Annotated in this window: 56 protein-coding genes (1 of these 56 running past the window's edge); 27 read left to right on the plus strand and 29 right to left on the minus strand. The window is 71.0% G+C overall.

Annotation, left to right across the window (positions count from 1 at the left end; genetic code table 11):
* Together AB4K12_RS21520 and AB4K12_RS21525 are read left to right on the plus strand one after the other, a co-directional pair.
* Window positions 1-143 carry the 3' end of a polysialyltransferase family glycosyltransferase gene (locus AB4K12_RS21520; protein ID WP_368435745.1) on the plus strand. It extends 1,258 nt beyond the left edge of the window, so the window shows 143 of its 1,401 coding nt (coding positions 1,259-1,401); its start codon lies beyond the left edge, outside the window; the stop codon is at window positions 141-143.
* A gap of 115 nt (window positions 144-258) precedes the next feature.
* Entirely contained in the window at window positions 259-1,422 is a 1,164-nt protein-coding gene (locus AB4K12_RS21525) for an acyltransferase family protein (protein ID WP_368435746.1), read from the plus strand.
* On the opposite strand, the gene AB4K12_RS21530 is transcribed toward AB4K12_RS21525, so the two are convergent.
* A complete protein-coding gene (locus tag AB4K12_RS21530) occupies window positions 1,400-2,053 on the minus strand; it encodes a TetR/AcrR family transcriptional regulator C-terminal domain-containing protein (protein ID WP_368435747.1) in 654 nt (217 codons plus the stop codon). The genes AB4K12_RS21525 and AB4K12_RS21530 overlap by 23 nt on opposite strands.
* Window positions 2,054-2,126: 73 nt before the next feature.
* Here AB4K12_RS21530 and AB4K12_RS21535 point away from each other — a divergent pair, with 73 nt between their 5' ends.
* Window positions 2,127-3,638: an FAD-dependent monooxygenase gene (locus AB4K12_RS21535; RefSeq protein WP_368435748.1), complete on the plus strand. Its 1,512-nt coding sequence runs from the start codon at window positions 2,127-2,129 to the stop codon at window positions 3,636-3,638.
* A 143-nt stretch (window positions 3,639-3,781) separates the two neighbouring features.
* Here the strand turns inward: AB4K12_RS21535 and AB4K12_RS21540 are convergent, their stop codons facing one another.
* Both AB4K12_RS21540 and AB4K12_RS21545 read right to left on the minus strand, forming a co-directional pair.
* Complete coding sequence (locus AB4K12_RS21540) at window positions 3,782-5,182, minus strand: gluconate:H+ symporter (RefSeq protein ID WP_362252897.1); 1,401 nt, start codon at window positions 5,180-5,182, stop codon at window positions 3,782-3,784.
* A 50-nt stretch (window positions 5,183-5,232) separates the two neighbouring features.
* Window positions 5,233-5,742, minus strand: coding sequence for a gluconokinase (locus AB4K12_RS21545; RefSeq protein WP_368436079.1), 510 nt, complete (start codon window positions 5,740-5,742; stop codon window positions 5,233-5,235).
* A 131-nt stretch (window positions 5,743-5,873) separates the two neighbouring features.
* On the opposite strand from AB4K12_RS21545, the gene AB4K12_RS21550 reads away from it, so the two are divergent.
* Window positions 5,874-6,647 (plus strand): FadR/GntR family transcriptional regulator, encoded by a 774-nt coding sequence (locus AB4K12_RS21550; protein WP_368435749.1) that lies wholly within the window; start codon window positions 5,874-5,876, stop codon window positions 6,645-6,647.
* Window positions 6,648-6,673: 26 nt separating this feature from the next.
* On the opposite strand, the gene AB4K12_RS21555 is transcribed toward AB4K12_RS21550, so the two are convergent.
* Both AB4K12_RS21555 and AB4K12_RS21560 read right to left on the minus strand, forming a co-directional pair.
* Window positions 6,674-8,116 (minus strand): amidase, encoded by a 1,443-nt coding sequence (locus AB4K12_RS21555; protein WP_368435750.1) that lies wholly within the window; start codon window positions 8,114-8,116, stop codon window positions 6,674-6,676.
* 393 nt (window positions 8,117-8,509) lie between these two features.
* On the minus strand, window positions 8,510-8,761 hold the full coding sequence (locus AB4K12_RS21560) for a hypothetical protein (RefSeq protein ID WP_368435751.1): 252 nt from the start codon (window positions 8,759-8,761) through the stop codon (window positions 8,510-8,512).
* Between the two features lie 1,215 nt (window positions 8,762-9,976).
* Here AB4K12_RS21560 and mycP point away from each other — a divergent pair.
* From mycP to AB4K12_RS21605, 9 genes are all read left to right on the plus strand, one after another.
* Window positions 9,977-11,032, plus strand: a complete 1,056-nt coding sequence (gene mycP / locus AB4K12_RS21565) for a type VII secretion-associated serine protease mycosin (protein WP_368436080.1) — start codon at window positions 9,977-9,979, stop codon at window positions 11,030-11,032.
* A gap of 52 nt (window positions 11,033-11,084) precedes the next feature.
* Window positions 11,085-11,504: an SseB family protein gene (locus AB4K12_RS21570; RefSeq protein WP_368435752.1), complete on the plus strand. Its 420-nt coding sequence runs from the start codon at window positions 11,085-11,087 to the stop codon at window positions 11,502-11,504.
* Window positions 11,501-12,070 (plus strand): hypothetical protein, encoded by a 570-nt coding sequence (locus AB4K12_RS21575; RefSeq protein WP_368435753.1) that lies wholly within the window; start codon window positions 11,501-11,503, stop codon window positions 12,068-12,070. The genes AB4K12_RS21570 and AB4K12_RS21575 overlap by 4 nt, the downstream gene beginning before the upstream one ends.
* Entirely contained in the window at window positions 12,070-16,842 is a 4,773-nt protein-coding gene (locus AB4K12_RS21580; protein ID WP_368435754.1) for a putative T7SS-secreted protein, read from the plus strand. Before AB4K12_RS21575 ends, AB4K12_RS21580 begins: the two co-directional genes overlap by 1 nt.
* A gap of 26 nt (window positions 16,843-16,868) precedes the next feature.
* Window positions 16,869-17,201 (plus strand): hypothetical protein, encoded by a 333-nt coding sequence (locus tag AB4K12_RS21585; protein WP_368435755.1) that lies wholly within the window; start codon window positions 16,869-16,871, stop codon window positions 17,199-17,201.
* Between the two features lie 302 nt (window positions 17,202-17,503).
* Window positions 17,504-17,971, plus strand: a complete 468-nt coding sequence (locus AB4K12_RS21590; RefSeq protein ID WP_368435756.1) for a hypothetical protein — start codon at window positions 17,504-17,506, stop codon at window positions 17,969-17,971.
* Between the two features lie 135 nt (window positions 17,972-18,106).
* Complete coding sequence (locus AB4K12_RS21595; RefSeq protein WP_368435757.1) at window positions 18,107-18,934, plus strand: colicin immunity domain-containing protein; 828 nt, start codon at window positions 18,107-18,109, stop codon at window positions 18,932-18,934.
* Window positions 18,935-19,150: 216 nt separating this feature from the next.
* Window positions 19,151-19,462: a hypothetical protein gene (locus tag AB4K12_RS21600; RefSeq protein WP_368435758.1), complete on the plus strand. Its 312-nt coding sequence runs from the start codon at window positions 19,151-19,153 to the stop codon at window positions 19,460-19,462.
* On the plus strand, window positions 19,455-20,021 hold the full coding sequence (locus AB4K12_RS21605) for a GNAT family N-acetyltransferase (protein ID WP_368435759.1): 567 nt from the start codon (window positions 19,455-19,457) through the stop codon (window positions 20,019-20,021). The genes AB4K12_RS21600 and AB4K12_RS21605 overlap by 8 nt, the downstream gene beginning before the upstream one ends.
* A gap of 8 nt (window positions 20,022-20,029) precedes the next feature.
* On the opposite strand, the gene AB4K12_RS21610 is transcribed toward AB4K12_RS21605, so the two are convergent.
* Window positions 20,030-20,839 (minus strand): alpha/beta fold hydrolase, encoded by an 810-nt coding sequence (locus AB4K12_RS21610; protein ID WP_368435760.1) that lies wholly within the window; start codon window positions 20,837-20,839, stop codon window positions 20,030-20,032.
* A gap of 138 nt (window positions 20,840-20,977) precedes the next feature.
* On the opposite strand from AB4K12_RS21610, the gene AB4K12_RS21615 reads away from it, so the two are divergent.
* Complete coding sequence (locus tag AB4K12_RS21615; RefSeq protein WP_368435761.1) at window positions 20,978-21,838, plus strand: helix-turn-helix transcriptional regulator; 861 nt, start codon at window positions 20,978-20,980, stop codon at window positions 21,836-21,838.
* Between the two features lie 224 nt (window positions 21,839-22,062).
* On the opposite strand, the gene AB4K12_RS21620 is transcribed toward AB4K12_RS21615, so the two are convergent.
* From AB4K12_RS21620 to sigJ, 3 genes are read right to left on the minus strand one after another with little or no spacing between them, the layout of a single operon-like run.
* Window positions 22,063-22,707, minus strand: coding sequence for a maleylpyruvate isomerase N-terminal domain-containing protein (locus AB4K12_RS21620; RefSeq protein WP_368435762.1), 645 nt, complete (start codon window positions 22,705-22,707; stop codon window positions 22,063-22,065).
* A gap of 42 nt (window positions 22,708-22,749) precedes the next feature.
* Complete coding sequence (locus AB4K12_RS21625) at window positions 22,750-23,544, minus strand: aminotransferase class IV (RefSeq protein WP_368435763.1); 795 nt, start codon at window positions 23,542-23,544, stop codon at window positions 22,750-22,752.
* Window positions 23,537-24,448, minus strand: a complete 912-nt coding sequence (sigJ, locus tag AB4K12_RS21630) for an RNA polymerase sigma factor SigJ (protein WP_368435764.1) — start codon at window positions 24,446-24,448, stop codon at window positions 23,537-23,539. The genes AB4K12_RS21625 and sigJ overlap by 8 nt, the downstream gene beginning before the upstream one ends.
* Window positions 24,449-24,526: 78 nt before the next feature.
* Between sigJ and AB4K12_RS21635 the strand changes: the two genes are divergently transcribed.
* Window positions 24,527-25,294, plus strand: a complete 768-nt coding sequence (locus AB4K12_RS21635) for an SDR family oxidoreductase (RefSeq protein WP_368435765.1) — start codon at window positions 24,527-24,529, stop codon at window positions 25,292-25,294.
* A gap of 11 nt (window positions 25,295-25,305) precedes the next feature.
* On the opposite strand, the gene AB4K12_RS21640 is transcribed toward AB4K12_RS21635, so the two are convergent.
* Window positions 25,306-25,557, minus strand: a complete 252-nt coding sequence (locus AB4K12_RS21640; protein ID WP_368435766.1) for a DUF6255 family natural product biosynthesis protein — start codon at window positions 25,555-25,557, stop codon at window positions 25,306-25,308.
* On the minus strand, window positions 25,554-25,886 hold the full coding sequence (locus AB4K12_RS21645; protein ID WP_368435767.1) for a hypothetical protein: 333 nt from the start codon (window positions 25,884-25,886) through the stop codon (window positions 25,554-25,556). The genes AB4K12_RS21640 and AB4K12_RS21645 overlap by 4 nt, the downstream gene beginning before the upstream one ends.
* A gap of 117 nt (window positions 25,887-26,003) precedes the next feature.
* Here AB4K12_RS21645 and AB4K12_RS21650 point away from each other — a divergent pair, with 117 nt between their 5' ends.
* The 4 genes from AB4K12_RS21650 (at window position 26,004) to AB4K12_RS21665 (ending at window position 29,400) form a co-directional block, all read left to right on the plus strand.
* The gene (locus AB4K12_RS21650; protein WP_368435768.1) at window positions 26,004-26,837 is read left to right on the plus strand and encodes a Scr1 family TA system antitoxin-like transcriptional regulator; all 834 of its coding nucleotides are present in this window, start codon (window positions 26,004-26,006) and stop codon (window positions 26,835-26,837) included.
* Complete coding sequence (locus AB4K12_RS21655; protein WP_368435769.1) at window positions 26,827-27,102, plus strand: DUF397 domain-containing protein; 276 nt, start codon at window positions 26,827-26,829, stop codon at window positions 27,100-27,102. Before AB4K12_RS21650 ends, AB4K12_RS21655 begins: the two co-directional genes overlap by 11 nt.
* Window positions 27,103-27,246: 144 nt before the next feature.
* The gene (locus AB4K12_RS21660; protein WP_368435770.1) at window positions 27,247-28,794 is read left to right on the plus strand and encodes an alpha/beta hydrolase; all 1,548 of its coding nucleotides are present in this window, start codon (window positions 27,247-27,249) and stop codon (window positions 28,792-28,794) included.
* An 18-nt stretch (window positions 28,795-28,812) separates the two neighbouring features.
* Window positions 28,813-29,400, plus strand: coding sequence for a flavodoxin family protein (locus AB4K12_RS21665; RefSeq protein WP_368435771.1), 588 nt, complete (start codon window positions 28,813-28,815; stop codon window positions 29,398-29,400).
* Between the two features lie 42 nt (window positions 29,401-29,442).
* On the opposite strand, the gene AB4K12_RS21670 is transcribed toward AB4K12_RS21665, so the two are convergent.
* The 8 genes from AB4K12_RS21670 to AB4K12_RS21705 form a co-directional block, all read right to left on the minus strand.
* Window positions 29,443-29,661, minus strand: a complete 219-nt coding sequence (locus AB4K12_RS21670) for a hypothetical protein (RefSeq protein WP_086574955.1) — start codon at window positions 29,659-29,661, stop codon at window positions 29,443-29,445.
* A 31-nt stretch (window positions 29,662-29,692) separates the two neighbouring features.
* The gene (locus tag AB4K12_RS21675) at window positions 29,693-31,282 is read right to left on the minus strand and encodes a methylmalonyl-CoA mutase (RefSeq protein WP_368435772.1); all 1,590 of its coding nucleotides are present in this window, start codon (window positions 31,280-31,282) and stop codon (window positions 29,693-29,695) included.
* Window positions 31,283-31,464: 182 nt separating this feature from the next.
* On the minus strand, window positions 31,465-32,682 hold the full coding sequence (locus AB4K12_RS21680; protein WP_368435773.1) for a hypothetical protein: 1,218 nt from the start codon (window positions 32,680-32,682) through the stop codon (window positions 31,465-31,467).
* On the minus strand, window positions 32,682-33,329 hold the full coding sequence (locus AB4K12_RS21685; protein ID WP_368435774.1) for an RNA polymerase sigma factor: 648 nt from the start codon (window positions 33,327-33,329) through the stop codon (window positions 32,682-32,684). Before AB4K12_RS21685 ends, AB4K12_RS21680 begins: the two co-directional genes overlap by 1 nt.
* 34 nt (window positions 33,330-33,363) lie before the next feature.
* A complete protein-coding gene (locus tag AB4K12_RS21690) occupies window positions 33,364-34,350 on the minus strand; it encodes a DUF4328 domain-containing protein (protein ID WP_368435775.1) in 987 nt (328 codons plus the stop codon).
* Window positions 34,351-34,687: 337 nt separating this feature from the next.
* The gene (locus tag AB4K12_RS21695) at window positions 34,688-35,212 is read right to left on the minus strand and encodes a hypothetical protein (RefSeq protein WP_086575370.1); all 525 of its coding nucleotides are present in this window, start codon (window positions 35,210-35,212) and stop codon (window positions 34,688-34,690) included.
* Window positions 35,213-35,326: 114 nt separating this feature from the next.
* The gene (locus AB4K12_RS21700) at window positions 35,327-37,411 is read right to left on the minus strand and encodes a glycosyltransferase family 4 protein (RefSeq protein WP_368435776.1); all 2,085 of its coding nucleotides are present in this window, start codon (window positions 37,409-37,411) and stop codon (window positions 35,327-35,329) included.
* Between the two features lie 121 nt (window positions 37,412-37,532).
* Window positions 37,533-39,107 carry a glycoside hydrolase family 20 protein gene (locus AB4K12_RS21705; RefSeq protein WP_368435777.1) on the minus strand — a complete coding sequence of 525 codons (1,575 nt, stop codon included), beginning with the start codon at window positions 39,105-39,107 and terminating at the stop codon, window positions 37,533-37,535.
* Between the two features lie 361 nt (window positions 39,108-39,468).
* Between AB4K12_RS21705 and sdhC the strand changes: the two genes are divergently transcribed.
* Genes sdhC through AB4K12_RS21725 form a run of 4 tightly spaced genes read left to right on the plus strand, consistent with a single transcriptional unit; the run spans window position 39,469 to window position 42,879 of the window.
* On the plus strand, window positions 39,469-39,849 hold the full coding sequence (gene sdhC, locus AB4K12_RS21710) for a succinate dehydrogenase, cytochrome b556 subunit (RefSeq protein ID WP_368435778.1): 381 nt from the start codon (window positions 39,469-39,471) through the stop codon (window positions 39,847-39,849).
* Window positions 39,850-39,857: 8 nt separating this feature from the next.
* Window positions 39,858-40,334, plus strand: a complete 477-nt coding sequence (locus tag AB4K12_RS21715) for a succinate dehydrogenase hydrophobic membrane anchor subunit (protein WP_086572079.1) — start codon at window positions 39,858-39,860, stop codon at window positions 40,332-40,334.
* Between the two features lie 32 nt (window positions 40,335-40,366).
* Window positions 40,367-42,121, plus strand: coding sequence for a succinate dehydrogenase flavoprotein subunit (sdhA, locus tag AB4K12_RS21720; protein WP_362252981.1), 1,755 nt, complete (start codon window positions 40,367-40,369; stop codon window positions 42,119-42,121).
* The gene (locus AB4K12_RS21725; RefSeq protein ID WP_086572083.1) at window positions 42,121-42,879 is read left to right on the plus strand and encodes a succinate dehydrogenase iron-sulfur subunit; all 759 of its coding nucleotides are present in this window, start codon (window positions 42,121-42,123) and stop codon (window positions 42,877-42,879) included. The genes sdhA and AB4K12_RS21725 overlap by 1 nt, the downstream gene beginning before the upstream one ends.
* Before the next feature lie 95 nt (window positions 42,880-42,974).
* On the opposite strand, the gene AB4K12_RS21730 is transcribed toward AB4K12_RS21725, so the two are convergent.
* The 3 genes from AB4K12_RS21730 to AB4K12_RS21740 are packed head-to-tail and all read right to left on the minus strand — an operon-like array spanning window position 42,975 to window position 45,989.
* Entirely contained in the window at window positions 42,975-45,176 is a 2,202-nt protein-coding gene (locus tag AB4K12_RS21730) for a DUF4132 domain-containing protein (RefSeq protein WP_368435779.1), read from the minus strand.
* The gene (locus tag AB4K12_RS21735) at window positions 45,176-45,598 is read right to left on the minus strand and encodes a hypothetical protein (protein WP_368435780.1); all 423 of its coding nucleotides are present in this window, start codon (window positions 45,596-45,598) and stop codon (window positions 45,176-45,178) included. Before AB4K12_RS21735 ends, AB4K12_RS21730 begins: the two co-directional genes overlap by 1 nt.
* 46 nt (window positions 45,599-45,644) lie before the next feature.
* The gene (locus AB4K12_RS21740; RefSeq protein WP_368435781.1) at window positions 45,645-45,989 is read right to left on the minus strand and encodes a MerR family transcriptional regulator; all 345 of its coding nucleotides are present in this window, start codon (window positions 45,987-45,989) and stop codon (window positions 45,645-45,647) included.
* Window positions 45,990-46,050: 61 nt separating this feature from the next.
* Between AB4K12_RS21740 and AB4K12_RS21745 the strand changes: the two genes are divergently transcribed.
* Window positions 46,051-46,833, plus strand: a complete 783-nt coding sequence (locus tag AB4K12_RS21745; RefSeq protein WP_368435782.1) for an alpha/beta fold hydrolase — start codon at window positions 46,051-46,053, stop codon at window positions 46,831-46,833.
* Between the two features lie 33 nt (window positions 46,834-46,866).
* Here AB4K12_RS21745 and AB4K12_RS21750 read toward each other — a convergent pair whose 3' ends face one another.
* From AB4K12_RS21750 to AB4K12_RS21760, 3 genes are all read right to left on the minus strand, one after another.
* Window positions 46,867-47,100, minus strand: a complete 234-nt coding sequence (locus AB4K12_RS21750; protein ID WP_086572094.1) for a hypothetical protein — start codon at window positions 47,098-47,100, stop codon at window positions 46,867-46,869.
* 41 nt (window positions 47,101-47,141) lie between these two features.
* The gene (locus AB4K12_RS21755) at window positions 47,142-48,125 is read right to left on the minus strand and encodes a hypothetical protein (RefSeq protein ID WP_368435783.1); all 984 of its coding nucleotides are present in this window, start codon (window positions 48,123-48,125) and stop codon (window positions 47,142-47,144) included.
* Between the two features lie 94 nt (window positions 48,126-48,219).
* The gene (locus AB4K12_RS21760) at window positions 48,220-48,477 is read right to left on the minus strand and encodes a hypothetical protein (protein ID WP_368435784.1); all 258 of its coding nucleotides are present in this window, start codon (window positions 48,475-48,477) and stop codon (window positions 48,220-48,222) included.
* Window positions 48,478-48,986: 509 nt separating this feature from the next.
* Between AB4K12_RS21760 and AB4K12_RS21765 the strand changes: the two genes are divergently transcribed.
* On the plus strand, window positions 48,987-49,244 hold the full coding sequence (locus tag AB4K12_RS21765) for a hypothetical protein (RefSeq protein WP_362253000.1): 258 nt from the start codon (window positions 48,987-48,989) through the stop codon (window positions 49,242-49,244).
* Window positions 49,245-49,401: 157 nt separating this feature from the next.
* Complete coding sequence (locus AB4K12_RS21770; protein ID WP_368435785.1) at window positions 49,402-49,803, plus strand: hypothetical protein; 402 nt, start codon at window positions 49,402-49,404, stop codon at window positions 49,801-49,803.
* Between the two features lie 100 nt (window positions 49,804-49,903).
* On the opposite strand, the gene AB4K12_RS21775 is transcribed toward AB4K12_RS21770, so the two are convergent.
* On the minus strand, window positions 49,904-51,352 hold the full coding sequence (locus tag AB4K12_RS21775; protein ID WP_368435786.1) for an ABC transporter substrate-binding protein: 1,449 nt from the start codon (window positions 51,350-51,352) through the stop codon (window positions 49,904-49,906).
* Window positions 51,353-51,583: 231 nt separating this feature from the next.
* Window positions 51,584-51,865: an SCO4848 family membrane protein gene (locus AB4K12_RS21780; RefSeq protein ID WP_242645488.1), complete on the minus strand. Its 282-nt coding sequence runs from the start codon at window positions 51,863-51,865 to the stop codon at window positions 51,584-51,586.
* Here AB4K12_RS21780 and AB4K12_RS21785 point away from each other — a divergent pair.
* Window positions 51,765-53,465 carry a D-alanyl-D-alanine carboxypeptidase gene (locus AB4K12_RS21785; RefSeq protein WP_368435787.1) on the plus strand — a complete coding sequence of 567 codons (1,701 nt, stop codon included), beginning with the start codon at window positions 51,765-51,767 and terminating at the stop codon, window positions 53,463-53,465. The genes AB4K12_RS21780 and AB4K12_RS21785 overlap by 101 nt on opposite strands.
* 1 nt (window position 53,466) lies before the next feature.
* Here the strand turns inward: AB4K12_RS21785 and AB4K12_RS21790 are convergent, their stop codons facing one another.
* Window positions 53,467-54,372, minus strand: coding sequence for a YihY/virulence factor BrkB family protein (locus tag AB4K12_RS21790; RefSeq protein ID WP_368435788.1), 906 nt, complete (start codon window positions 54,370-54,372; stop codon window positions 53,467-53,469).
* 109 nt (window positions 54,373-54,481) lie between these two features.
* Window positions 54,482-55,087 (minus strand): 2'-5' RNA ligase family protein, encoded by a 606-nt coding sequence (locus tag AB4K12_RS21795; RefSeq protein WP_368435789.1) that lies wholly within the window; start codon window positions 55,085-55,087, stop codon window positions 54,482-54,484.
* Between the last annotated feature and the right edge of the window lie 104 nt (window positions 55,088-55,191).

Below are 55,191 nucleotides of genomic sequence, written 5' to 3' on the forward strand. Positions count from 1 at the left end.
TGACCTCGCTCGCGCTGCCCGGCGCGGTCCCCTCCCAGCTCGCCTTCCTGCCGCGCCACCCCGCCGTCCGCACGGTGGCCCGCCGGGCGCGGGCGGTGCGCAGGCGGCTGCTGAAGCGGAAGAAGACGGCGGGTTCCGCATGAGGACCGTCCAGGCCCGGCGCGTGGTGCGGCCCCTTACAGCCCTACAGCCCTTATAGCCCTGCAGCCCTCATGGGCCTACAGCCCTCATGGGCCTTATAGAAATGGCGACTTCCGCATGACGACGGTCCAGGCCCCGAGCACCGTACGGCCCCCGGAACAACGAAGCGCCGGCAAGGCGGCGGCCGGGCGGAAGGACTCCGGTGGGCGGCTGTACGCCCTGGACGGCCTGCGGCTGGTCGCCGCGCTGATGGTGGCGCTCTACCACTACGGCGGCCGGGACGGCGACGTCAGCCGGGCGTGGGGGGCCTCGCCGCGTCATGAGTTCCCGCACCTGTCGACGGCCTTCGCCTACGGCTGTCTCGGGGTGCAGATCTTCTTCGTCATCAGCGGCTTCGTGATCTGCATGAGCGGCTGGGGCCGCCCGCTGCGCTCGTTCTTCGCCTCCCGGGCCGCCCGTCTCTACCCCGCCTACTGGGCCGCGATCGTCCTGGTCACCCTGGTCTTCGCGCTGCCGTGGGTGCCGTACACGCCGGTGCCGGCGAGCGACGTGCTGGTCAACCTCACCATGCTGCAGCAGCCGGCCGGGGCCGACCGGGTGCTCGGGGTGTGCTGGACGCTGTGGGCGGAGGTGCGTTTCTACGCGCTGTTCGCGCTGTTCGTGGTGCTGCCGGGGGCGACGCGTCGGCGGGTAGTGCTGTTCTGCGCGGTGTGGACGCTGATGACGGTCGTCACGACGGCGTCCCATGTGGAGTTCCTGCGCGTGGTGTTCATGCCGGAGCACTCCATGTTCTTCATCGGCGGCATCGGCCTGTACCTGGTCCACCGCTTCGGCCATGACGCCGTGGCCTGGGGCATCGTGGCCGTGAGCTTCCTGCTGGGCCAGCACTACGCGGTGGCGGGGCTGTGGCACCCGCCGAACCCGCACTACTTCTCGTACCGCTCGCCCTACGTCATCATCGCCGTCCTCGCCCTGGGCTACGCGGCCGTGGCGGCGGTGGCCCTGGGCGGCACGCGGTGGGCGCGGTGGCGGTGGCTGCCGTTCGCGGGGGCGCTGACGTACCCCTTCTACCTGGTGCACGAGCACCTGGGCTGGGTGGTGATCGGCGGGCTGCACCGGGGCCTGGGGCTGCCGTCGTACGTGACGTTCGGGCTGACGCTGCTGGTGATGCTGGTGCTGGCGTGGGTGCTGCACCGGTGGGTGGAGCGCCGGCTGACGCCTGTGCTGCGCGGGGCGATCGACCCGCGCGGCACGGGCGTCAGCCGCCGGCCGCGGGCTTGAGCAGCGTGGCCTCGATCCCGGCGATGACGGCCCGCAGGCCGTCCTCGAAGCCGCGGTCAAGGTTCGCGAAGAACTCGTACCCCGCCTCGGTGGCGAGCGGGTACCCCTCCATCGTCAGGGTGCGGTCCTCCAGGTCGTAGGCGGGGTCGCGCTCGCCGCCGGGCACGGGATAGACGGACTGCTCCTCGATCACGTAGCCCATCGTGTAGGTGTTGGCGGTGAACATGGCCCGGGCGGCGGCACGCGGCGCGAACCCGGCGTCCACCAGCACGCGCATCATGCCCTCGACCGAGCCCGCGTGGCCGCTGTCGGTGAAGCGCGTGCCCCCGAAGACCTTCCCGCCGTCGCGGTAGCCGAGCAGGAAGCGGCGCAGCCCGCGCATGGTCCCGGCCAGGAAGGCCTGCCACGAGCCGCGGTCGATCGCGGCGATGGGGCCCTCCATGCGGCGGAACATCTCCGTCGCCATCTCGTCGAGCAGCGCCTGTTTGTTCTCGAAGTGCCAGTAAAGGGCCGGAGCCTGGACGTTGAGCTCCTTGGCGATCCTGCGCAGGGTCAGGCCTTCGAGGCCCACCTCGTTCAGCAGGCGGAGCGCGGTGTCGGCCACTTGGGCGCGATCGATTCGAGGTGCCACCTTGACAGCTTAACAACGTTCAGTTCAGGCTGGGCACTGCAACGGACTTAACAACGTTAAGGGGGGACCGTCCATGTCCATGGACACCGACATCCTGATCGCGGGCGCCGGACCGACCGGCCTCGTCCTCGCCATCGACCTCGCCCGGCGCGGCATACCCCACCGCGTCGTCGAGCGCTCCGAGCGGGGCTTCCCCGGCTCGCGCGGCACCGGCATCCAGCCGCGCACGCTGGAGCTCTTCGACGACCTGGGCGTCATCGACGCGATCATGGCCGGCAGCGGGCCCGTGCCGACCGTGCAGACGTGGGAGGGCGCCGAGCGCTCCGAGAAGTGGAACCTCACCGAATCGGCCGACGTCTCGCCCGCCATCCCCTACCCCGCGGCCCGGATGCTGCCCCAGTGGCGCACGGTGGAGATCCTCTACGCCCGCCTCGAGGAGCTGGGCGGCCGAGTGGACTTCAGCACCGAACTCACCGGCTTCACCCAGGACCCGGACGGCGTCACCGGCACCCTGCGCCACGCCGACGGCACGGAGGAGACCGTACGGGCGAAGTGGCTCGTCGCCGCCGACGGCGGCCGCAGCGAGGTCCGCCAGGCGCTCGGCATCCCCTTCACCGGCGAGCAGGTCGACTCCCGCCCGGTCCTGATCGCCGACGTCCTCCTCGAGGGACCGGACCGCGAGCGGATCGACGGCGGCCACTGGCACATGTGGCAGAAGGAGGAGCGGGGCTTCGTCGCCCTGCGCCCGCTCGAGCAGGTGGAGACCGTCCAGGTCATCGCCGGCTTCGCGGACGACGGCAAGGACATCGACCTGGACACCGAAGCCACGCCCGAGGCCCTCGGCCGCCTCGTCGCCGAACGCACCCGCCTCGACCTGACGATCAGCGAGGTGCGCTGGGCCTCCGCCTACCGGGCCCGCATGGCGATGGCCGAGCGCTTCCGCTCCGGCCGGGTGTTCCTCGCCGGGGACGCCGCGCACGTCCACTCCCCGGCCGGCGGCCAGGGCCTCAACACCAGCGTCCAGGACGCGTACAACCTGGGCTGGAAGCTGGAGGCCGTACTGCGGCGGGGCGCCCCCGAAGCGCTGATCGACTCCTACGACACCGAACGCACCCGCATCGCCGCCGACGTGCTGGGCCTGAGCACCCGCGTCCACCGGGCCGACGTGGGGAACGGCGGCGGCCGCTGGCGGCGCGGCAAGGAGACCCACCAGCTCACCCTCGGCTACCGCGAGGGCCCCCTGACCCGCGAGCTGCGGCGGGACGTCCCCGAGGACGCCCTGCGCGCCGGGGACCGCGCCCCGGACGCGCCCTGCCAGGACGCTTCGGGGGCGTCGGTGCGGCTGTTCGACGTGTTCCGGGGGCCGCACTTCACGCTGCTGGACCTGACCGGCGGGGCCGACGGCGAGCCGTCGGCGCCGGAACTGCCCGACTGGGTGCGTACGTTCCGCCCGCAGGACCCGGAGGGGCACGCCAAGGCGGCGTACGGGTCGGGGCTGTTCCTGGTGAGGCCGGACGGCTACGTGGGGCTGGCGACGGACGACGTGCGGGATGTGGAGGCGTACGTGGGGTTGGTGGCGGGCTGACGGCAGGGACGGGGTGACGCCGGAGGCCGGGCGGAAGCGTGGTGACGCTCCCGCCCGGCCTGTCCGTCGGGGGTCGTTGCTGTGACGCTCCCGCCCGGCCTGCCTGCCTGTCCGCGGTCGTTGCTGTGCCTACATGGCCGTCGCTACAACACCACGGACAGCAGGAGCACGAACACGATCCCCACCACCGAGATCACCGTCTCCATCAGCGACCACGTCTTGAGCGTCTGCCCGACGCTCATCCCGAAGTACTCCTTCACCATCCAGAAGCCCGCGTCGTTGACGTGCGAGAAGAACAGCGAGCCCGCTCCGACCGCCAGCACCAGCAGCGCCGAGTGGGTCGTGCTCATGTCGGCGGCGAGCGGGGCGACGAGTCCCGCGGCCGAGATCGTGGCGACCGTCGCCGACCCGGTGGCCAGCCGGATGCCGACCGCGATCAGCCAGGCGAGCAGCAGCGCGGAGACGGACCAGTCCTTGGAGACGTCGAGGATCATCCGTCCCACGCCGACGTCGATGAGCGTCTGCTTGAAGCCGCCGCCCGCGCCGACGATCAGCAGGATGCCCGCGATCGGTACGAGCGACTTCTCCACCGTCCCGGCCAGCCGGTCCCGCCCGAAGCCGGCGGCGCGGCCGAGCGTGAAGAGCCCGACGAGCACGGCCGCGAGCAGGGCGATCAGCGGCGAGCCGACGACGTCCGCGACGCGCTGCACGGGGTGCTTCGGATCGTCGACCACGATGTCGACGAGCGCCTTGACCAGCATCAGCACCACCGGGAGCAGCACCGTGCCCACGGTGACCGCGAAGCCGGGCCGTCGCTCGAGCTCTTCGGAGGGCCGCTGCGGAATCATCTTCTCCGGCGGTGCGATGTCCACCCAGCGGGCCGCGAGGCGCGAGAACACCGGCCCGGCGATGACGGCGGTCGGCACGGCGACGAGCACACCCAGGGCCAGGGTGACGCCGAGGTTCGCGCCGATGGCGTCGATGGCGGCCAGCGGGCCGGGGTGCGGCGGCACCAGACCGTGCATCACGGACAGTCCGGCCAGCGCCGGGACGCCGATGCGCATGAGCGAGTGCCCGCCCCGCTTGGCGACGAGCAGCACCACGGGGATCAGCAGCACGATCCCGACCTCGAAGAACAGCGGCAGGCCGATGACGCCCGCGATCAGCACGATCGCCCACGGCATCGAGCGCGTGCCCGCCCGGGCCAGGATCGTGTCGACGATCTGGTCGGCGCCCCCGGAGTCGGCCAGGAGCTTGCCGAGTATGGAGCCGAGGGCGATGAGCACGCCCACGCCCGCGACGGTGGAGCCGAGCCCGGCCGTGAAGCTGGCGATGACCTTGTCGATGGGCGCGCCCGCGACGGCTCCCAGGACGAGCGTGCCGATGGTCAGGGAGAGGAAGGCGTGCAGTTTGAGGCGGGTGATGAGGAGGACGATGACGGCGATGCCGACGAGGACGGCGATGCCGAGCTGTGCGTGACCCGCCGAAGTGATCGGTGCGGTGGGTGCTGCCGCGGCCAGCATCTCGACGCTGAGAGTGCTCACGGGCTTCCTTGGGAGAGGGGGGATTCCGGTGTGTTGTCCGGTGTCTGTGGTCAGAGCCGCCGCAGCGCGGCGACGGCCCGTTCGGCGATGACGGCGGCCTCGGGCGTGACGTCGACGGCGACGCCCGCCTCGTCGTCCTCGAGCGGCTCGAGGGTGGCGAACTGCGAAGCGAGCAGCCGGGCGCTCATGAAGTGGCCCTGGCGGGCGGCCATCCGGGCGGCGATCAGTTCCCGGTCGCCGGTGAGGTGGAGGAAGACGATTCCGGGCGCGGCGGCCCGTAGCCGGTCGCGGTACGCGCGCTTGAGCGCCGAGCAGCTGACCACGCCGCCCGACCCGGCCCGGCCCCGGGCCCACGCGCCGACGGCGTCGAGCCAGGGGGCGCGGTCGTCGTCGTCCAGCGGGACGCTGGCCGACATCTTGGCGATGTTGGCGGCCGGGTGGAAGTCGTCGCCCTCGGCGTACGGGACGCCGAGCGCCGCCGCCACCAGCGGCCCGACCGTGGTCTTGCCCGTACCGGCGGTACCCATGACCACGACGAGGTGGGGGGTGGTGGCGGTCATGCGTTCCTCGCTGTCTCCGTCGACATCGGCGTCCGGGCTCACTGAAGCTCATTGGGTATGACGTATTCAAGAGCTCGTAACTAAAACGTCATACTTATTTGCCGCCGCCTACCGGCCCGTAGGCTGACCCCATGGACAAGCGGGCACAGGAGGGACCGGGGGAACCGGGAGGCCAGGGCGGTCAGACCGTTCAGGGTGCTCAGGGCGGTCAGGGAGGCAGCGGCCTGCACGCGCGCGTGCTGGAAGCCCTGGGCCCGGCCATCACGGCGGGCGACTACCCCCCGGGCAGCGTGCTGCGCACGGACGAGATGGAGGAGCGGTTCGAGGTCTCGCGCAGCGTCGTCCGCGAGGTGATCCGCGTCCTGGAGTCCATGCACCTGGTCGCCTCCCGGCGCCGCGTCGGCGTGACCGTCCTCCCGGCCGAGGAGTGGAACGTCTACGACCCGCGCGTCATCCGCTGGCGCCTGGCCGGCCCCGACCGCCCCCGCCAGCTGCGCTCGCTGACCGTGCTGCGCTCGGCGATCGAACCGGTGGCCGCGGGCCTCGCCGCCCGCCTGGCCACCCCCGCGCAGTGCGCCGAACTGACCGAGCACGCCCTGGGCATGGTCGCCACCTCGCGCGGCCAGCAGCTCGAGCGCTACCTCGTCCACGACATCGCCTTCCACCGCGTGATCCTGCGCGCCTCCGGCAACGAGATGTTCGCCCGCCTCGGCGACGTCGTCGCCGAGGTCCTCACGGGCCGCACCCACCACCAGGTGATGTTCACCGACCCCGACCCGGCCGCGGTGACCCTGCACGTACGGGTCGCGGAGGCGGTACGGGAACGGGACGCGGAACGGGCCGAGGCCCTGACGCGGGAGATCGCGACGGGAGCGATGGCGGAGCTGGACGTACTGGCCCCGTAGCCGCCGCCTCAGGTGTGGATGGCCCCTCAGCCCGGGTGGCCGTCGGGCCACTGCTCGTACCACCGCTGGTCCTCCTCCAGCTGCGCGGCGAGCGAGATCAGCAGCGGCTCGCTGTTGGCGGGCCCGAGCAGCTGGGCGCCGAGCGGCAGACCGGCGGCGGTGAGACCGGAGGGCACGCTGACGGCGGGCCAGCCCAGGACGTTCCACGGCCAGGCGTACGGACAGGCGGCGATCATCCGGGAGTTGGTGTCGCGGGTGCCGATGCCCGCCAGATGCCCGGTGCGCAGCGGCGGTACGGCCGTGGTGGGTGTCAGTACGGCGTCGAAACGCCAGAACATCTCGCCGATCCGGCGGCGCAGCGGCGCCTCCGCAGCGCGTGCGGCACGCAACGCGCCGCCGCCGAGAAGGGAGCCGCCGCGCGCGTTGACGCGCGTACGGGCATCCAGCAGCGCCCGGTCGGGCACCCGCGCCGCCCAGTCCCGGACCCCGGCCATCGACCGCGGCACGAAGGCGAACCCGATCGGCCCGTAGCGCGGGTCCTCCTCCACGACGTCGTGCCCGAGGATCTCCAGCCGGGTGGCGACGCGAAGGGTGGCGTCGCGGACGACAGGATCGAGCCAGTGCCGTACGGCGGCGAAGGCGGGCCGCAGCGACAGGGCGATCCGCAGCCGCCGCCGGGGCTCGCGCCCGGCGGCGGCCAGAACGTCCACGGCGGGCGGCCGGTGCAGATCACCGGAGTGCGACCCGCTCACCGCCTGCAGCAACAGCGCGGCGTCCCCGACGGTACGGGCCAGCGGCCCGTCCGAGGTGATCCCCCGGAACGACTCCCCCTGCGGCCAGGTCGACACGCGCCCGCGCTGCGGCTTGATCCCCACCAGGTGCGTCCACGCGGCCGGTATCCGGATCGACCCCGCCCCGTCCGACCCCAGCGCGGCCGGCACCAGCCCGGCGGCGACGGCCGCGGCGGAGCCGCCGGACGAGCCGCCGGGACTGTGCTCCAGGCTCCACGGATTACGCGTCACCCCGAACGCGGGCCCGTCGGTCACGGGCCACTGTCCCAGTTCGGGAGTGTTCGTCTTGCCGACGATCACAGCGCCGGCGGCCCGTAATCGGCGCACGGCCTCACTGTCGTCCTTCTTGCGCGGAAAGTCCCCGGAACACCCGAACGCCGTGGGCTCACCGGCCACGTCCATGTCGTCCTTGACGGCCAGCGGCACCCCCAGCAGAACCCCCCGCTCCCCCGCCGCCAGCCTCCGATCGGCCTCATCGGCCTCCCGCAGCGCCGCCTCGGCACGCACGATCCGGAACGCGTTCAGAGTGCCCTGCGTGGCGGCGATACGCCGCAAGGACCGTTCGACGAGCTCCCGGGAGGAAACCTGACGCTCGGCCAGCGCCTGCGCCTGCGCGGCAAGCCCTTCGCAGTCCCGGCCTACGTCCCCGCCTATACCCCCGCCTATGAAACCGGTCACCCGAGCCCCTTCCTCCCGATCGAACACACGGTAACGGGGCGAGAGTTGTACCGACAGCAGGCCGGGACTCCTGTGGGCCTGCGCCTTGCCGCCTCGCGTGATGGGGGACTGTCACAGGGTGTCAGTAGTCTGTGACGGGCGTGGGCGGGGAGGGGGAGTTCCGATGGCATCGACACCGTCGACACCATGGTCACCGGGTGCAGGGGTGGGGGTGAGCCCTATCCTGCCGAAGCCGGCCAGTGGTCTGATCATCGCGTCGGATTTCGAGTCGAAGTCGCATGACGAGTTGTATGCGATGGTCGAGCACGCGGATGTGGAGCGTACGACGCTGGTGGCGGCTCGGCTGGCTTCGGCGGCGGTGTTGATCGCGGAGTTGGGTGATGAGCTCAAGGGTCATGTGTCGCAGGTGCGGTGGGAGGGCGAGGCGGGCGAGGCCTTCCGTACGTGGGGGGCGGACATGGCCAACGCGACGTTGCGGCTGGGTGAGCTGAGCGGCAGTGCGGGTGAGTGGATGACGCATGCGGCGTCGACGCTGTCGAAGGTGAAGTCGGCGATGCCGAAGCCGTCGGCGTCGCGGGCGACGCTGGATGCGTACCGGCAGGCGAATCCGGAGCGGGTGGGGCAGGTGCCCTCGCCGCTCGTCACGGACCAGTCGGGGGGCCTGCGGACGCCGGGGCCCACGCAGCGTCAGGCGTACGAGGCCCAGCAGGCCCCTGCGGAGGCGGCACGCCTGATGCGCCAGCTCGCGGAGTCGTACGCGTGGTCGGCGCACCAGCTGTCGGTGGCGCCGCGGCCTACGTTCCGGCCGATGCCGGATAACTGGATGCCGGAGAAGGATGTCGAGAGGTATCGGCACGCTCCGGGTGGCGCGTCCTCGGCAATGCCCTCCGGGGGAGCTGCGGCAGCAGCACCACATTCCTCGGGAGCAGGCACATTTGCCTCGCCGCCCGTCGGCGACCGTGCGGGTTCCGTCGCTCCGACGATCAACCATCCCGGCTCCCCGGATTCCAGCAGAATCGACGGATGGCGAGACAGCCCTCCCGTCGTACCGAACTCCCCTGCCGCTCCCGCCCATCCGAGGCCGGACAGCAGCACGCCTACCAGCCCGCTTCCGCTGCCGCATGTGCCTACCCCTCCGGCCATTGGCTCGGAGCGCAGGCCGGTGGAGTCGGCAGGTCCTCGCGGTCGTGTGTCACCGGGTCAGGCAGGTCGGCTCCCTCAGGGCGTCGGCAGAAGCGGAGCGACCGGACCACCCTCTGCCACACCCTTTCCCCGCAACGTCGGGGATGGCATCGTCGGGGGCCGCCCCTCACCCCGGACCGGCGGGCAGCCGAGCGCGCAGCCTCCCAGGGGCGCTGTCATCGGTGCCGAAGGGCAGGATCAACGGCGGAGCGGCTCCCCGTTGCCCTACGGTCCCGGCGCCGGAGCAACGAGCGGCACCACAGGAACCGGTCGGGCGGGCGGTCCCGGCAGGCGGTTGGCGACCGAAACCGGCGGAGTCGTTGGCGGCCGCCCCCAACCACGCGGAAGCACTTCCGACCGAACGTTCACACCGGGCGGAGCTGGGCTGGTCCGGGCCCCGTCAACGGCCGACGGTTCACAGCGCGAAAGGCAGCGCCGACGACCCGACTATGTCGTCGAGGAAGAATCCGCCTGGACCGAGGGCCACCGACGCGTGGTTCCACCCGTCATCGACTGATGGCCGGAATCACGGCCCACAAGGGAAGGCGCATGCCGAAAAAGGCCAGAACCCGCAGCAACAGAGTGCTGGCTGCCGTAGCCATGCTGCTCTGTGCCAGCTTCATGAGCGCGCCGGCGCATGCGGACTCCATCCGTTCCCAGCAGTGGTACCTGGACGCCATGCGTGCTGAGGAGATCTGGAAGACAAGCACCGGTACCGGTGTGACCGTTGCCGTCATCGACTCGGGCGTCGACGCAACCCTTCCGGACCTCCGGGGGCAAGTCCTCGAAGGTCGTGACTTCACCGGACGAGGCGATGACGGCCGTACCGACGCGAAGGGGCACGGGAGCCGGATGGCCATGTTCATCGCCGCGACCGGAAAAGGCGACGGAACATGGGGCCTTGCTCCGGGGGCGAAGATCCTCCCCCTACGAGCCTCTGGAACCCGGGACGCCGCTACAAGCGGAGCAGCCATCGGATCAGCCGTTCGTTTTGCGGCCGACTCGGATGCAAAGGTCATCAACATCTCCCTCGCGAGAACGGCGGCGAGCCGCGAGGAGGCGGACGCAGTCGCCTATGCGCTGTCCAAGGGGAAGCTGATCTTCGCCGGAGTGGGCAACGACGGCGACACATCCAACCAGCCTCAGTACCCCGCAGCCACCCCCGGCGTCATCGGCGTATCCGCAGTGGACCAGGACATCAAGGCCGCCTCCTGGTCCCAGTACGGCCCCCAGGTCGACCTGGCCGCGCCCGGGACGAACATGGTGGCCCCGTGCACAGACGGCAGCAGCGGCCTCTGCATCGGCGAAGGCACCAGCGACGCCACCGCCCTGGCCTCCGCCTCCGCCGCCCTGGTCTGGTCCGCGCACCCCGACTGGACGGCGAACCAGGTCCTGCGCGTCCTCATCAACACCGCCGGCGGCCCCAAGAGCGGCGAGAAGCGCAGCGACAGCCTCGGCTACGGCGTCGTCCGCCCCCGCATCGCCCTGCAGAACCCCGGCGACCCCGGCCCCCCGGACGTCAGCCCCCTCCCCGAACTGGCCGCAGCCCCCGCGGCGAAGCCGAGCGCCGGCACGAACGCGACGGCCGCCGACGACAACGGCAACGGCACCGGCCTGCTCTCGACCCGCACCACCGTGATCGCGGCCGCCGTCACCGCCGTCGCACTGGCGGTCGCGGTCCCCACGCTCATCACCCGTCGCCGCCGCCGCAAGCCCCTGCCCGGCCAGGGCTGACCCGCCCCCTACCCCACCCCTTCCGAAGGCCAACCCGATGCCGCATGCCCTCTTGAGCCAAATCGACGCGATGTACGCCGCGCAACGCCCCAACCCGGCCGCGCTGGTGGGCGAGTTCCGCCGCACCGCGGTGCTGGTCCCCCTGGACGAGGCCGGTGGGCTGTGGTCCGTCGAGATGGACGGCATCCGCTGGGTGTGCGCGTTCACGGACGAAACGGAGCTCGCACGGTTCGCGCTGGCGCACGGCCTGACCGCCGACGCGTCGTGGGAGTACCGCTCGGTGCTGGGCGCGCGCCTGCTGGACGTGGTGGTTCCGGCGGTCGCCGGGCCCGCCGGCGTGGCGCTGAACATCGGCGGCGAGCGCCCGGCGCTGTTCCCGCCCGTACGCGGCATCGTCCCGGACGAGGTGGCGCTGGACGCGCCGGACACCCCGACGAATCGTTTCAGCACCGAGGAGGACCAGGACCGGTGAGCAACCACGGGGGCATAAACGCCGGCAAGGACGCCCTGGACGGCGTCACCAAGGGCATCAACGCCGCGATCGGCGAACTCAAAGAACTCGGCACCGCCGGCTCCGCCGCCGTCGGCCGCGGCTTCGAGGACCTCGCCCTGTCCGGCATGGAGACGGGCCATGACGGCCTGACGGCCGCGTTCAAGACGTTCTGCGAGCGGTGGGAGTGGGGCGTGCGGGCGCTGGTGCACGACGGCAGCCAGTTCGCGGAGCGTGTGGGCCTGGCGGCGGGTTACTACCACGAGGGCGACCAGTACGTGAAGGACACGGTCAAGGTGGTCGCCAACGCGGCCTTCGGCAACCCGCACCTGACGGAGGAGCAGGTGGAGGGGATGCGCATGAAGGACGTACTGGCCGACAACCCGTTCACGCAGGTCAGTGACGCCGACTACAGCAAGAAGTCGTTCGCGAAGGCGGCCGAGGACGCCGAGGAGACGTGGTCGCGGACGGCGAAGGACATCAGCAAGGCCCCGAACGCGGCTGGGCTGGCGGTCCGCCTGGGCAGCAAGATCGAGGACTACAGCTGATGAGCGGCTCGGCATTGAACCCCTTCAACATCGTCGACAAGGCCGGCGAGGCGGTCGAGGGAGCCGTCGACAAGGGCAAGAGGGCCGTCGGCAAGGTCGTCGACAAGGGCACGGACATCGCCGCCGACGGCCTGCACATGGTCGGCGCGGACGACGCGGCGGACTCGGTCGAGCATTGGGGCGACAAGGCGGCCTCCAGCCTCGGCGCCCATGTCGGCGAGCACCGGCTGGGCGAGACCGAGGACCCCAAGGAGCTCGTTCACGGCGACGCGAAGCAGATCAACGCCGCCGCCAAGCACCTGCGCAACTTCCACACCGCCTTCGACACGACCCACACGGCTCTTCTGAAGGTGCGCGCCACGGACGGCTGGAAGGGCGAGGGGGCCGACGCGTTCACGGCGAAGTTCGTGGAGCAGCCGAAGAAGTGGGCCGAGGCGGCCGACGCGTGCGAGGCGGCGGCGGGCGCGCTGGAGACGTACGCCCACACCGTCACCTGGGCCCAGGGCCAGGCGAAGGAGGCGATCCGCCTCTGGAAGCGCGGCAAGGAGACGAACAAGAAGGCGGCCGGGGCGTACGACCGCCAGGTCGAGGCCTACAACGCCACACTCGCCGAGGCCGCCCGCAATTGCCAGGTCCCCGGCCCGGAGCCCACCAAGCCGGACAACCCCGGCAAGGCGGACTTCAAGGAAGCCGAACGCCTCCTCTCCGAGGCCCGCAAGCAGCGCGACACGGCGGCGGGCGAGGCGAAGACAAGGGTCGACGCGGCCGTCGCCAACGCCCCACAGAAACCTTCCTTCAGTCACCGCATGATGGCCACCGGCGCCGACGTCCGCGACGGCGGCAAGGTCGAGCTCCTCCACGCGGGCGGCGGCGTGGTCCGCTCGGTGACGGACATGGCGCGGACGGCCCGCAGCGTCAGCCCCTTCGACCCCTACAACCTCTCCCACCCCGCGGAGTACCTGACCGGCGTCAACAACATGGCCGCGGGCACGCTCTCCCTCGCCTCCCACCCCGAGCGCGTCCCCACCACCCTCCTCGGCACCGGCTGGGGCAAGGACCCCTCCGAGGCCAGTGGCCGCCTCTTCGGCAACGTCGCCGCGACCGTCGTGACCGGCGGCGCCAGTGCGGGCGCGGCGGCCGGCGAACGCACGGCCATAGCGGGCGCCCGCCGCGGAGCCATGGAGGGAGCCGAGGGCGCGGCGGCGAAGTCGGCGCCGAAGGAGAAACCGCCGACGCCGGCGCGGGAGAAGGTCACCGAGGACCCGAACGACCTCACACGCAGCAAAGAGAACAAGGTCTGCGAACAGGACCCTGTCGATGTGGCGACCGGCCGCATGCTGCTGCCACAAACGGACGTCACACTTCCAGGATCACTCCCCCTCGTCTTCTCCCGTCACTTCGAATCGTCCTACCGCTCGGGCGTCCGGTTCGGCCCCACCTGGGCGAGTACCGCGGACCAGCGCCTGGAGATCGACTCCGAAGGCGTCATCTTCGTCGGCGAGGACGGCGTCCTGCTGTCGTACCCGCACCCGGCCCCGGGCGTGCCGACCATGCCGGCCGTGGGCAGGCGCTGGCCGCTGTCGGTCGATGCCGACGGCACGTACTCGGTCAGCGACTCCGCCGGCGGCCGGAGCTGGCACTTCCGCCCGTACGATGCCGGACTCGCGCTGCTCGAGGAGCTCACCGACCGCAACGGCCACCGCATCAGCTTCCTGTACGCGGCGGACGGCACCCCCACCGACATCGTCCACGACGCGGGCTACCACCTGCGCGTCTCCACGGACATCGGCCGCGTCACGGCCCTGCACCTGGCCGGCGCGGGACCGGACGGCGCGGACCTCGAGCTGGTGCGTTACGGCTACACGGACGGCCACCTGTCGGAGATCACGAATTCCTCGGGCGATCCACTCCGCTTCGGCTACGACGACCAGGGCCGGATCACCTCGTGGACCGACCGCAACGGCAGCCACTTCGACTACGTCTACGACGAACGCGACCGCTGCGTCGCACAGTCGGGCGCGGCGGGCCACCTGCGGTCGACCTTCGACTACGACGAGACGGACCGGGAGACCGGCCTCCGCGTCACCGCCATCACCGACTCGCACGGGCACACCAAGCGCTTCGTGATCGACGACGCGCTGCACGTGGTGGCCGTGATCGCGCCGAACGGCGCGACGACCCGCTCCACATGGGGCACGCACAACCGGCCGCTCTCCCACACCGACGCCCTCGGCCGCACCACCACCTTCCGACACAACGACGACGGCCGCCTGGTCGCGGTGGTCCGCCCCGACGGCCGGGAGGCACGGGCGTCCTACGACGCCGCGGTGGGCCTGCCGGACACGGTGACGGATCCGGACGGATCCGTGTGGCGCCAGACGTACGACGCGGCGGGCAATCGCACGTCCGTCACCGACCCGACGGGCGCGGTGACCCGCTTCACGTACGACGCACTCGGCCACCCGGCCACCGTCACCGACGCCGTCGGCAACACCACCCGCCTCCGCTGCGACGCGGCCGGGCTCGTGGTCGAGGTGACCGACCCCCTCGGCGGCGTCACCAGCTACCGGCGCGACGTGTTCGGCCGCGTGAAGGCCGTCGTCGATCCGCTCGGCGCCACGACCCGCATGTGGTGGTCGGTGGAAGGGCACCTCCTCCGCCGCGTCGGCCCGGACGGCGCCGAGCAGTCCTGGACGTACGACGGCGAGGGCAACTGCCTCACCCACACCGACGCGGTGGGCGGCGTCACGACGTACGAGTACACCCACTTCGACCTGCTCACCGCGCAGACCGGCCCCGACGGCGTGCGTCACGAGTTCACCCACGACACGGAGTTGCGGCTCACCCAGGTCACGAACCCGCAAGGCCTGACGTGGGACTACACGTACGACGCACTCGGCCGCCTGCTCGAGGAGACCGACTTCGACGGCCGACGGCTGACGTACGCCCACGACGCGGCCGGCCGGCTGGTCGCCCGTACGAACGCCCTGGGCCAGACCACCACCTACGAGCACGACGTGCTCGGGCGGGTGGTGGCCAAGGACGCGGACGGCGACGTGACGACGTACGCGCACGACGCGGCCGGCCGCCTGCTGGAGGCAGCGGGTCCGGACGCGACACTGGTCTACGGCCGCGACCGGCTGGGGCGGGTGAAGTCGGAGACGACGAACGGCAGGACGCTGACGTTCACCTACGACGACTTGGGCCGCAGAACGCGCCGCATCACGCCGATGGGCGCCACGAGCACCTGGACGTACGACGCGGCGAGCCGGCTCACGACGCACACGGCCTCAGGCCACACGTTCGACCTGGAACGCGACGCGGTCGGCCGTGAGGTCGCACGCCACTTCGGCGACAACATCACGCTGCGGCACGCGTGGGACGACGCGGGCCGTCTGACGAGCCAATCTCTGGTCACGGATGCCACCCCGCTCCAGAACCGGTCCTTCACCTACCGCCGCGACGGCTACCTGACGTCCGTCGACGGCCGCACCTTCGATCTCGACCCGGCCGGCAGGGTCACGGCGGTGAACGCCCCCGGCTGGCAGGAACGCTACGCCTACGACGAGGCGGGCAACCAGACCCACGCCACCTGGCCCACCACCCACCCGGGCCAGGAAGCCCAGGGCCCCCGCGAGTACACGGGCACCCGCATCACCCGCGCCGGCACCATCCGCTACGAACACGACGCACAGGGCCGCGTCATCCTGCGCCAGAAGACCCGCCTGTCGCGCAAGCCGGACACCTGGCGGTACGAATGGGACGCGGAGGACCGCCTCCGCTCGGTGGTGACGCCGGACGGGACGCGCTGGCGGTACCTGTACGACCCGCTGGGCCGCCGCATAGCCAAACAACGCCTGACACCGGGCGGCGAGGTCGCGGAACAGACCGACTTCACGTGGGACGGCCCGACCCTCACCGAACAGACCACGGTCTCGGCCGACCTCCCCCACCCCGTCACCCTCACCTGGGACCACGACGGCCTCCGCCCGGTCGCCCAGACGGAACGAATATCGGCCGCAGACGCCTCACAACGCGAGATAGACAGCCGCTTCTTCGCCATCGTCACGGACCTGGTCGGCACCCCAACGGAGCTGGTGGACGAGACGGGCGAGATCGCCTGGCGCACCCGCACCACCCTCTGGGGCACCACCACCTGGCCCAAGGACAGCAAGGCCTACACCCCCCTCCGCTTCCCAGGCCAATACTTCGACCCCGAAACGGCCCTCCACTACAACTTCCACCGCCACTACGACCCGGAGACGGCGAGATACACCAGCCCGGACCCGCTGGGCCTGGCCCCGGCGCCGAACCCAGCGGCGTACGTCCACAACCCACACACGTGGTTCGATCCACTGGGGCTGTCAGGGTGCGGTGAGAACAGTCGGCTGAAGGGCGTCGATTCTCCTGCGAGACCAGGGCCCTGGGACCTGACAGGCAAAGACCCTACAAGTGTCGTTCCCGAAAATGCTGGCGTGCGCCAACTCACACCTGACCCTAATGGAGGCGCTCAGTACGGCTTGGAGTACAAATGGGTCGACTCCGAGGGCAGAACGGTACGCTTGAGAATGCACGGGCCGGACGGGAATGCTCCCGAAGGCTCAAATGCCGCAGTCGGCGACTCGTACCGAATTCAGTTCGGCGGCAAGTATCAGGACGAGTCGGGGAACCTGTATCCGCGAAACGTGCACAACGAAAATAGCCCTCACTATAATCCCGATGCCGCAAACGCCACACACATTCCGTTGCCTTTCGATCTCACCAACCCCTGAAACATATTCACCTGAAAAGGAGCGACATGTCTGTAGGCGACAAGCGGCTCATTGATTTGGTCAGGGGGCTTACCTCTATTCGACCTGAAGAACGGGAGGCATCCTGTGGGACGGTAACCGACTGGGTTGCCTCATTCGACGTTCGCGAAGTCGGCCTCGTGGCTACACTCTTGGCCTCGGCTGCCGCTCAGGAAAGAATCCCAGCCTGCAGGGAGAGCCAGCTGCACGCGCTCGTCGAGCTGGTAGACACCGGGTTCGTGCTATCTGTGCATACGGCACCGCTCTGGCAGGTCGACAGGGAAGAGCTCGGAATCTCGGAAGTCGAGCACTTGGACTATCTGAGCGGTGAACTCCAGTAGGAGGAAAACCCCCAAGTCTTTGACTTCCATAGAGCATCACGCGAAGCCCACGCATCAGCACTTTCTGAATGGGGCGGAACGGATAACCTGATACGCACCCATGCAGAATTTGGAACCGAGATGGGCGTTTACGGGGACCGATCCCTCATGTCGTTCGCCACTGACCTGGAACGCGCAAAGTTCTTCGCCAACGGTGGGCCTGCATACATGGCAAGAATCCACCCGAACGAAGGAATATGGCAGACGCTCGAGACTTCGACAGAGAGTGAAGTTCTGATACCGCACGGGATCAAGGTGAAGCCATGGAAAGAATAGACCCCATCCTCGGAATTAAGATACCAGTAACTTACATTCCGACAGGAGAAGCCCCACCAGAAGTGCAGAGCATCAAGAACTTCAACGAGCAGGACGATCGAGCGCTGGCCGATCATCCTAAACTTCGGCGAATCATCGTACGGTTGGCACCCAACTGGCCACCGGTACTCCTTTATTTGCACTGGAGCGACGGAACAGACCTGGTTCAGCTCGATACCAGAGTTTCCAATAATTCTGCCACAGAGAGCGATTTCAGTGGTGCCCACGCAGGCGAGGCACAGAGAGTATCCTGCTTCAAATGCGGATCCCTGTTTCGGGCAGTCATGCCCAATGCAGTCGTACCGATATTCGACGATCAGGTTCGACGTTTTCGCTCCCACCGGTACAAGACACACTGCCCTGTCTGCGGTGAGCGGATGGTTCAAACGCCGCTTGAGTTCATCGACGCCGGCTGAGCGACTGCACACGACGGTGGAAACCGGTGGCACCAGGACCTCCGCCCGCCAGAATGACTGGACCGACCACTACGGACTTGCTCCCTATCCCGATGGGACGGGAAGAGGAGTCCCATCCCCAATCAGGCGGTATTCGTGGTAGACACTTCCGACTGGGAACGGGCGAGCAATCGCCGACTCTGTGACCTCCTCACATCGGGGCCTTGTTCCTTCAATCGCGAGTGGCTCAAGGACGGCAACAAGAGGGTCGCACCATTTGCCGCTCATTCATCCCTGGACAGTCGCCTTGCAGATCGCCTGAGCCAAGCGGCCCGGAAATCGGGGCAAGACCACCTGATTGTCGGACGCCTGAGCCCCGCACAAGCCGACAAGCAGGCAATGCGCATCCCCTCGGCCGCAGCGGACACCTTGAAGCTCCTTACCTGGCGCGACGAAAATTTCGTTGCCGCGCTTCCCGACCTCTCAGGCGCGCTGCTCATGACAGATCAGCGCTACGCCTTGATAGCAGGGGGTGAAGAATACTTCGGGCGCAGCGTACCCGAAGGGGCCGATCAGGCTATCGTTAATTTCAAACGCTATGCACAACGTGTCGGCCAGAACCACCCCGCCGTGGCGCACATTGCCGCGAAATTCCAACCGCGCCAGACAGCCTGGGCCAGGCGCAGCGAAACAGCTGAAGGGTCAGCCACGTCGGATCAGTTGTCACTGATGACAGCTTTTACGGAAGATGAAATCAGCGCGCCACATTTCGCAAAATCCTGGTTGGCTGCCCGGCGGCGCTCTCTGCAGGGCCATGAGCGCCTGCGTGAGCAGTTTTCCAGGATCTTGGGCGAAGTCTTTTACGCCCTAGACAACTATTCTATCGACCCGAGATTTCATGAAGAGGGAGACCTGACCGACGGCCAGTTGAAAGAGGTTGTCAGACATGCCTTGACCGACCTAGACCTTCTCGAGCGCCGCTGAGTCAAGCCGCATTTCCCCGCCCAGCGACTGAGAGTGCAGGCGTCGGCTTTGGCAGGATGACCGCATGCTCATCCTGGCTCTGACGCTCCTGCTCGCCGCTCCCGTGCTCGGGATCGCCGTGCTGGTCAAAGCCGTGCGCGTACTCGTTGCGCGGCGGTTTACGCGGCGCGTCGGGGCTTCGGCCTGGGGCGAGGGGGCCTGGTGGTGGGTGGGGCCGTGCTGGCGTACAGCGTCGGGGTGTGGGGCGTGCTGCTGGGCGATGCGCCCGACTGGTGTCCCGCCGTGAGGTTCTACGGCGACCCCGAAGCGCCGGATCACGCGCGGATCGAGCAGAGTGCGTTTCCGCTTTCCACACGGTGTGTGTCCGACGTCCACGCCACCGTCGAAATGGTGCCGGGCTTCGTCAATCCGGCCATCGTGGTCTGCCTCCTCGGAGCCGTCGTCTTCGCCGGCGTGGCCGGTGTGAAGCGGCGGCGGAAATCCGGTGGCACCACCGCACCCGCCCCGGCAAACTCCGCACGTGCGTGAGTCAGTTGAAGTGTCGGGACTGGTGCTGCGGCCCTGGGGAGCCGAGGGGGATGTGGATGCCGTCCTCGAGGCGTTTGCCGAGCCGTTGATGCGGTGGCAGGCGCCTCAGCCCGTGGACTCCGTCGAAGACGCACAGCAGTGGGTCCGGGCGCGGGGCGCGCAATGGGAGGCCGGAAGCGCCTTCTCCTTCGCCGTCGTCGATGGACACGGCGGCGACGGGGCCGTGCTCGGCAACGTCGCCGTCAGCGCGGTCGACCGGCGGCATTCCACTGGCTGGGTGTCGTACTGGATCACCCGCACCGCGCGCGGGCGCGGCGTCGCCACCCGTGCCTGCCGGGCCGCCGCCCGCTGGGCGTTCGACGATCTGGGGCTGTTCCGGCTCGAACTCGGGCACCGGGTCAACAATCCGGCCTCGTGCCGCGTCGCGACCGCCGCCGGCTTCGCCACCGAGGGCATTCAGCGGCAGAAGCTCCTCTACGACGGCGTGCGCTACGACGTCGAGTCGCACGCCCGGCTGGCCACGGACCCGGACCCGGAACCGGAACCCACCACCCCATGAGGTTCCGGTCACTTCACGGGCGAGTCGTCGCCGTCGATGAAGTCCGTCACCAGCTTCACGAACGTGTCCTCCTGCTCGAAGAGCATCACGTGCCCCGCGTCGATCTCCGCGTACGTGCTGTGCGGGATCGCGGCGTGCAGGGCGCGGCTGTGCTCCACGGGGACGGTGATGTCCTGGGTGCCGCCGAGGACGAGGGTGGGGGCTTCGATGCGGGGCAGCAGGTGGCGGATGTCGACCCGCAGGTCGTAGGCGACGTGGCGCAGGGTGCCGGTCGTGGGCGGCATGTTGGGGATCAGGGCCTCGAACGCGTCGTGGCCGATGGCGTTGAGGAAGCCGCGGCTGAAGCCGGTCATCGCCACGGCGCGGCCGAAGGAGGCGGGGTCGGTGGTGCCGAGGTCCTGCCAGAGGGTGAAGAGGCTGCGCAGGTACTCGTCGCTGTCGGTGTGGGCCCAGCCGGCCGTGAGGATGAGGCGGCGTACGAGGTCGGGGCGCAGGGCGGCCACGGTGGCGGTGACGGTGGCGCCCATGGAGAAACCGAGCAGGTCGACCGGTCCGTCGGCCGCTTCCTCGATGACCGCGATGACCTGGGCGGCGATCCCTTCGGAGGTCAGCGGGCGGCCGTCGTCGACGGTGGCGTCCGTGCCCGACAGGTCGGGGGTGATCACGATGCGGTGTCCGGCGAACCGGGGCGCGGTCTGTCCCCAGTTCAGAGCGGCGCCCGACGATCCGGTGCCGTGGACCAGGACGAGCGCGGGGCCCGTGCCGGTGCCGGTCTTCTCGTAGTGGACCTGTGCGCCGTCGACGTTGATGGTGGCCATGGAACGCTCCCTGCCTTGAGTCGCCGGGGCCCTCTGCTCCGGCCCGACTCACTCTGCCGTCGTGGCGAAGAAGCCGGGAGAGACCTCTTCAGCCTGGGATCGGGAGTCCCTGGTTGAGCCGTCGGCGCGTGCTGCAGGATGATCGCCATGACGATCGACCGTGCCGCGCTCTCCGACTTCCTGCGCCGTTCCCGTGACCGTGTGCGCCCGCAGGACGTGGGCCTTCCCCTCGGTCCGCGGCGGCGCACGCCGGGGCTTCGCCGCGAGGAGGTCGCCCAGCTCGCCGGGATGTCGGCCGACTACTACATCCGTCTCGAGCAGGGCCGCGGCCCGCAGCCGTCGCCGGAGATGCTCGCCGCGCTGGCCCGCGCCCTGCGCCTGTCCGACGACGAGCGCGACCACCTCCACCTCCTCGCCGGCCGGCGCCCGCCCGCCGGCCGTACGTCCGGCGATCACGTCGGCCCGGGGCTGCTGCACCTCCTGGACCAGCTGCCCGCCACCCCGGCCCAGGTCGTCGGCGACCTGGGTGACGTCCTGGCCCAGAACGCCATGGCCGAGGCGCTGCTCGGCGGGGTGTGCACGGTGTCGGAGCACGGCCGCAACATCATCTGGCGCTGGTTCACCGACCCCGACCAGCGCGCCGCCTACCCTGCCGACGAGCACGACTACTACAGCCGCCTGCACGTCGCCGACCTACGGGCGTCCTTCGGCCGGCGGGCGGGCGACCCCGCGGCGACGCGTCTGGTGGAGCGGCTGAAGGGGGCCAGCGAGGAGTTCGGCGCCCTGTGGGAGCTGCACGAGGTCGCCGTACGCCGGGCTACGCGCATGCGGGTGCTGCACCCGCTGATCGGTCCGGTCGACCTCGACTGCCAGGCGCTGCTCGCGCCGGAGGGAGACCAGCGGGTGATCCTCTACACCCCGCCCGTCGGCAGCGACACGGCCGAACGCCTCGCGCTGCTCAAGGTCGTGGGCACCGGCCAGTTCGAAACGGTGGGGTGACCCGGGCCCAGGCGCCCCGGCCGCCCCACCGCGTACGCATCACCGGTTACCGCGACAGTCACCGTGATGCGGGGCTACATCAGCTCTCGTCGTATGGCGGCTCCTCCGTGATTACCCCCCGGACAACAGTTGTCAAGAGGACTTGCCGGAGAAGAGGGTGGATAGGCCTCTATATCGACATATTCATACCTTTGGGGCAGCCGATCCCTCGCCCGGCACCCCGCCTAGCGCAGCACCGGCAGCGGCGACCGCGTCGAGCGTCCGGTCGCCGCCTCGATGAAGTCGACCGGAGGGGCCACCTCCGCCAGCAGTCGGGCCGTGTCGCCGAGCGCCTGCGGCGGTACGAGCGGGGGCCGGCCCAGCGCCCGCTGTACGTCCAGCAGGTGCACCGTGGCCTCCAGCAGCACCAACCGCACCGCCTCCACCAGCTCGACCACCACCCCCGTACCGCCCCAGGGCACGACCCGAGTCGCCTCCGCCACGCGCAGGCGCCGCAGCGCGCCGGGCCCGCGCACGGCGAAACGTTCGACCAGCTCCCCCCGCCCGGCCTCCGCCGCCCCCGAGACCGCCCGGTCCGCGACCGCCCCGGCCACCGTGTGCGCCAACCCGCCGGGGGCGTTGAACCGCCGGAGCGCCTCCACGGCCTTCACCGCCTCTTCAAGAGAAGAGGACATGGACGGCGGCAGCGGACCGTCCATGTCCCTCGGGAACGTCGAGTGGTGCGCGTACACGGCGGCCACGTCCCACCCCGGACAGCGGGTCGCCGCCGTCCACTGATCCTCGGTCAGATCCGTGCCGAGTTCGGCCCAGACCCGCCACGTCCGTTCAAGAGCATCCAGCCTGTCGCGATACACGACGACGTCGTCCATGCGCCGACTGTCCCACAACGCGAAGAACCCTCACCAGACCGGTCAGATCGCGTCCCACCCCGCCGCCGCGTGCAGCCGCATCACCTCGTCGACAAGGCCTCCGTCCACCGGAAACCGCACCTCATCGATCTGCGAAACCGCCGCGACACCCATCGAGTTGCAGACGAACGCCCTCTCGAAGCGCCCGACCTCGTCCAGCCGTACCGGCTGCCGCCGCCACGCCACACCCGCCCGATCCAGCTCCCGCCGCAGCACCAGCATGGCGATGCCGTCCAGCGCGGGCGCGTCGGGCCAGACCACCGTGTCCCCCTCGATGAAGCCCACGTTGGTGATCGCCCCCTCGGCCACCTCGCCGTCCGACCCCACCAGCAACGCCTCGTCGAACCCCTCGGCCCGCACCCGCCGCAGGTAGTACACCTGGCCGAACGACCCCACGTGCTTCAGGCGCGCCAGCGGCCGTACGTACGGCACGCTGCGCAGCCGCTGCGGCGCCCCGGGGCCCGCGAGAGGGGGCCGTACGACCACCGTCGTGGTCGGGCCGGCGTCGAGGCCGCCCATGGCGTGGACGTAGACGCGTACGTCCGCGTCGACGACCCCCGCCCCGCCCAGCGCCCGCCGGACGCGGTCGCGTACGCCCCCGCCGTCCATTCCCTCCCCGAACATCTCGCGCGTCGCCGCGTCGAGCCGCTCGAGGTGGAAGTCCAGGCCGCGCACCCGGCCGTCCCTGACCTGCATGGCCGTCATGTGGCCGTAGCCGCCCATCAGCGCGGACAGCAGCGGCCCGGCGTCGACGGCCCGGCCGTCCACCTCGGCGTACGGAACGGAAAGATCACTCATCGCCCCGCACCTCCCCTTGCACCCGGTCGAGAGGCGTCAGGTCGAGCAGAGCCAGCCGGTCGGGGTCGACGAGTACGTCGATGGCGACGACCTTGCCGTCCACCACGGTGAAGGCCATGACGGACCACCGCCACGCGCCGTCGACGACGACGACTCCGGCCGCCCCGTTGATGAGCGCCGGTCGTATGTACGGGGTGAGCTGTCCGAAGGTGACCGCCTGGCCCGCCACGGTCCGTGCGCCCTGCAGCACCACGGACAGCCCGGACCGCGCGACGCCGCCGTCGGCGCGCAGCACGACGTCGGGGTCGAGTACGGCCACGAGCGCCTCGAAGTCGCCGTCGTGGGCGGCGGCGAAGAAGGCGTTCACGGCTTCGCGCTGGCGACCGAGGTCGGGGTCGGGAGCCGGGGCCTGCCCCTGCACCCGGCGGCGGGCGCGGCTCGCGAGCTGCCGCGTCGCGGCCGGGGTCCGCTCGAGCAGCGGGGCGATGTCGTCGAAGGGCACGGCGAACATGTCGTGCAGGACGAACGCGAGGCGCTCGGCCGGCGTCAGCATCTCGAGCACCACCATCATGGCCAGCCCGACCGAGTCGGCCATCAGGATCTCCTGCTCGGGATCGATCCTGGACTCGTGACTGATCAAGGGGTCGGGTACGTACACCTCGAGCGGGTCCTCGCGCCGCTGCGCGCGCGAGCGCAGCATGTTCAGGCAGACGCGTCCGGCCACCGTGGTCAGCCAGGCGGCGAGGTTCTCGATGCTGGCGGCATCCGTGCGGCTGAGGCGCAGCCACGTCTCCTGGACGGCGTCGTCGGCCTCGGTCACCGAGCCGAGCATCCGGTAGGCAACCGCCCGCAGACGCGGCCGGTGCTCCTCGAATCGCTCCGCCGAAAAAGTTTTCTCCCCCACCTGTCACATTCCTTTCGTACGCCGGGTCATGACAGCAGAAGCTCGAAAACTAACCGACGCGAACGGAAGTGCGAAGTCATGACCTCGTCAACGATCCTGGTCACCGGTGGTACGGGCACGCTCGGGCGCCTCGTCGTGCCGCTCCTGCGGGAAGCCGGCCGCGACGTACGCGTCCTCAGCCGGCACGGCGGCACGCCCTCCGGCGACGGCATCACGTACGTCACCGCCGATCTGCTCAAGGACGAGGGCATCGCGCCCGCGCTCGACGGAGTCGAGACCGTCCTGCACCTCGCCGGCGGCCCCAAGGGCGACGACGAGGCCACCCGCAACCTGGTCCGGGCCGCACAGCGCGCCGACGTGAAGCATCTCGTCTACATCTCGGTCATCGGGGCGGACAAGGTGCCGCTGGGCTACTTCAAGGCCAAGCTGGGCGCGGAACAGGCCGTGGCCGGCTCCGGGCTGCCGTGGACGACGCTGCGGGCCGCGCAGTTCCACGACCTGGTCCTGAAGGTCGTGGGCACGATGACGAAGATGCCCGTCGTACCCGTCCCCGGCGGCCTCCGCTTCCAGCCGGTCGACGCACGCGAGGTCGCCGCCCGGCTGGTGGAACTGACCCTCGGCGAGCCCGCCGGGCTCGTGCCCGACCTGGCCGGCCCCACGGTGTACGGCCTGGCCGACCTGAGCCGCGGCTACCTGCGGGCACGCGGCAAGAGCCGCCCGATGCTGCCGGTCCGGATGCCGGGAAAGGCCGGCCGCGCGTACCGGGCCGGCGAGAACCTCTCCCTGGAGACGGCCGTCACGGGTCACCGCACCTGGGAGGACTTCCTGGCCGAGCGGATCGCCTAGGGTCTCGGGCGCTACCTCGCCAACTCCGCCTCCTTGAGCCCCCACCGGATGCCGCGTGGCAGGCGGTGCGCGATGTAGCTCGCCGCGCTACGGTCCGCCGCGCGGCGGGCGGCACGGCTCGGCTTCCGCGGCTCGGGCAGCCCCGGGGGCCGAAGGGCCCCGTAATCGGTGAAGCGGCGCGTGCTGCATCGCCGGCAGGTCCACACACCGTCCTGGCCTTGCGTCCACCCGGCGGTGTGCGGGCAGTCGATACCGGTCCTCATCGCGCATGCGCCTCTCGTGCGTGACGCCGCACCGCGACCGTCGCCGCCACCGCCGCCTGCCTGCCCCCGCCGTCGACGGCCCGCCGCTGCGCGGCCCGCAGCGATACGCACTCCTCGCACCCCAACGCGGCCGCCACCCGCTCCTCCCGCGTCGCCAGCCGCAACGCCGCCGGCGGCACCTCCCACTCCCGCCCACCATCCGGCCGCCGCACCTGCACCCGCGGCCCCATGGTTCCCATGACTTGCGCGAGCGCTCCGCTGCGCGTGTCGATCACATACGTCCCCTCGCGATACGTCATCGCCTCCGACGGGGTGGTGTCGTCGTACACAGCAGGTCCCTTCGGGGTTCGTTCTTCACAGACTGCGTCCGAATGCTCGCCGTGCGCGGCTACGCTCCGGAAGGGGGTCCAGCTCTCCAACGCCACCGTCAAGAAGTGGAGTTAGCCATGGCCAAAGACCTGGGCGCACAAGGCCCGTCCATCGCCAGGCAGGCCTACGGCGAGGAGCTACGACTGCGGCGCGAGGCCGCGAACCACACCCAGCAGTCCCTCGCCGACGCCGTCGTCTGCTCGCCGTCGCTGATCGCCCACATCGAGGCCGGGCGGCGCAAGCCGCGTGCCGAGGACGCGAGGCGGTTGGACAAGGAGCTGGGTACGGACGGCTTCTTCGAACGGTTCCTGCCGACGCTCGACACACTGCGGGTGGCCGCTCACTTCGCGCAGGCAGCGGAACTGCAACGACAGGCCACGTCCATCCAGGAGTACGGGAATGCCCTCGTCCCCGGGCTCTTGCAGACCGAGGGCTACGCCCGTGCGATCTTCCGCGCCGCTTGGCCGAACACCGCCGCCGCCGATATTGACAGGCACGTCGTCAACCGGTTGAAGCGCGGCGAGATCCTCGTAGGGCCCGACGGGCCCGTCATGTGGGTGCTCCTCGACGAGTGTGCGTTGCGCAGGCCGATCGGCGGCCCGGCCGCCATGGTCGAGCAACTGCGTCACATCGCCGACCTGGGGCACAGCGGCCGCGTACGCGTCCACGTGCTCCCCCTCAGCGTTGGCGCGCACGCGCTCCTCGAGAGCATGGTGACCTTGATGAAGTTCGACGACGCCCCACCCGTGGCGTACGTTGAGGGGCTAAGGACAGGGCGCGTCCACGACGACCCCTCAACGGTAGCCAAATGCCAGGTCTCGTTCGATCTCGCACTTGGCGACGCGCTGTCGTCTGAGGCATCGCTGGCCGCGATCACTTCAGTTGCGGAGGAGTACGAACGTGCGCTCTGAGGAGCACATACCGTGGCGCAAGTCCAGCTACAGCGGCGCTGGGGATGAAAACGGAGGCAGCAACTGCCTCGAAGTTCTGGCCACCTGGCGCAAGTCCAGCTACAGCGACGTCGGCGACGAACAGGGCAGCGACAACTGCCTCGAGGTCAACGACGCCGCCCCCACCCACATCCGCGTCCGCGACTCCAAGCGGCTACGACACGACGGCCCCGTCTTGACGGTCCCCTCGTCAAGTTGGGCTGCCCTCCTCGGCGCCCTCCGCTAGCGACGCGCCATGCGCTAGCGACGATCGTCCTCTGACCTGGGGAATTATGCGTGCGCCCCCGAGATCCCCCGGGGGCTACCCCCCGCCGCCCCTAGGTGGATCACCGGATGGTCACGGGCGTCGCGCTCAACCACCATGGAACGCATGGCACTTACGAAGCGTTCAGCACTCTTACTGACCCTCTCCTCCGCCGCCGTCGCCGCCACTCTGGCCGCCCCGGCCCAGGCGGCGCAGGGGCCGGCCGCCGCACCCTCGCTCACCTGGAAGCCCTGCTCGGCCGACTCAGCCGACTCGACCGGCCCGGCGGTGGAGTGCGCCAAGCTGCCCGTCCCGCTGGACTACCGCAAGCCGACCGGCCCGCAGATCAACGTCGCCGTCTCCCGCCTGCGCAGCGACCGGCCCACCGCCCGGCGCGGCACGCTGCTGGTCATTCCCGGCGGGCCCGGCGGCTCGGGGAACGCCAAGCTGGCGGCCGTGGGGCAGGAGCTGCGGAAGGAGACGCGCGGGGCGTACGACATCGTCTCGCTCGACCCGCGCGGTGTGGGCGACAGTACGCGGGCCGACTGCAAGCTGGGCGAGGACGACCTCGAATCCGCCGGCCTGCGGCCCTGGCCGGGGCCGGGCGGTGACATCAGCGAGAGCGTCATCCGGTCCCGGCGCATCGCCGAGTCGTGTGTGCGCAACGGCGGGGAGGTGATCCGGTCGTTCTCCACGGCCAATGAGGTGCGGGACATCGACCGTTTCCGGCAGGCGCTCGGCGAGGAGAAGCTGTCGGCGTGGGGGACGTCGTACGGGACGTACGTGGGCGCGGTGTACGCGCAGAAGTACCCGAAGCACACCGACCGCTGGGTGCTCGACAGCAGTGGCGACCCGGATCCGAGCCGGGCCGAGCGCGGGTGGCTGGCGAACATGTCGGGGGCGGCGGACGACCGGTTCCCGGACTTCGCCAAGTGGGCGGCCGACCCCGAGCTCGCCAAGGAGCACAGGGTCGCCGAGCGGGCCGGGGACGTACGGCCGCTGTTCCTCTCGCTCGCGGAGAAGCTCGACCGCGTGCCCGCGCGGTCGGCGGACGGCAAGCCGCAGCTCACCGGCAACCGGCTGCGCGCGGAGATGCAGCAGTCGCTCTACAGCGACAGGAGCTTCGACCGGTTGGCCGCGCTGATCGTCAAGGCCCGGGACGCCGGCGACAAGCCCGTGCCCTACGAGCCGGGGCTCATATCGTCGGCCGACGCCGCCGTGAGCGTCGGCGTCATCTGCAACGACGTGCGCTGGCCGGGTTCGATACCGGACTACGCCCGCGCCGTGAAGGCCGACCGGGCCAGGCATCCGCTGACCGCCGGCATGCCGGTGGGTGTCATGCCGTGCGCGTTCTGGCCGGACGGGCCGGCCGACAAGCCGACGCGCATCACCTCCGACGGGCCGTCGAACGTCCTCATGGTGCAGTACCTGCGCGACCCCGCGACCCCGCACCGTGGGGCGCTGAAGATGCGCGAGGCCTTCGGCGACCGGGCCCGCATGGTGAGCGTCGATGCCGGTGGGCACGGCGTCTACCTCGGCAGCGGAGATCTCGTCGACGGCGGCGACAAGCGCGCCAACGCCTGCGCCGACCGCGCCGTGACCACCTTCCTCACCACCGGCCGCCGACCCGCATCGGACGGCCTGTGCACCGCAGCCGGAATGAAAGCGAAGTGATCACGGTTATGGCCGGTCATGACGGACACGATCAATCCCGAACAGCACCCCACAGAGCGGAAGTTCCTCTTCCTCCTCGGTAGCTCCCGCACCGGAGGCAACACCGAGAAGCTCGCCCGCAAGGCCGCCGCCCAGCTCCCCGCCGGGGTGGAGCAGCAGTGGCTGCGGCTGCGCGACATCCCCCTGCCCGACTTCGACGACCTGCGGCACACCGGCGACCGCACCCGCCCGCTTCCCACCGGCGACGAGAAGCTGCTGCTCGACGCCACCCTCGAGGCCACCGACCTCGTCATCGCGTCGCCGCTCTACTGGTACACCGTGTCCGCCGACACCAAGGTCTACCTGGACTACTGGGCGGGCTGGCTGCACCTGCGCGAGCAGGTGCGGTTCAAGGAGCGGATGGCCGGCAAGAAGCTCTGGGGCATCACGGTGATCAGCGACGAGGACCCCGCCAACGCCGACCCGCTGCTCGGCACGCTGCGCCTCACCGCCGACTACATGGGCATGGAGTGGGCCGGCGGGCTGGTCGGTCACGGCAACCGCCCGGACGACATCGACGCGGACACCGCGACGCTCACCGCCGCGAAGACCTTCTTCGGCGCGTAGGCGCCCGAAGGAGCAGAAGGGGGCATTCCAGAAGGGCGTGCGTCAGAAGAGCTGCTGCTGTCCGTCCATCGGCGGCTCTTCCGGGTCGAACAGCCGGGGTTCCGTGGCCAGCAGCGGCGCCGAGCGGCGTGAGCCGGGGCAGGAGACCAGCTCGTACGAGAACGCGGGGCGGCGGCCCGGGGGGTCGTGGCGTGCGAAACGTCCGCCGACGACGGCGATCTCTCGGGTGCATACGGGGCAGGTGCGGCGGGGTGAGGACATACCTTCCAGTGTCCCCCAGCCCGGGGGCGGGTCAGAACGCCTCCGTCGGTACGTACGAACCCCACACCTCCCGCAGCGCCCCGCACACCTCCCCCACCGTGGCCCGTGCCCGCAGCGCGTCCTTCATCGGGTACAGGACGTTGGCCGAGGTTCCCTCGGCGGCCTTCCTCAGCTCGGTGAGCGCCGTCCCGACCGCCCGCGCGTCCCGCTCCGAGCGCAGCCGGGTGAGCCGTTCCCGCTGCCGGGTCTCGATCTCCGGGTCCACGCGCAGCGGTTCGTAGGGCTCTTCCTCCGCCAGCTGGAAGCGGTTGACGCCCACGACGACCCGTTCGCCGGCGTCCGTCTCCTGGGCGATCCGGTAGGCGTTGCGCTCGATCTCGGCCTTCTGAAAGCCGTGTTCGATCGCCGCCACCGCGCCGCCCAGGTCCTCGACCCGGCGCATCAGGTCGACGGCGGCCTCCTCGACGAGGTCCGTCAGCGACTCGACGGCGTAGGAACCGGCGAAGGGGTCGACGGTCGCCGGTACGTCCGTCTCGTAGGCGAGCACCTGCTGGGTGCGCAGCGCGAGCCGGGCCGCCTTGTCCGTGGGCAGGGCGATGGCCTCGTCGAAGGAGTTGGTGTGCAGCGACTGGGTGCCGCCCAGCACGGCCGCCAGGCCCTGCACGGCGACGCGCACCAGGTTCACCTCGGGCTGCTGCGCGGTGAGCTGGACGCCCGCGGTCTGGGTGTGGAAGCGCAGCATCATCGACTTCGGGTCGCGTGCCCCGAACTCCTCGCGCATCACCCGCGCCCAGATCCGCCGGGCCGCGCGGAACTTGGCGACCTCCTCCAGCAGCGTCGTCCGCGCGACGAAGAAGAAGGAGAGCCTGGGCGCGAAGTCGTCGACCTCCATGCCGGCCGCGACGGCCGTACGGACGTACTCGATGCCGTCGGCGAGGGTGAAGGCGATCTCCTGCGCGGGCGAGGCGCCGGCCTCGGCCATGTGGTAGCCGGAGATGGAGATGGTGTTCCAGCGGGGGATCTCGGCCCGGCAGTAGCGGAAGATGTCGGCGGTCAGCCGGAGCGAGGGCTGGGGCGGGAAGATGTACGTGCCGCGTGCGATGTACTCCTTCAGCACGTCGTTCTGGATGGTGCCCGTGAGCCGCTCGGCCGGCACCCCCTGTTCCTCGGCCACCAGCTGGTAGAGCAACAGCAGCAGCGCCGCCGGGGCGTTGATGGTCATGGAGGTGGAGACCTCGCCGAGCGGGATGCCGTCGAAGAGCACCCGCATGTCCTCGATCGAGTCGATCGCGACGCCGACCTTGCCGACCTCGCCGCTCGCGATCGGTGCGTCGGAGTCGTGGCCCATCTGGGTGGGCAGGTCGAAGGCCACGGACAGGCCGTGGGTGCCGTGTTCGATGAGGCGGCGGTAGCGGGCGTTGGACTCGGCGGCCGTGCCGAAGCCGGCGTACTGGCGCATGGTCCAGGGCCGCCCGGTGTACATCGTGGGGTACACACCGCGGGTGTAGGGGTAGGCGCCCGGCTCGCCGAGCCTGTCGGCGGGATCCCACCCGGCCAGGGCGTCGGGGCCGTAGACGGGCTCGATGGGCGGTCCGGACTCGGTCGGCCGGGGCTTGGTCATGGGATGCCTCCCGCGCGCTCCGTTGCGGAAACTCCGCTTGGGACTGTAGCGGTGCGCGGGGGCGAGGAGTGGGGGGCGCGGGCAGAGCCGGGGGAAAGAGCCCCGCCCGCGCCGATGCGCGGAGCCGACGGTATGGGGGGAACTCCGGCTCCTGCGCAGCCGATGACCAGTCGGCTCACTTCTTACAGCGCCGTGCCCCCGGAAAACGTCACACCCGGTGCGGGCAGGGGCTCCAGGAGGCCGGTGTGGGACTGGTTGCGGGTGCGCGGAGGACGCGGGACGACCTGGTCGCCGAGGCCGCCCGAGGAGCCGTCGTCCGCCTCGTCGCCGTCGATGACGCTCAGCAGCCGCTCGCAGTACGCGCGGATCGCCGCGGCGCCGCCGGCGCTGCGCTCGAGGGTGCGTACGCCCTCCTCGTCGAGGCCCGAGCCGCTGCCTTTCTGCTTTCCGTTCGTCAGGAACTCGCGGCACAGGCGGGCGGCCCAGGTCTGTCCGGTCTGACCGCTCTGCCCGTCGTCCTTGTTCCCGTCGTCCTTGCCTGCGTCGCCGGGCGGGGTGGCCGAGGGGGAGCGGCCCGGCCCGGTCGCCTTGCCACCGGGCTCGGAGGGGGTGCCCTTACCGGGCTTGCCGGAGGCGTGCGGCTCGGAGCTCGCGCCCGGGTGCTTGCCGCCGGTCCGGCCGGGCGAGGGGGTGGTGCCCGGGGCGGTGGTGCCGGGGCCGGCGGTCGTGGTGCCGGAACCCTCGGCGGCCGCCACGCTGCGGTCGGCGCCGGGCGACTTGGCGGCGCGGCCGAAGGGGCTGGGCAGGACGCCCGTACCGGCGGCCACCGCGACGCCGCCCACCGCGCAGCCGGCCAGCGTCAGCGCGAGGACGGTCTTCAGGGGGCGGTCGAGGAAGGAACGGAGGGCGGAGAACGGTCTGGCGCGTCGGACCGCGGCGGGTGCGACGGGCATGGCGGCGGAGGCGCGGGCCGCGCGGAACGCCGCGACCGCCGCCTCCTCGCCGGGGAGCGGGGCGTCGGCGGGCACGGAGGGCACGGCGAGGGAACGCAGCACCGCGTCGAGCCGCTCGGCCACGATCCTGGCGTCGGCAGCCGTGCCGGCGGTGGCGGCGTCCGTCACATCGGTTTCGCCGACGTTCATCCCGGCCGTGCTCGTCACGCCCGGCGTGTCCGCGGTGCCCATCGTGCCCGCGGCGTTCGTCGTGTCCGCAGCGTTCGTCGTGTCCGCAGCGTTCGTCGTGTCCGCAGCGTTCGTCGTGTCCGCAGCGTTCGTCGTGTCCGTCGTCGGATTCTTCGCGTTCTTCGCGTTCTTCTCGTCGCGACCCGCGACGAAATCGCCGCGCAGCAGCCGCTCCACGGCGTCGTCATCCAGCCAGTCGTACCGGTGGTCGTCCGCCATCACATGTCCTTCTGCGTCCGCGCGCGCAATTGCGTCACACCGGCAGAAGCGTTGGGTCCGCTCGCGCCTGCCGGTGACTGCCGCTGTCCGGGGGTGGTGTCGCCGCCGACCAGTTCGGCCAGTCGGCGCAGGCCGCGGTGGGCGGCGGTGCGCACCGCGCCGGGGCGTTTGCCCAGCACACCGGCGGCGCTCTTGGCGTCGAGTCCGACGACCACGCGCAGGACGACGGCCTCGGCCTGGTCCTGCGGGAGCTGGGCGATGAGGGCGAAGGTCCGCCCGGTGCCGAGGGCCTCGAGGGCCTCCCCGGCGGTGTCCGCGTCGGCGGCCCGGCCGGCGAGTTCGCTCTCGTCGCCGCCGATGGCCGGCCGCCGGCCGCGCATCCGTATGTGGTCGAGCGCGCGGTTGCGGGCGATGCGGGCCGCCCAGCCGCGGAACCGGTCGGCGTCGCCGGTGAACCGCTCGAGGTCGCGGGCTATCTGCAGCCACGCCTCCGAGGCCACGTCCTCCGCGTCCGCCTCGCCGACCAGCGTGCGTACGTATCCGAGGAGTCGGGGATGCACGGCCCGGTAGACCGTACGGAATGCCGTCTCGTCCCCACCCTGTGCCGCGCGCACCGCGACGGTCAGCTCAGCGTCGTCCCCCTGCACGCTCTCATCCTGCACCACGTACCGTGCCCGTGGTTCAGTAGCCAGCCGGACCGCTGCCGAAAGGATTCTGCGGCGGCGGGGCGCTGGGCGGAGGACCGTACGGCGCACCGTACGGCGGCGGGACCGGGCCGCCGGGCTGCATGGGAGGCATGGCGGGCGGCATCGCGGGAGCCCAGCCCTGGGCCGGAGCGGGCGCACCGTAAGGCATGCCGGGCGGCATGCCGCCCATGGCCCGCTGCTCCTGCATCCCGGACAACTGCCGGACGACGAGCAGCGCGAGCACGGCGGCCGCGGCGGAGAGCAGCTCCGACAGGCCGCTGACCGCGAGCGAGGTGCTGAGCCTCTCGAGGGCGTCGCCGGGGTCCGAGCCGAGGTTCGTGCGGATCTCGCTGTTGGCCGACTGGTACAGGGACGTTCCGATCCCGCCGACCACCATGCTCGCCAGCCACACCGTCCACCAGGCGTTGAGCAGCCCCTTGGGTGCGCTCTGCGGGCCCGCCGGGGAGCTGGCGCGGTAGATGTCGTTGGCCATCTGCTTGGGGAACCAGAGGTTGACGACCGGCGTGATCCACGCGCCCACCGCCCAGCCGCTGCTGAAGCGGTGCGTACCGGGCGCGAAGACCTCGGCGTTGAGCCGCATCCGGCGGAACCAGATGACCCACAGCACGCCCGTCGCCAGCATCGACAGCATCTGGAGGATGGTCATCGAGCTCGCGAAGTCGTCCGCGTCGTTGATCTTCTCGCGGTCCATGGCCATGACGCCGCCGCTGATGACGTCCTCGACGGCGCTGCGCTGCTGGCCGGTCGCGGCCACGTGCAGCAGCGCCGCCAGGACGCACACGCCCAGCAGCACCATCACCGCGACGCGCACGCCGCGACGCAGGTCGATCCCGCCGACGGGCAGGCCCATCGGCGCGGGCGGGGGCGGCGGATAGCCGTAGCCCGCCGGGGCGGCCGTCACCGGCGCCGCCACCGGCTGCTGGTACGCCCCGCACGCGGCGCAGCGTCCGTCGGGGCCCACGGCGGTGGCGCGGCAATGACCGCACGGATACATCTCTACTGACCCCCAGAGTGGTGGCCCGGCTCCCGGCCACAGGGAAAACGTCTACGAGCGGGTGATACTACGCGCCCCGGCATGCGCCCCTGAGCGCTACCGGCCACGTTTGCGCCTACCCGCCAGTACCCCGGGTGTGACGAATTTTCGATTAGCGGCGCTGTAAGGAGTGCGTACCTCACCAGGGTTCGCAACGGACGGGCGGCCGGGGCCTCTCCTGTGGGGGGTGGCGGCCCCGGCCGCCCTCCGTCCGTACATCTCTACATACATCCCTACGTTCATCTCCGCGTTCGTACGTCGCCGCTCAGCGGCCGGCGAGCGGCTCCACCATGCCGAGGCGCGCCAGGAGTTCGTGGAAGAGGTTCTCGACCAGCGGCTCGGGGTCGGCGGCCAGCACTCCCGCCAGCTCCGCCGCGTCCGCCGCGTGCCCGGCCTCCGCCGCCCAGGCGGCGCAGTCGGCCGCGGCCGCCTCGGGGGTGGGGAAGAGTTCGTCGAGGCCGAGTTCGGTGTCGGCCATGTAGCGGGCCAGCGGGGTCCGGCCCAGGCAGGCGGACCAACTCGCGCCGCCGGGGTGGGCGCCGCCGACGACCGCGCAGTCGCTCTCCATGACGTAGGCGGCCAGCGCCGGGGCGCCGGTCTCGTCGGCGAGCGCCCGCACGAGCGCGTCCACGCCGGCCGGTTCGGGCGGGCCGGGGTGCCGCCACAGCTGCCAGCCGCCGGCGAAGGTCCCGGCCGGTATCAGGTGTTCACGGCTCGCGGCGAGGACCGGGCACTCGGCGAGTGCCCGGTCGCCGCCACGGCCGAGGAGTAAGTAGCCCCAGAAGCCCATGAGCGTTCCCCTTCGGTCTGTTCGTCTCCACGAACGTTTCCGTCCGCGAAACAAACGGCTCTGGGACGTACAGCGCGGCGGGCTCTTCTCGCGTCACATCAGCCCCGGGCGGGCTCAGGCGTCCTCGCTCTCCAGGTCCTTCACCGTGACCGTCAGGTCGTTGGTGACCGTGAAGTACGGGCGCAGCCGCACCGCGCCACGCGTCGCGGCCGGGAAGGTGTCGATGCCCTTGCGGTCGGCGAAGTCGCCGGAGATGCGGCCGAGGCGCACCAGCGCGGCGCCGGCCGACGGGCGCACGTACAGGTCCCACAGGTCCTGCTCCGCGCCGATGCGCCGGGTCATCGGCTCGTAGGGCAGGAGGCCGGTGCCGTTCTCGACGGCCGCGCGGACGTCGTCCACCGAGCCGTCGGCGCCGCGCAGCCGGGCGACGAGCTCGGCGCCCTCGCCGAGGCGCGCGTCGCCCATCGCCTCGAGCGTGACCATGATCCCGTCCTCGCCCACCCGTACCTCGGCGGCCTCGACGTGCTGGGTGCGCAGCCAGGTGCGCACCGCCAGGAAGCCGTCGCTCGTCTCGTACGGCACCCAGGCCGAGGCGCCCTCGGCGGTCTGCCGCGGGGGCAGGGTCAGCAGTGCCTTCTGCTCGACGAGCGCGGCGGCCAGCCGGCGGCGCGACTTGTCGCCGGAGCGCTCCACATAGCTGTCCCAGCGCCCCTCGGGCAGGGTGTGGGCGTCGCGCTCGACGCGGGCCTCGACCCACTGGCCCGGCTCGGGGCGCTGCTTGGGCAGCGCGGCCCGGACCGCCTCCTTGCCCTTGCTGCCCCGGTGCCGGAGCAGGACGTGGGTGTCGGCCGCGGTCAGCTGCTCGGCGCGCAGGCGGACGAGCAGGGAGCCGTCGGCGTCGACCGCGCAGCGCGCGTCGGGGTGGGCGGTGTCGCCCTGGGCGGCCGGCGCCGGGGCGACGGGTCCGCGCTCCTTGCGGCCGCCGCCGAACAGGCCGCGCAGCAGCCCGCCCTTCTTCGCCTTGCCCGGCGCGGTGCTGCCGGGGCGCAGCTCCTCGAAGAGCTGCTCGTAGCGCTGGGCGATGGCGGACGGTTCGTAGCGGTGCGCGGCGGTGCGGGCGGCCGTGCCCAGGCGGGCCCGCAGTTCGGCGTCGCCGGTCAGCTTCAGCAGGGCGTCGGCGTAGGCGTCGACGGCGTCGGAGTCGTCGAGCGGGACGAGCACGCCGTCGGTGCCGTCGGTGAGGATCTCGCGCGGGCCGTAGGGGCAGTCGGTGGCGATCACCGGCAGGCCCGCGTGCATGGCCTCGACGATGGTCATGCCGAAGGACTCGGCGTCGGAGGCGACGGCGGCGACGGCTCCCTTGGACCATTCGGTCTCGATGGGCGAGCGGGCACCCATCAGCGTGACGCGCTCGTACAGGCCCAGCTCCTCGATCTGCTTGCGCAGCTTGGCCTTGGCGGGGCCGCGTCCGTAGATGCGCAGGTTCCAGTCGGGGCGGTCGGCGGCGACCTTGGCGAAGGCGGCGATGAGGCGGTCGTAGCGCTTGACGCCGACGAGGCGGCCGGCGGAGACGATCGTCTTCGAGGTGCCGTCGGAGGGGGCGGCGACCGGGGCGGGGACGGCGTTGGGGATGGAGAGGATGCGCGCGTGGGCGTCGGGCAGGGCCTCGCGGTAGTGCCCGGCGTCGGCCTCGGAGACGGTGGCGAAGGCGTCGAGGGCGGCGATCGCCGGGTCCATCACGGCGTGCAGCTCGGCGACGTGCGCCTCGTGGGTGAGGTGCTCCTGGCCCAGGCGCAGGTAGGGACGGTCGGCGGCGTACTTCGCGAGGTAGCCGATGAGCTTGGGGCGGGTGGCGATGACGACGTCGGCGTCGGTGGCGGCGAGGTGGTCGGCGACCCGCCGGTCGGTGAGGGCGGTGGCGGCCATGCGGCCGTTGTCGATGCGCTCGTCGCGGAAGATCTCGCTGGGGCGCTGGTTGAGGGGGTCCGTGTACTCGTCGCCCTCGGTGCCCTCGCGCAGGTCGACCAGCGGCACCAGGCGCACCCGGGGGTCGATGGTGAGCTCCGGCTCGTCGGCGGGCCGGTTGACGCTGATGATGCTCACTTCGTGCCGGTCGGCGAGGGCGGCGGCCAGGTTGACGGTCGAGCGGATGGTGCCGCCGATGCCATACGCGTTGTGCAGCAGGAATTCGATCTTCATCGGGCCCTCGTTCAAGTGCGCGTTCAAGGCGCGGCGCGCGGGCGCGCACACCGCCGGGGTGGGCCGTACGGGTGCGCCGCGCGCGCCGCAGGCTTCATCCCCGGAGGTTAGGCCCTTCGGCTCAGCGTCGCACGCGAGTGGCCAAAGCGGAGAAATCGGACCATGTGAGCTGCGGCGGCGCCGGATCCCACAGCTTCTGGGCGACGGCGGCCAGCGGAAGCCGGATGCCGGCGGCGACCTGCTCGGGCGTCTGGGCCTCGGCCCGGTCGCACCACACGGCGAGCCGGCCGCCGGGGATCCGGTCCGCGCCGGTGGGTCCGGCCGGGACGGGCACGGTGCCGCGCAGGACGGCGGGCGACCACTGGCGGTAGATGCGCTCTCCGGTGGGGTAGCGGAACTGGTTGGGCTCGCCGAGCACGTAGTAGAGGTACTCGTCGTTGAGGTTGACCACCGTGCGTCCCTCGTTCAGGTACTCCTGAGGGGGACGCGCCCCGAGTTCCTTGCCCGTCCAGTATTCGACTTCGATGGTTTTGTCGGGTGTGACGACCCCGCCCCGGAAGAAGCCGTCGTTCCAGGCCTTGGGCGTCTTGCCCAGGGCGCGCACGACGGCGGCCCGTTCGTTGAGCCAGCCCGTGGCCAGGTCCTGCACCAGCGCCCGGGGGCCGTACTTCTGCCGGGCCAGCTCCGCCAGCCGCGGGTAGGCGACCTGCGGGTTCTTCGCCATCAGCGCGCGGTACTCGTCGGAGCCCAGGTGGAAGTACGGGCCGGGGAAGAGGGGAGCGAACTCGCGCAGCAGGTCGTCGACGACGCGGGCGGCCTCGGGGTTGGCGACGTCGACCGCGCCCCGGGCCACGGTTCCGGCGGCGTCGCGCAGCTGGAGCGCGGGGTGTGCGGTCATGACGGCACCGAGGTGGCCGGGCGAGTCGATCTCGGGGACGACGGTGATGTGCAGGGCGCTGGCGAGGGCGACGATCCGGCGGAGCTCGGCCTTGGTGAGGTGCTGGGGCGAGACGACCTCGGGATGCGAGGCGGACTCGATGCGGAAGCCCTGGTCGTCGGAGAAGTGCAGGGCCAGCTGGTTGAGCTTGAGGTCGGCCATCTCGCGCAGCCGGGCCTCGATCCAGCCGGCGGTGAAGTGCTTGCGGGCGACGTCGAGGTTGAGGCCGCGCTGGGGCCGGTCGGGCCCGTCGCGCAGGACGCCCTCGGGCAGGCCGCCGGCGGTGCGGACGGCCTGGACGACGGTGCGGGTGCCGTAGAACAGGCCCGCCTCGTCGGGCGCGGTGATCGTCGCCTTGCGGCCCTGGACGGTCAGCTCGTAGGACTCGGGGCCGCCGCTCTGCCCGGCGCGCAGGCCCAGCTCCACGTCGCCGGGCCGGGCGGGCCCGGGGCCGGTGGGCAGCCTGAGGTCCTCGGCGAGCCGGCGGGCCTCGTCGGCCAGCGGCCCGCCGGGGTCGGCGACGACGCGGGCGCCGGGGGCGGGCCGCCAGCCGGGGCCGGTGCGCTGGTTGTAGGTGCGCACCGAGGGGACGGTGGCGGGCTTGACCGGCCGCACGGGCGGGGGCGCGAAGACGGCGGGGGCGGAGGAGGGGGCGGCCGGCGAGGAGTCCGAGGCCCGGGCCGAGCGCGAGTCGTCGTCGCTCGGGCGATCGGCGGACCCGTCCCGTGGACAGCCCATCAGGGACAAAGTGACCACCATGGCACAAGTGGCCACAACGCCCCGGATGGCGGAAGCGCGAGGAGTCCTTGCCGGCCGTTCCGTCCGTCCCATGGAGTAAACCTCCTTATAGATCCTAAAAGGGATCTATATGGCGAAGATATGGCTTTTCTCCGTATCTACCCCAATAGGCATTCAGACACGCCGGGAGGTATCGGACAAGGTTCCCGCAGGTAGCCGGAGGTCCTAGGCCGTACGTGCCTGTTTGATCACACCTGCCCACCCCGGGGGACCGAAGCGACAAGGCGTCGCTACGATGGCCAGGGCCGGTGGACCGTACCCGGCCGGGCCCGACCGACAGTGAAGCCGGCAGGCCCCAATCCCCGCTCCCGGAGGGTTTTCCGTGCCGGCTGGAACGCTGTACCGCGGCCGGGAAGGCATGTGGTCCTGGGTGGCTCATCGAGTCACTGGCGTCCTCATTTTCTTCTTCCTGTTCGTACACGTCCTCGACACCGCTCTCGTCCGCGTCTCCCCCGAGGCGTACGACGACGTGGTCGCGACGTACAAGACGCCCATCGTCAACGTGATGGAGTACGGCCTCGTGGCCGCCATCCTCTTCCACGCTCTCAACGGCCTGCGGGTCATCGCCGTGGACTTCTGGTCCAAGGGACCGCGCTACCAGAAGCAGATGCTCTGGTCCGTGGTCGCGGTCTGGGCCGTGCTGATGGCAGGCGCCTTCTACCCCGTGCTCCAGCACACGCTGCGCACGCTGTTCGGGAGCTGAGTCGCAAGATGTCCGCTGAAACCACCCCCGCCGTGAGCGGCGTCGACGACGTCACGCTCTACGACGTCGACAACCCGGCTCCGGTCATCGAGGCGCCGCGCAAGCGCACCAAGAAGACCCCGAAGGCCACGCGCACCAACTTCGAGATGTACGGCTGGCTCTTCATGCGCCTGTCCGGCATCCTGCTGGTCGTCCTGGTCCTCGGCCACCTGCTGATCCAGCTCGTCCTCGACGGCGGCGTCAGCAAGATCGGTTTCGCCTTCGTGGCCGGCCGCTGGGCCTCGCCGTTCTGGCAGGCATGGGACCTGATCATGCTGTGGCTGGCGATGCTGCACGGTGCCAACGGCCTGCGCACGGTCATCAACGACTACGCCGAACGTGACAACACCCGTTTCTGGCTGAAGATGCTGCTGTACACCGCCACGGTGTTCACCGTCCTGCTGGGCACGCTGGTGATCTTCACCTTCGACCCGAACATCCGCTAGGCCACGGGCTGAGGGACTGAGGTAACCCACTCATGAAGATTCACAAGTACGACACCGTCATCGTCGGCGCCGGTGGCGCCGGCATGCGCGCGGCCATCGAGTCGACCAAGCGCAGCCGCACCGCGGTGCTCACCAAGCTCTACCCCACCCGCTCCCACACCGGCGCCGCCCAGGGCGGCATGGCCGCCGCCCTCGCGAACGTCGAGGAGGACAACTGGGAGTGGCACACCTTCGACACGATCAAGGGTGGCGACTACCTGGTCGACCAGGACGCCGCCGAGATCCTGGCGAAGGAGGCCATCGACGCGGTCCTCGACCTCGAGAAGATGGGCCTGCCGTTCAACCGCACCCCGGACGGCACCATCGACCAGCGCCGCTTCGGCGGTCACAGCCGTAACCACGGCGAGGCCCCGGTCCGCCGGTCCTGCTACGCCGCGGACCGCACCGGCCACATGATCCTCCAGACGCTGTACCAGAACTGCGTCAAGGAGGGCGTGGAGTTCTTCAACGAGTTCTACGTCCTGGACCAGCTGATCACCGAGGTCGACGGCGTCAAGAAGTCCGCCGGTGTGGTCGCCTACGAGCTGGCCACCGGCGAGATCCACGTCTTCCAGGCGAAGTCGGTCATCTACGCCTCCGGCGGCACCGGCAAGTTCTTCAAGGTGACCTCCAACGCCCACACCCTGACCGGTGACGGCCAGGCCGCCTGCTACCGCCGTGGCCTGCCGCTGGAGGACATGGAGTTCTTCCAGTTCCACCCGACCGGCATCTGGCGCATGGGCATCCTGCTGACGGAGGGCGCCCGCGGTGAGGGCGGCATCCTCCGCAACAAGGACGGCGAGCGCTTCATGGAGAAGTACGCGCCGGTCATGAAGGACCTCGCCTCGCGCGACGTCGTCTCGCGCTCCATCTACACGGAGATCCGCGAGGGCCGTGGCTGCGGTCCCGAGGGCGACCACGTCTTCCTCGACCTCACCCACCTGCCGCCGGAGCAGCTGGACGCCAAGCTCCCGGACATCACCGAGTTCGCCCGGACGTACCTCGGCATCGAGCCCTACACGGACCCGATCCCGATCCAGCCCACCGCGCACTACGCCATGGGCGGCATCCCGACCAACGTCGAGGGCGAGGTGCTGTCCGACAACGACACCGTCGTCCCCGGCCTGTACGCCGCCGGCGAGGTCGCCTGCGTGTCCGTGCACGGCGCCAACCGCCTGGGCACGAACTCGCTGCTCGACATCAACGTCTTCGGCAAGCGCGCCGGCATCGCCGCCGCCGAGTACTCCGCGAAGGCCGACTTCGTCGAGCTGCCGGAGGACCCGGCCGCGCTCGTCGTCGACCAGGTCGAGCGGCTGCGCAACTCCACCGGCAGCGAGCGGGTCGCCGAGCTCCGCAAGGAGCTGCAGGAGACCATGGACGCCAACGTCATGGTCTTCCGCACCGAGCAGACCATCAAGACGGCCGTCGAGAAGATCGCCGAGCTGCGTGAGCGCTACAAGAACGTGTCCGTTCAGGACAAGGGCAAGCGCTTCAACACGGACCTGCTGGAGGCCATCGAGCTGGGCAACCTGCTCGACCTGGCCGAGGTGATGGCCGTCTCCGCGCTCGCGCGCAAGGAGTCCCGCGGCGGTCACTACCGCGAGGACTACCCCAACCGCGACGACGTCAACTTCATGCGCCACACCATGGCGTACCGCGAGGTCGACGCGGACGGCAAGGACTCGATCCGCCTCGACTACAAGCCGGTCGTCCAGACCCGCTACCAGCCGATGGAGCGTAAGTACTGATGGCTACCCCGACTCTCGAGAAGGCCGAGTCCCCGGCCGAGGTCTCGCCGTACATCACGGTCACCTTCCGCGTCCGCCGGTTCAACCCGGAGGTCTCGGCCGAGGCCACCTGGCAGGACTTCCAGGTCGAGATCGACCCCAAGGAGCGCGTCCTCGACGGTCTCCACAAGATCAAGTGGGACCTGGACGGCTCGCTGACGTTCCGTCGCTCCTGCGCGCACGGCATCTGCGGCTCCGACGCGATGCGGATCAACGGCAAGAACCGCCTCGCGTGCAAGACGCTGATCAAGGACATCAACCCCGAGAAGCCGATCACGGTCGAGCCCATCAAGGGCCTGACGGTGCTCAAGGACCTCGTGGTCGACATGGAGCCGTTCTTCCAGGCGTACCGCGACGTCATGCCCTTCCTCATCACCAAGGGCAACGAGCCGACGCGCGAGCGCCTGCAGTCCGCCGAGGACCGCGAGCGCTTCGACGACACCACCAAGTGCATCCTGTGCGCCGCGTGCACCTCCTCGTGCCCGGTGTTCTGGAACGACGGCCAGTACTTCGGCCCGGCGGCGATCGTCAACGCGCACCGCTTCATCTTCGACTCGCGTGACGAGGCCGGAGAGCAGCGCCTGGAGATCCTCAACGACAAGGACGGCGTCTGGCGCTGCCGGACGACCTTCAACTGCACCGACGCGTGCCCGCGTGGCATCGAGGTCACGAAGGCGATCCAGGAAGTGAAGCGTGCGCTGATCACGCGCCGCTTCTGACCTGCGGTCCGCCGCGTCTTCCGAAAGGTCCCGTTCCCGCGAGGGAGCGGGACCTTTCGTTTCGTTCGGTCCAGTCCGGTCCAGTCCGGTTCGGTTCAGAGCTGGCTGGTGATGGTCCGGTCGGTGATCTCCTCGTCCCGGGCGAGCATCATGGCCTTGCTGAGGATCGTGGAGAGCGTCCGGTCGCCCTCGAAGGGCAGATAGCCGGCGTCCGCCGCCGCCCCGGCCGCCTTGGGCACGATGCACAGGTACCGGTCGTGCGGGCTGATGAGGATGTTGCCCGAGCCCATGTGGATCTTGTACGCGTGGAGTTCGCCCCGCACCAGCAGGAACCGGCCCTCGACCCGGCAGCGGTCGGCGATCGCCAGCCGCGGCACGATCCGCTCCAGCAGCTCGGCGCGGGTCCGCGCGCTCTGCGACAGCTCGCCGAAGCCGTACGAGGTCCAGTAGTCCCGGAAGCGGCCCTCGGGGCCGCCGTCCTGCCAGGTGGGGTCGTTGCCCACGCTCGCCACGCCGACGAACAGGTCGACGTCGCGCAGCACCTCGCTCAGCACCAGGGGCGGTATCTCCGCCAGCGGTATCGGCTCGACGGGCGTCTCGTTCCAGCCCGGGCGGTAGTCGCCGGAGCCGGCGTGGGCCGTGTGCAGCGGCGCGCCGACGGGGTAGAAGCGGACCTGGTCGGTGGACAGCCACAGATAGCTGCCGGACGCGGTGATGTCCGCCCCCGTCCTGTCCTCGACGCCGTCCACCCGGAACTCCGCGCGCAGCCCCCACTCGGGCAGCTCGCGCGTCGCGGGCGGGTAGGAGTCGTCGACGCACAGGCGCAGCTTGTTGTTCCAGCCGCGGACGGCGGCGAGGGAGTGGAACTGGTGCTGGCGCAGCACATGGGCCGCGAAGCGGTTGGAGTAGACGCGGGTGGCGCGCTCGGCGTCGGTGAGCAGGTACACCTCGCGGTGGGCCTGCTTGAACGGCTGGGTGACGCCGTGCTGTTCGAGCCACTCGCGCCAGGCGAGGACCTCGGCGGGCTCCCGGACGGCCGGGTGCCACAGCTCGACCGGGGCGTCCGGGCCGGCCGTCACCGCGTCGCCGGCCGGCGTGCGCCAGGCGCCGTCGGCGAAGCCGCAGGCCCGGCCGTCGACGATCCACAGCAGCCGGCGGGCGAGGGTGCCGACGAGCGGGTGGTCGGCGTAGCGCTCGCGCCAGGCGGCGTACGTCCAGCGGCGGCGGGAGAGGAAGAGCCGGTCCAGTCGCTCGCTCTGGGCGCCGAGCATGCCGTCGATGTCCTTGACCGCCGCCTTGAGCTCCTTGAGCTCGTCGCCATGGTCGCGCCGCACGCCGGCGGGCGGGCTCTTGACGGCCTTTCCGGTGGCGTTGCGCCAGGCGAGGACCGCCTTACCGCCCCGGACGACCAGCTCGGCCGTGCAGTCGCCGAGGATGTGGACGCTACGGCCGACCTCCGTCAGGCCGTACGAGGGGACCGCCAGTTCCTCGATCTCGTCGCGGCCGAGTCCCATCGCCTCGGCCCGGGCCGTGAGCGCGGTGTCGAGCTGCTTGAGCGTGCCCTTGTAGGTGATGCGGGCGGAGAGCCGGGCCAGCTCGGCGAGGGCCGGGTCGCCGTCGATGCGGGAGAGGGCGAGCACGGCCGCGTTGGCGAGCTTGGGGCTGCGCGGGCCGAGGCCGGGGACCTTGCGCAGCGAGTACGTCACCAGCGTGCCCAGGGCGCGGACGGTGTCGGAGTGCGGCGGGAGCAGGGCCAGCAGCCAGGTGATGCCGCGCAGGGCGTCGACGTTGTACGGGTCGAACTCGTCGTTGGGGTCCGAGCCGTACTCCGGGACGTGCAGCGGCGGCCCGGTCCGGGGGCGGCCGGCGAGCCCGATCCAGGACAGCAGGCGCCGGCGTACGGCGTCGGGGGCCTCGTCGAGCTCGTCGAACAGGGCCCGGGCGGTCTTGTCCCACTTGGCGGCGGGCCGCGCGGTGCGGGCGGTGGCGGCGTGGGCGAGCAGCCGTCGCCATGTGTCGCCGAGCGCGGGCAGCTCGGCCAGGGCGCGGTCGGTCCAGGCCTCCCCCGGGTTGACGACGGGCTCGGTCAGGCCGGCGACGGTCTTCGCCCAGTCCTTCTCGACCTGCCAGGCGGCGACCATGGCCGTGCGCCGGAGCACGCCGACGAACGAGCCGGGGAGCGGCTGCCCGGCGGCGAGCGCGGTCCTCAGCAGGGGCCACAGCTTGTGGGTGTTGTAGCAGACGTGGAGCCGCCCGAGCTCTTCCATGCGGGCCTGGTCGTCGGTCGTCGTCGTCATCAGCCACCCACCAGCGGAACGAGCTTGAGGAACGTGATCTCGGCGCCGGCCGTCAGGTCGACCTCCTCGTCGAGGTCCCATATCTGCCGGTCGCCGACGAGCACCAGGAAGCCGTTGCGGCCGAAGTCGGCGAGCGCGCGCTCGTAGTGCTTCTGCGGGAGCGTGTGCCAAGCCTCGCGCTTGTCGGTACCGGTGCCGTTGTCAGTGCCGGTGCCGGTGCCGTTGAGCAGGCGCTCGGTCTCGGTCGGCTCGACCAGCCCCTGGCCGCCCTCCGCGCGGGCCGCGTCGAGCGCGGCCACCTCCTCGAACACCCGACGGCGGATCACTTCACGCAGCGTCAGCCGCGCCTCCGGCCACTCGAGCGCCCAGGCGTCGCGTCGCTCCCCCGATGTCGTCTCGTCGACGAGCCTCACCTTTGCCATGTGACAGAGAGTAGGGGCGACCACTGACAACGCCCCCGGGCACCTGTCAGCGCAGGCCGGAGCTGACCTCCAGCAGCGCTTCCCTCTTGCGGCGCAGCTCCTCCATCTCCGCCTCCATGCGGGCCATCTGATCGTCCAGCACCTGCACGGAGTGGGAGCAGGACCGCAGCCCGGGGCCGCCCTGGGCGCAGGGCATCAGGGTCCGGATGATCTCCGTCGTCAGTCCGGCGTCGAGCAGTTCGCGGATCCGGGTGACGCGTTCGGCGGTGTCGGGGTGGTAGCGGCGGTAGCCGTTGGCGTCGCGCTCGGAGCTGAGCAGGTCCTGCTGCTCGTAGTAGCGCAGGAGCCGAGGGCTCACTCCCGTACGACGTGACAGCTCACCGATGCGCATGCGCGACGTTCCCCCGCCGGACTTGACCTTGACACTGATGTCATACGGCAACCTCCTGCCCATGACACGCATTCCCGCGCTCTCCACGTCCGTCACCGGTTCCGGCCCCGGCCTCCTCCTCGCGCACGGCGCGGGCGGCGGCATCGAGGGCAACTACGCCCCGATCCTCCCGGCCCTGGCCGCCGCCCACACGGTCGTCGCCCCCGACTACCCCGGCTCCGGCGCCACGCCGCGCCTGCCGGACGGGCTCACCGTCGACCTCCTGGCCGACGCGCTCGTCGCCGAGGCGGACCGGGCGGGCCTGGAGACCTTCACGCTGATCGGCTACTCGCTGGGCACCCTGGTGTCCGTACGCGTGGCCGCCCGCCACCCCGAGCGCGTACGCGGCCTCGTGCTGACCGCGGGCCTGGCACGCCCCGACAACCGGCTGCTGGCCTCGATCGACCTCTGGCAGAAGCTGCTGGCCGACGGTGACACGCAGTCCTTCGCCCGCTTCGTCGCCCTGTCGGGCTTCGGCGAGGACTTCTACAACGCCGTGCCCCAGGACCAGGTGGGCCCCTTCCTCGACCAGATCGCCGCGACCGTCCCGCCCGGCGCCGGCGACCAGGCCGGTGCCGTACGGACCGCCGACACCACCGCCGACCTCGCGGGCATCTCCGTGCCCACCCTGGTCATCGCCACCACCCAGGACACCCTCGTCTCCCCCGCCAACTCGCGCTACCTGGCGGACCGCATCTCCGGCGCCGAGTACGCCGAGATCGCCACGGGCCACGTCCCGATGGCCGAGCGGCCGGAGGAGTGGCAGAAGCTGATCACGGACTTCCTGGACCGGAAGGGTCTGTGAGCGGCGGCGGACACGGCTGCGGACGGCCTGCCGCTAGGGCGTGTCGTAGCCGACGGTGTTGGTGGCCTGCTCCTCCGGGGTGATCTCGGTGGCCCAGCCCTCGGGGGGTTCCTGGTACGGGCTGCAGGCGCCGCAGGCCGCGCACGTCCAGCGGGCGTGGATGCCGTGGACGACGGCGCCGCAGCCGGCGCACGTGTCGGTCGTGTAGTACGGCGGCTCGCCGGGGGACGCGGGCGAGGCGGGGGCGCGCCAGGGGTACTGGTCCATCTCTTCAGACTGCCATGGCGAACGCGTCGGCGGGGTGCCGGTCAGAGGCCGCCGCAGCCGCCTCCGCAGCCCGCGCCGCAGCCCGAACCCCCGCCGCACGCCCCGCCGAGCCCGACTCCCTCGCCGCTGCCGCCGGACTTCTCGAGCGCGGCCCTCACGACCTCCCACTGGTTGACGCGGTGGGGCGGGGTCCACTCGCAGCCCAGGCAGCGGGCGACCTCGCGGTCGGCGAGCGCGACGGGGCCGAGTACGGCCAGGGCGTGGGCCAGGCCGGGCGCGTCGACGCCCAGCCGGGGTCGGTGGACGCGGCGTTCGTTCGCCCGCCTCTCGTGCGTGATCAGCTTGCCGCGCAGGCGGGTGCTCTCCGCGGCGACCTCGGGGATCCGGGCGTAGGGCGTGAGCCCCCTGGCGGCCCGGCTCCGGTGCAGGGCCGCCATCGCGGCCACCGCCAGAAGCAGGAGCCCCGCGAAGACGCCCCAGTCCCAGGCGTACTCCGCTCCCGGGGGCGGGCCGTCCGCCGTGAGCAGGCCGAGCCGCACCCCGAGCACCATGAGGGCGGGCGCCGCGAGCAGGCCGAACGGCCGGAGCGGGAGCGGGCGGACGGGCAGCGGCAGCAGGCCCCGGGCGGTCAGCAGGCGGTCGTACTCCGCCGCGGCGGTCGCGTACGGCTCGCGCCGCACGAGGGCGGGAAGGTCCGCCGGAGGGGTCGCGGCCGCGACCATGGCCCGCTCGAGCGGGTCCTCCGCAGCGGGGACGCCGGGCATGGCGTGCAGGATGCCGTCCCGGCAGACCAGGGCCCCCCGGTGCAGCAGCGCCACGGCGACCGTGGGCGCGAGCCGGTCCGGGTCCTCGCGCGACGCCCGGGCCAGTGCGTAGTCACCCCAGCCGGCGGCCGGTCCCGGCCCGCGGACCGCTCGCTGCCTGCGGTCGGCGTGGAGCAGCAGCAACCCCCACGCCCAGGCGCCGAGCACGCCGAGGCCGAGACCTGTCCACAGCCAGGTGAAGTCCTGTGCGTAACCACTCATGCCGGTCCGATCCCCCGTCGGTGCGCACTCTTCTTCCGAAGTGTGCGACGGAGGAGGGGAGTTGGAAAGCAGATCTACATTCGGGACATCCGGGTCAGACCATCCACAGCTGACGGACCGACTTGCCGTCGCGCGACTTGAGCAGAACTTCGCTGCCGTTCGCGGTCTCTCGTTCCACAAGATCCAGCAGGGCGACGGCGCGGCGCACCGTCTCGGTGATCGAGATGCCCTTGTGTTCCTTGTACCAGCGGAGCTTGGCAGCTGTTTCCGCGTTGATGTTCACGCTTAGCCGAGTGACTTGAGTGTCGGTTGCAGGCGCTGTGGTCGGCGTGTCGGTCGAGTTCTCGGGCATGCCAGGGCTCCCATTCGAAGGTTCACGATGACCCGGGCACGGCAACGATCGGGCTCCGGCCACCGGGCTTCCAGGCCCGGGCCATCCCGACAGACACGTGCACACGAGTCGGCATCCATGCCGCACGCAAGTACGAAGCAACCCCATTGCTCCGCCTGGGCGTGGTTCCCCCTATACGCAACCACAGCCGCATACGGCACCGGCGGTCACACCAGCCGGCCGGTCGGACTTCACAGGACAGCTAAACAACCCATCAGACCATTCCCTTCAGCCGTACTGGATCCAACGCGCTCCCTCATCCTGCGCTCCGAAGCAACCAATGTCAAGCAAATCCGCATGACGTGAGCTTCAGATGTGACGGCGATCCACATCTGATGTGCATGAAATGTGGATCGAATGTTGATGAGAGTCACACCACATGTGATAGGATCGCCCCAGGCAACACTTGGGGGCACCTGCGGCACCGTCATCCCTTCGCCCTCGGGCGAACCTCAGAGGGGGCACCACGCGTGAGGATCTGCGAGAACGCCAAGGCGGGGGGCTTCCTCACCCCCTTCTACGAGTGGCACAACGCCTGTCAGCTGCTTCCAGTGCCCCAACTCCCCAGAGAGTTCATCCGCCCCGACGATCCGGACCCCTTCCTGAACGGCGAAGTGGTGCTCCGGGAGGAGGAGATGCCGCTGCCCGACGTCGAGACCTGGCGGATCGGTCCGCCGATCATGGTCTGCACCTGCGTCCCCGGCCAACGGGGGTGTCCCCACGAGTGACGGAACCGCCTCGACCGCCCCTGAACGACGAGGAGTTGTGGGAGGACGAACAGCCCCTGCCCGGCGCGAACGTCTGGACGCTGGGCCCGGCGGCCCCCTGGCCGCCACCCCCACCGGAAGACCCATCTCCGCACGTTCCGGAAGAGAGTTGATGCCCATGACGTCAGGCCGACCGGAAGACCTGATCGAGGACGAGGCGCCCGCCGGCAACGGCCTGGACCTCGCCTTCCTCCGGGAAGTCGGGTTGAGCTCGCCCGCCGCACCGGTGCGCGGCGTGTTCGAGGAGGACGAGCAGCCGGACCCGAGGGTGCGCGACGACCAGGTCGTGGGCCTGAAGGAGCGCCATATGAGCGAGACCCGCCGCACCCTGGCGGTGGGGCTGCTGTGGCTCGTCGGCCTCCTCACCGGCGTTCCCACGCTGGCGCTGGTCCTCGGCCACTGGACCCACTTCAAGAGTGACGACTACCGCGAGATCAGCCTGGTCATCACCCCGATCGTCGCCCTGGCCAGCGCGGCCTTCGGCTTCTTCTTCGCCAGCGACGAGCGCAACCGCTTCTGACCCGATTCCTTAACTGACACGTTTGCTTGATCTCCGACAGGGAGCGCGCCGAGCCGGACAGGAGGCCGCCGGCGCGCACCGTACCGCCCCTACCGCCCTCTCACATCCGCCTCAGCTGCCACAGCCGCCAAATGCCCGTGCCGTCCGACAGGTACTGGGCGCCGGAGATGGACTTCGTGCTCACCGCGTAGTCCTTCTTCTGCCACAACGGCACCAGGGGGACGTCCTCGGCGACGATGCGCTGGATGGCGCGGAAGTCCTCGGAGACGCGCCCCCGGTCGTCGTTCTTCTGGGTGGCGCGGATGAGCTTGTCGATGCGGGGGCTGGAGTAGCCGGTGTGCAGGGCGTTGCCCGCCCCCAGCAGCGGGGTGGTGAAGGTGTCGGGGTCGGGGAAGTCGGCCACCCAGCTGATGGTGTACGCGTCGTACGCGCCCCGGGCGTAGCCCTCCTGGAACTCCTGCCAGCCCACCCGGCGGGTGTCCACGCGGAACAGTCCCGTGGCCTCGAGCTGCTTCTTCAGCAGCGCCGCCTCCTCGTCCGTGGCGACGCCCTGCGAGTAGGCGAGGCCGAAGCGCACCGGCGCCGTCAGTCCCGCCCGGGCCAGGAGCCGGGCGGCGAGGTCCGTGTCGGGCTGGGGGTAGGCGTCGTAGAAGGACGTCGTGTGGCCCGTGATGCCCTGGGGGATGAGCGAGTACAGGGGTTCCACCGTGCGCAGATGGACGTCCCTGGCCAGTGCGCTGCGGTCGAGGACCGCCGCGATCGCCTGGCGCACCGCCTGGTCCTTCATCGGCGAGCCGTCGCGCAGGTTGAAGACGAGCGCGCGCATGGTGGCGGCGGTCGTCTCGCTGACCCGGAAGGCCGTCTCCGAGGGCGAGAGCCCCGCCAGGTCGGCGGGCGGCAGCTGGCGGCCGACGACGTCGAGGTCCCGGCGCTGCCAGGCCTGCGCCAGCCGGGCCGGGTCGGCGAAGTACCGCACCGTCACGTCGTTCCCTTGCCGCTTCATCGCGCCCTGGTAGCGCTTGTTGGGCTTCAGCTCCGCGCTCGCGCCCGCCGTGTAGGCGTCGAGGAGGTACGGGCCGGAGCCGTCCACGGTGGTGCCGTTGCGCAGCCGGTTCGCCGGGTAGGTCCGGTGGTCGACGATCGCACCGCCGCCGGTGGCGATCTTGAACGGGAAGGTGGCGTCCGGCACCTTCAGCCGGAAGGTCACCGTGTCTCCGGCCGCCGAGGCGTCGACCGATCGCAGGGTCTCCACCAGCGACTCCGGCCCCTGCGGGGACTTGATGCGCGTCATGCGGTCGAAGGAGAACTTCACATCGGCCGCCGTCAGCGGGTGCCCGTTGGAGAACGTCAGGCCGGGCCGCAGCTCGCAGACGTAGGTGCGTAAGTCGTCGCCCGAGAAGCCGCACCGCCGTGCCGCGTCCGGCACCGGGGTGCTGGAGCCGGGGGCGTAGGTCAGCAGCGACTGGTAGATGTTGCTGTAGAGCGCCCAGGAGCCCGCGTCGTAGGCGCCCGCCGGGTCGAGCGTGCTGACCGTGTCGGTCGTGCCCACGCTGATCGGTCTTTGGCCGGATCCACCCCCCTCCGTGATCCCACAGCCGCCGACGGCTGCCGTCAGCAGCGCCGCCAGACCTACCGCACCCACCCGTTTCCGTACACCACGCATCGCCTGCGCCCCTCCCGCCCAGTGATGCGCATCACGGTAAACACACGAACGTGCGTACGTCCTGGGAATCGGCCAAGTGATCGCCGACCGGGGGGTGGAAGGGGCCCGGAGCGTCCGTTATGAGCTGCGCCGCAACGCCCGTACGCCACGCAACCCGATGATCCCGACAGCCGTCCCCAGAAGAAACGAGGTGATCGCGAGCAGCAGATGCACCCAGAAGTACGCGGTCGGATCACCGGAGTCGTCGAAGGCGAGCCCGCTGCCGTCCTTCCAGAGGTTCTTGACGAAAGTGATCCAGATGAACCAGCTCCACACCCCGAAGGCGAGCAGGAACCAGGACACGGGACGCGAGAGGGTCGCGGGGGTTCGGGGGGCGGCATCCCCGGAAGACTTCACCATGGGTTTCAGTATGCGTTTAGCCGCCCGCACTGGTCCTATCGGGTCCTCGACGCGGGCCCGCCGTGAGGCGCCGTCTTCCCTCACGGGGCGTGGAGGTACGTTCACCAGCGTGCCGACGAAGACATCACCTCCGCCGCGTTCCGCCGCGCGGTACTCCGCGACGGGCCGCCGACGCTCCCGCACCGCCGTCACCACCGCCGCCGCGCTGGCGGCCGGTGCCTCGCTGCTGCTCCCCCTGGCGGTCGCGGCCCCGGCCCTGGCCGCCCCGACGCCGAACCCGAGCTCCAGCGCGAGCCCGGGCGCCGACGGCAAGGGCAAGCCCCCCAAGCTGCCCCCCAAGCAGCCGCCGGCCAGGATGTCCACGGTGGGCGGCGAGCTGCTCGGCAAGCCCGGCACCCAGGTCCAGCCCGAACCGGGGGCGCCCGCGCTGCCGGAGGAGCTCAGCGGCGACTCCTGGCTCGTCGCCGACGCCGAGTCCGGCGAGATCCTGGCCGCCCGCAACGCCCACTGGCGGCTGCCCCCGGCGTCCACCCTGAAGATGCTCTTCGCCGACACCGTGCTGCCGAAGCTGCCCAAGAACGAGCAGCACCGGGTGCGGCCGGCGGAGCTGGAGGGCATGGGCGAGGGCAGCAGCGCCGTGGGGATCAAGGAGGACTCGTCGTACTCCGTCCACGACATGTGGCTGGGGGTGTTCCTCCGTTCGGGCAACGACGCGGTGCACGTGCTGTCCTCGATGAACGGCGGCATCGCCCGGACCGTCAAGGACATGCAGGCCCACGCCGACGACCTCCAGGCCTTCGACACCCACGTCGTCACGCCCGACGGCTACGACGCCGACGGCCAGGTCTCCAGCGCCTACGACCTGACGCTCTTCGCGCGCTCGGGCCTGCAGAAGGCGGACTTCCGCGAGTACTGCTCGACGGCCACCGCGCAGTTCCCGGGCGAGGAGAAGCCGGGCAAGAAGCGCGAGACGTTCCCCATCACCAACACCAACCGGCTGCTCACCGGCCAGGGCGTGCCCGCCTACAAGGGCATGGCGGGTGTGAAGAACGGTTCCACCACCAACGCCGGCAACACCTTCACCGGCGTCGCCCAGCACGACGGCCGCAAGCTCCTGGTGACGGTCATGAACCCCGACATCAAGGAGCCCAACCAGGTCTACAAGGAGACCGCGAAGCTGCTGGACTGGGGCTTCGAGGCGGCGGGCCACGTCAAGCCGGTCGGCATGCTCGTGACCCCCAAGGGCGGGACCGACAAGCCGGGCGGGAGGACGGCCGGGCAGGGCGGGGAGAGCGCCCAGGCGTCGGTCGTCGGAAGCGGCGGCGACGGCATGTGGACGGCGGTCGGCCTCACGGGCGCGGCGCTGGCCCTGCTGGCGATCGCGGGCTTCGTGGTCAACCGCCGCCACCCGCTGCCGGCCCGGGCCCGGCACCGGTCCCCGGCCGAGCCGGGGCAGGACCGGAAGCCTGGGACGCCGGTGACGCCCGAGATGTCGGTGACGCCGGTGACGCCCGAGACACCGGGGGCTCCCCCGAAGCCGGACCACAAGCCGGGTGCCCAGCCGGGTGCCCAGCCCGGCGACAAGCCGGGCGACAGCTGAGCTACGCCTCGCCCTGTGCCGCCTCGGCGGACGTGGCGGACGTACGGGCGGACCCGTCGGATGTCTCGGCGGGTCCGTTCGTCGCCGTCCACGCGGCGCAGTAGAGCGTGAGCTTCGCCGTGAAGTTGATCCACAGCAGCAGGGCGATCGGCGTGCCGAAGGCCCCGTACATGCTCTTGGCCGCCACGCCCTGCAGATAGCCGCTCAGCACCAGCTTGAGCACCTCGAAGCCGACCGCTCCGATCAGCGCGCCCGCCACGAGCCGGCGCCGGCCGGGATGCACTCCGGGCAGCCGGGACAGCACGAACACCATCATCAGGAAGTCGGCGAGGACGGCGGCGCAGAAGCCCGCCGCCGTCAGCAGAGCGCCGACCCCGCCGAGGCCGGCCTGGTCGACCACCCAGCCCGCCGCCGCCGACGCGAACGCCGAGCAGGCGGCCGACAGCAGGAAGACCCCGCCCAGGCCCACCAGCAGGACCGCGTCCTTGATCTTGAGCAGTATGGGGTTGCCGGGGTCCTCCTCCAGCTCCCACACCGCCCGCAGGCACTCGCGCAGCGAGCCCACCCAGCTGATGCCGGTGAACAGCAGCAGGGCGCCCGCGACGAGGCCGATGGTGCCGGCGTTCTCGGTGAGGCCCCTGAGGTCGAGGCCGCCGGCGAGGCCGGGCACCTGCTCGGCGATCCGCCGCTCGAGGTCACGTGTGCGGGCGTCGCTCAGCGTGGCGGCCGCGACCGCCGTGCCCAGGGTCAGCAGCGGGAAGAGGGCGACGAAGCTGGTGAAGGTGATCGCGGCGGCGAGCCGGGTCCACTTCACCCGGTCGAGGGTCTCGTACGAGCGCCACGCGTGCGTGCGCATGACCTTCGTGAGGAGGGTGCCGATCAGGGGCAGCCGGGTCAGCCAGTCCATGATCGACTTCTACCATTCCCCGGACGGGCGTACGCCTCACCCGGACGGGTGAAACGGAGTGATGTCGCGGCGTACGGGCGCGCTCAGGTGAGGGCGCCTGCGGGCGCGCTCAGTGGGAGGGCGCCTGTGGGCGTGCCCGGCCCGCCTGGTCGGTCTGCCGCGGCACGCCCGGGGGTGGGTGTTCCCCGTCAGTCCGTCCGAAAGGGAAATCACGCTCCAGCCGCCACACGCCGTCCGCGCCCTGCTCGTACAGCGCGAAGTCGTTGACGGTCCAGGCCGCCTCGTAGTCCGCGAGCTCCTCGAAGGCCCGGTCCATGGCCTCCTCGGGGATGCCGTGGGCGATCGTGACGTGCGGGTGGTAGGGGAACTGCAGCTCGCGGGCCACCGGCCCGGAGGCGTCCCGCACCCGCTTCTGCAGCCAGGCGCAGGACGAGGAGCCCTCGACCACGTTGACGAAGACGACCGGCGACAGCGGTCGGAACGTACCCGTCCCGGACAGGCGCATCCGGAACGGCCGGCCCTCGGCCGCGACCTCGGCGAGGTGGTCCTCGATCGCGGGCAGCGACGAGGCGTCCACCTCGGTGGGCGGCAGGAGGGTGACATGCGTGGGAATGCCGTGGGCGTGCGGGTCGCCGAAGCTCTCGCGGCGCTTCTGGAGGAAGCTTCCGTACGGCTCCGGGACCGCGATCGAAACGCCGAGCGTTACGGTCCCCACTGCGTTCTCCCTCCTGTGCGCCTGTACGTCCCCGTGGTCAGTGTGACGGCTGGGCCGCGTCCACTGCCAGATCACCTGGTCCTGCGCCGCCCGGATCACGGTCC

It is taken from the genome of Streptomyces sp. C36 (assembly GCF_040932295.1).
GTDB lineage: Bacteria > Actinomycetota > Actinomycetes > Streptomycetales > Streptomycetaceae > Streptomyces > Streptomyces triculaminicus.

Bases quoted from the DNA above. Each gene is read 5' to 3' on its own strand.
- AB4K12_RS21525 (WP_368435746.1), top strand. From the start codon at position 259: ATGACGACGGTCCAGGCCCCGAGCACCGTACGGCCCCCGGAACAACGA.
- AB4K12_RS21535 (WP_368435748.1), top strand. From the start codon at position 2,127: ATGTCCATGGACACCGACATCCTGATCGCGGGCGCCGGACCGACCGGC.
- AB4K12_RS21545 (WP_368436079.1), bottom strand. From the start codon at position 5,742: ATGACCGCCACCACCCCCCACCTCGTCGTGGTCATGGGTACCGCCGGT.
- AB4K12_RS21550 (WP_368435749.1), top strand. From the start codon at position 5,874: ATGGACAAGCGGGCACAGGAGGGACCGGGGGAACCGGGAGGCCAGGGC.
- mycP (WP_368436080.1), top strand. From the start codon at position 9,977: ATGCGTGCTGAGGAGATCTGGAAGACAAGCACCGGTACCGGTGTGACC.
- AB4K12_RS21580 (WP_368435754.1), top strand. From the start codon at position 12,070: ATGAGCGGCTCGGCATTGAACCCCTTCAACATCGTCGACAAGGCCGGC.
- AB4K12_RS21585 (WP_368435755.1), top strand. From the start codon at position 16,869: ATGTCTGTAGGCGACAAGCGGCTCATTGATTTGGTCAGGGGGCTTACC.
- AB4K12_RS21590 (WP_368435756.1), top strand. From the start codon at position 17,504: ATGGAAAGAATAGACCCCATCCTCGGAATTAAGATACCAGTAACTTAC.
- AB4K12_RS21610 (WP_368435760.1), bottom strand. From the start codon at position 20,839: ATGGCCACCATCAACGTCGACGGCGCACAGGTCCACTACGAGAAGACC.
- AB4K12_RS21615 (WP_368435761.1), top strand. From the start codon at position 20,978: ATGATCGCCATGACGATCGACCGTGCCGCGCTCTCCGACTTCCTGCGC.
- AB4K12_RS21620 (WP_368435762.1), bottom strand. From the start codon at position 22,707: ATGGACGACGTCGTCGTGTATCGCGACAGGCTGGATGCTCTTGAACGG.
- AB4K12_RS21625 (WP_368435763.1), bottom strand. From the start codon at position 23,544: ATGAGTGATCTTTCCGTTCCGTACGCCGAGGTGGACGGCCGGGCCGTC.
- AB4K12_RS21635 (WP_368435765.1), top strand. From the start codon at position 24,527: ATGACCTCGTCAACGATCCTGGTCACCGGTGGTACGGGCACGCTCGGG.
- AB4K12_RS21640 (WP_368435766.1), bottom strand. From the start codon at position 25,557: ATGAGGACCGGTATCGACTGCCCGCACACCGCCGGGTGGACGCAAGGC.
- AB4K12_RS21650 (WP_368435768.1), top strand. From the start codon at position 26,004: ATGGCCAAAGACCTGGGCGCACAAGGCCCGTCCATCGCCAGGCAGGCC.
- AB4K12_RS21660 (WP_368435770.1), top strand. From the start codon at position 27,247: ATGGCACTTACGAAGCGTTCAGCACTCTTACTGACCCTCTCCTCCGCC.
- AB4K12_RS21665 (WP_368435771.1), top strand. From the start codon at position 28,813: ATGACGGACACGATCAATCCCGAACAGCACCCCACAGAGCGGAAGTTC.
- AB4K12_RS21670 (WP_086574955.1), bottom strand. From the start codon at position 29,661: ATGTCCTCACCCCGCCGCACCTGCCCCGTATGCACCCGAGAGATCGCC.
- AB4K12_RS21675 (WP_368435772.1), bottom strand. From the start codon at position 31,282: ATGACCAAGCCCCGGCCGACCGAGTCCGGACCGCCCATCGAGCCCGTC.
- AB4K12_RS21680 (WP_368435773.1), bottom strand. From the start codon at position 32,682: ATGGCGGACGACCACCGGTACGACTGGCTGGATGACGACGCCGTGGAG.
- AB4K12_RS21695 (WP_086575370.1), bottom strand. From the start codon at position 35,212: ATGGGCTTCTGGGGCTACTTACTCCTCGGCCGTGGCGGCGACCGGGCA.
- AB4K12_RS21700 (WP_368435776.1), bottom strand. From the start codon at position 37,411: ATGAAGATCGAATTCCTGCTGCACAACGCGTATGGCATCGGCGGCACC.
- AB4K12_RS21705 (WP_368435777.1), bottom strand. From the start codon at position 39,107: ATGGTGGTCACTTTGTCCCTGATGGGCTGTCCACGGGACGGGTCCGCC.
- AB4K12_RS21715 (WP_086572079.1), top strand. From the start codon at position 39,858: ATGTCCGCTGAAACCACCCCCGCCGTGAGCGGCGTCGACGACGTCACG.
- sdhA (WP_362252981.1), top strand. From the start codon at position 40,367: ATGAAGATTCACAAGTACGACACCGTCATCGTCGGCGCCGGTGGCGCC.
- AB4K12_RS21725 (WP_086572083.1), top strand. From the start codon at position 42,121: ATGGCTACCCCGACTCTCGAGAAGGCCGAGTCCCCGGCCGAGGTCTCG.
- AB4K12_RS21730 (WP_368435779.1), bottom strand. From the start codon at position 45,176: ATGACGACGACGACCGACGACCAGGCCCGCATGGAAGAGCTCGGGCGG.
- AB4K12_RS21735 (WP_368435780.1), bottom strand. From the start codon at position 45,598: ATGGCAAAGGTGAGGCTCGTCGACGAGACGACATCGGGGGAGCGACGC.
- AB4K12_RS21740 (WP_368435781.1), bottom strand. From the start codon at position 45,989: ATGCGCATCGGTGAGCTGTCACGTCGTACGGGAGTGAGCCCTCGGCTC.
- AB4K12_RS21745 (WP_368435782.1), top strand. From the start codon at position 46,051: ATGACACGCATTCCCGCGCTCTCCACGTCCGTCACCGGTTCCGGCCCC.
- AB4K12_RS21750 (WP_086572094.1), bottom strand. From the start codon at position 47,100: ATGGACCAGTACCCCTGGCGCGCCCCCGCCTCGCCCGCGTCCCCCGGC.
- AB4K12_RS21755 (WP_368435783.1), bottom strand. From the start codon at position 48,125: ATGAGTGGTTACGCACAGGACTTCACCTGGCTGTGGACAGGTCTCGGC.
- AB4K12_RS21760 (WP_368435784.1), bottom strand. From the start codon at position 48,477: ATGCCCGAGAACTCGACCGACACGCCGACCACAGCGCCTGCAACCGAC.
- AB4K12_RS21770 (WP_368435785.1), top strand. From the start codon at position 49,402: ATGACGTCAGGCCGACCGGAAGACCTGATCGAGGACGAGGCGCCCGCC.
- AB4K12_RS21785 (WP_368435787.1), top strand. From the start codon at position 51,765: ATGAACCAGCTCCACACCCCGAAGGCGAGCAGGAACCAGGACACGGGA.
- AB4K12_RS21780 (WP_242645488.1), bottom strand. From the start codon at position 51,865: ATGGTGAAGTCTTCCGGGGATGCCGCCCCCCGAACCCCCGCGACCCTC.
- AB4K12_RS21790 (WP_368435788.1), bottom strand. From the start codon at position 54,372: ATGGACTGGCTGACCCGGCTGCCCCTGATCGGCACCCTCCTCACGAAG.